General features: G+C 74.1%; 45 protein-coding genes and 1 pseudogene (1 of these 46 running past the window's edge). 22 read left to right on the top strand and 24 right to left on the bottom strand.

Translation table 11 applies throughout. The annotated features are described in order from the left end of the window. Positions 1-202, bottom strand: partial view of a response regulator transcription factor gene (locus tag HCK00_RS19310; RefSeq protein ID WP_168103258.1) — the start only. It extends 542 nt beyond the left edge of the window; 202 of the gene's 744 nt are visible here — the first part of the coding sequence; it begins with the start codon at positions 200-202; its stop codon lies beyond the left edge, outside the window. 36 nt (positions 203-238) lie between these two features. Between HCK00_RS19310 and HCK00_RS26995 the strand changes: the two genes are divergently transcribed. The 3 genes from HCK00_RS26995 (at position 239) to HCK00_RS19295 (ending at position 4,305) form a co-directional block, all read left to right on the top strand. Then, complete coding sequence (locus tag HCK00_RS26995) at positions 239-805, top strand: hypothetical protein (protein WP_206320601.1); 567 nt, start codon at positions 239-241, stop codon at positions 803-805. A gap of 516 nt (positions 806-1,321) precedes the next feature. Beyond that, on the top strand, positions 1,322-2,131 hold the full coding sequence (locus HCK00_RS19300) for an SAM-dependent methyltransferase (RefSeq protein ID WP_168103257.1): 810 nt from the start codon (positions 1,322-1,324) through the stop codon (positions 2,129-2,131). Then, complete coding sequence (locus tag HCK00_RS19295) at positions 2,128-4,305, top strand: putative bifunctional diguanylate cyclase/phosphodiesterase (protein ID WP_311765391.1); 2,178 nt, start codon at positions 2,128-2,130, stop codon at positions 4,303-4,305. The genes HCK00_RS19300 and HCK00_RS19295 overlap by 4 nt, the downstream gene beginning before the upstream one ends. A gap of 293 nt (positions 4,306-4,598) precedes the next feature. Here the strand turns inward: HCK00_RS19295 and HCK00_RS19290 are convergent, their stop codons facing one another. The 8 genes from HCK00_RS19290 to HCK00_RS19255 all read right to left on the bottom strand — a co-directional run bounded on the left by HCK00_RS19290 (position 4,599) and on the right by HCK00_RS19255 (position 13,877). Beyond that, on the bottom strand, positions 4,599-5,627 hold the full coding sequence (locus HCK00_RS19290; RefSeq protein ID WP_168103256.1) for a rod shape-determining protein: 1,029 nt from the start codon (positions 5,625-5,627) through the stop codon (positions 4,599-4,601). A 123-nt stretch (positions 5,628-5,750) separates the two neighbouring features. Further along, the gene (locus HCK00_RS19285; protein WP_168103255.1) at positions 5,751-5,969 is read right to left on the bottom strand and encodes a dodecin; all 219 of its coding nucleotides are present in this window, start codon (positions 5,967-5,969) and stop codon (positions 5,751-5,753) included. A gap of 412 nt (positions 5,970-6,381) precedes the next feature. Continuing rightward, the gene (locus HCK00_RS19280; protein ID WP_311765390.1) at positions 6,382-6,750 is read right to left on the bottom strand and encodes a DUF3140 domain-containing protein; all 369 of its coding nucleotides are present in this window, start codon (positions 6,748-6,750) and stop codon (positions 6,382-6,384) included. A 290-nt stretch (positions 6,751-7,040) separates the two neighbouring features. Then, positions 7,041-8,027, bottom strand: coding sequence for an L-histidine N(alpha)-methyltransferase (egtD, locus tag HCK00_RS19275; protein WP_168103254.1), 987 nt, complete (start codon positions 8,025-8,027; stop codon positions 7,041-7,043). Next, positions 8,024-8,827: an ergothioneine biosynthesis protein EgtC gene (egtC, locus tag HCK00_RS19270; RefSeq protein ID WP_168103253.1), complete on the bottom strand. Its 804-nt coding sequence runs from the start codon at positions 8,825-8,827 to the stop codon at positions 8,024-8,026. Before egtC ends, egtD begins: the two co-directional genes overlap by 4 nt. Before the next feature lie 148 nt (positions 8,828-8,975). Then, entirely contained in the window at positions 8,976-10,391 is a 1,416-nt protein-coding gene (gene egtB, locus HCK00_RS19265; RefSeq protein ID WP_168103252.1) for an ergothioneine biosynthesis protein EgtB, read from the bottom strand. Further along, positions 10,388-11,704, bottom strand: coding sequence for an ergothioneine biosynthesis glutamate--cysteine ligase EgtA (egtA, locus tag HCK00_RS19260; protein ID WP_168103251.1), 1,317 nt, complete (start codon positions 11,702-11,704; stop codon positions 10,388-10,390). Before egtA ends, egtB begins: the two co-directional genes overlap by 4 nt. An 829-nt stretch (positions 11,705-12,533) precedes the next feature. Next, a complete protein-coding gene (locus tag HCK00_RS19255; protein WP_168103250.1) occupies positions 12,534-13,877 on the bottom strand; it encodes a S1 family peptidase in 1,344 nt (447 codons plus the stop codon). A 448-nt stretch (positions 13,878-14,325) separates the two neighbouring features. Here HCK00_RS19255 and HCK00_RS19250 point away from each other — a divergent pair, with 448 nt between their 5' ends. Beyond that, complete coding sequence (locus HCK00_RS19250) at positions 14,326-15,312, top strand: NADPH:quinone oxidoreductase family protein (RefSeq protein ID WP_168103249.1); 987 nt, start codon at positions 14,326-14,328, stop codon at positions 15,310-15,312. Between the two features lie 213 nt (positions 15,313-15,525). Continuing rightward, entirely contained in the window at positions 15,526-15,720 is a 195-nt protein-coding gene (locus HCK00_RS19245) for a hypothetical protein (RefSeq protein WP_168103248.1), read from the top strand. Positions 15,721-15,868: 148 nt separating this feature from the next. On the opposite strand, the gene HCK00_RS19240 is transcribed toward HCK00_RS19245, so the two are convergent. After that, the gene (locus HCK00_RS19240) at positions 15,869-16,261 is read right to left on the bottom strand and encodes a DUF779 domain-containing protein (protein WP_168103247.1); all 393 of its coding nucleotides are present in this window, start codon (positions 16,259-16,261) and stop codon (positions 15,869-15,871) included. Positions 16,262-16,517: 256 nt separating this feature from the next. Here HCK00_RS19240 and HCK00_RS19235 point away from each other — a divergent pair, with 256 nt between their 5' ends. The 3 genes from HCK00_RS19235 (at position 16,518) to HCK00_RS19225 (ending at position 19,806) form a co-directional block, all read left to right on the top strand. Beyond that, positions 16,518-17,090 carry a GNAT family N-acetyltransferase gene (locus HCK00_RS19235; protein WP_240965716.1) on the top strand — a complete coding sequence of 191 codons (573 nt, stop codon included), beginning with the start codon at positions 16,518-16,520 and terminating at the stop codon, positions 17,088-17,090. Between the two features lie 847 nt (positions 17,091-17,937). Continuing rightward, positions 17,938-18,591, top strand: a complete 654-nt coding sequence (locus HCK00_RS19230; protein WP_168103245.1) for a DUF4360 domain-containing protein — start codon at positions 17,938-17,940, stop codon at positions 18,589-18,591. A gap of 558 nt (positions 18,592-19,149) precedes the next feature. Then, positions 19,150-19,806: a DUF4360 domain-containing protein gene (locus tag HCK00_RS19225; RefSeq protein WP_168103244.1), complete on the top strand. Its 657-nt coding sequence runs from the start codon at positions 19,150-19,152 to the stop codon at positions 19,804-19,806. Positions 19,807-20,046: 240 nt separating this feature from the next. On the opposite strand, the gene HCK00_RS19220 is transcribed toward HCK00_RS19225, so the two are convergent. Then, the gene (locus tag HCK00_RS19220; RefSeq protein ID WP_168103243.1) at positions 20,047-20,604 is read right to left on the bottom strand and encodes a GNAT family N-acetyltransferase; all 558 of its coding nucleotides are present in this window, start codon (positions 20,602-20,604) and stop codon (positions 20,047-20,049) included. Positions 20,605-20,776: 172 nt separating this feature from the next. On the opposite strand from HCK00_RS19220, the pseudogene HCK00_RS19215 reads away from it, so the two are divergent. The 7 genes and pseudogenes from HCK00_RS19215 to HCK00_RS19185 form a co-directional block, all read left to right on the top strand. After that, positions 20,777-21,541 (top strand): annotated as a pseudogene (locus tag HCK00_RS19215) (GH12 family glycosyl hydrolase domain-containing protein); the annotation flags it as partial. A gap of 272 nt (positions 21,542-21,813) precedes the next feature. Beyond that, complete coding sequence (locus HCK00_RS19210; protein ID WP_168103241.1) at positions 21,814-23,175, top strand: dihydrolipoyl dehydrogenase family protein; 1,362 nt, start codon at positions 21,814-21,816, stop codon at positions 23,173-23,175. A 111-nt stretch (positions 23,176-23,286) separates the two neighbouring features. After that, the gene (locus HCK00_RS19205) at positions 23,287-24,276 is read left to right on the top strand and encodes a pirin family protein (protein WP_168103240.1); all 990 of its coding nucleotides are present in this window, start codon (positions 23,287-23,289) and stop codon (positions 24,274-24,276) included. Positions 24,277-24,458: 182 nt separating this feature from the next. After that, positions 24,459-25,310: a helix-turn-helix domain-containing protein gene (locus tag HCK00_RS19200; RefSeq protein WP_168103239.1), complete on the top strand. Its 852-nt coding sequence runs from the start codon at positions 24,459-24,461 to the stop codon at positions 25,308-25,310. After that, positions 25,307-25,513 carry a DUF397 domain-containing protein gene (locus tag HCK00_RS19195; RefSeq protein WP_168103238.1) on the top strand — a complete coding sequence of 69 codons (207 nt, stop codon included), beginning with the start codon at positions 25,307-25,309 and terminating at the stop codon, positions 25,511-25,513. Before HCK00_RS19200 ends, HCK00_RS19195 begins: the two co-directional genes overlap by 4 nt. Before the next feature lie 17 nt (positions 25,514-25,530). Beyond that, entirely contained in the window at positions 25,531-25,716 is a 186-nt protein-coding gene (locus tag HCK00_RS19190; RefSeq protein WP_168103237.1) for a DUF397 domain-containing protein, read from the top strand. Positions 25,717-25,842: 126 nt separating this feature from the next. After that, complete coding sequence (locus tag HCK00_RS19185; RefSeq protein WP_240965692.1) at positions 25,843-27,120, top strand: pyroglutamyl-peptidase I; 1,278 nt, start codon at positions 25,843-25,845, stop codon at positions 27,118-27,120. Positions 27,121-27,380: 260 nt separating this feature from the next. Here the strand turns inward: HCK00_RS19185 and HCK00_RS19175 are convergent, their stop codons facing one another. Together HCK00_RS19175 and HCK00_RS19170 are read right to left on the bottom strand one after the other, a co-directional pair. After that, entirely contained in the window at positions 27,381-28,265 is an 885-nt protein-coding gene (locus HCK00_RS19175) for an aminoglycoside phosphotransferase family protein (RefSeq protein WP_311765389.1), read from the bottom strand. Between the two features lie 300 nt (positions 28,266-28,565). Then, the gene (locus HCK00_RS19170; protein ID WP_168103321.1) at positions 28,566-29,177 is read right to left on the bottom strand and encodes a TetR/AcrR family transcriptional regulator; all 612 of its coding nucleotides are present in this window, start codon (positions 29,175-29,177) and stop codon (positions 28,566-28,568) included. A 200-nt stretch (positions 29,178-29,377) separates the two neighbouring features. Between HCK00_RS19170 and HCK00_RS19165 the strand changes: the two genes are divergently transcribed. Further along, a complete protein-coding gene (locus tag HCK00_RS19165; protein WP_168103235.1) occupies positions 29,378-30,397 on the top strand; it encodes an aldo/keto reductase in 1,020 nt (339 codons plus the stop codon). Between the two features lie 271 nt (positions 30,398-30,668). Here HCK00_RS19165 and HCK00_RS19160 read toward each other — a convergent pair whose 3' ends face one another. From HCK00_RS19160 to HCK00_RS19130, 7 genes are all read right to left on the bottom strand, one after another. Beyond that, positions 30,669-32,513: a CotH kinase family protein gene (locus HCK00_RS19160; RefSeq protein WP_168103234.1), complete on the bottom strand. Its 1,845-nt coding sequence runs from the start codon at positions 32,511-32,513 to the stop codon at positions 30,669-30,671. Then, positions 32,513-33,190, bottom strand: a complete 678-nt coding sequence (locus tag HCK00_RS19155) for a DUF4956 domain-containing protein (RefSeq protein ID WP_168103233.1) — start codon at positions 33,188-33,190, stop codon at positions 32,513-32,515. The genes HCK00_RS19160 and HCK00_RS19155 overlap by 1 nt, the downstream gene beginning before the upstream one ends. Then, positions 33,187-34,026, bottom strand: a complete 840-nt coding sequence (locus HCK00_RS19150; RefSeq protein ID WP_206320608.1) for a polyphosphate polymerase domain-containing protein — start codon at positions 34,024-34,026, stop codon at positions 33,187-33,189. Before HCK00_RS19150 ends, HCK00_RS19155 begins: the two co-directional genes overlap by 4 nt. Before the next feature lie 474 nt (positions 34,027-34,500). Beyond that, entirely contained in the window at positions 34,501-34,998 is a 498-nt protein-coding gene (locus HCK00_RS19145; RefSeq protein ID WP_168103231.1) for an FBP domain-containing protein, read from the bottom strand. A gap of 52 nt (positions 34,999-35,050) precedes the next feature. Then, positions 35,051-36,640: an MFS transporter gene (locus tag HCK00_RS19140; RefSeq protein WP_206320596.1), complete on the bottom strand. Its 1,590-nt coding sequence runs from the start codon at positions 36,638-36,640 to the stop codon at positions 35,051-35,053. A gap of 669 nt (positions 36,641-37,309) precedes the next feature. Next, the gene (locus tag HCK00_RS19135; protein ID WP_311765388.1) at positions 37,310-39,421 is read right to left on the bottom strand and encodes an ABC transporter ATP-binding protein; all 2,112 of its coding nucleotides are present in this window, start codon (positions 39,419-39,421) and stop codon (positions 37,310-37,312) included. Between the two features lie 532 nt (positions 39,422-39,953). Further along, positions 39,954-40,631: a GntR family transcriptional regulator gene (locus HCK00_RS19130; protein WP_168103230.1), complete on the bottom strand. Its 678-nt coding sequence runs from the start codon at positions 40,629-40,631 to the stop codon at positions 39,954-39,956. Positions 40,632-40,764: 133 nt separating this feature from the next. Between HCK00_RS19130 and HCK00_RS28210 the strand changes: the two genes are divergently transcribed. The 3 genes from HCK00_RS28210 (at position 40,765) to madM (ending at position 45,007) form a co-directional block, all read left to right on the top strand. Next, on the top strand, positions 40,765-43,677 hold the full coding sequence (locus tag HCK00_RS28210) for an AMP-binding protein (protein ID WP_168103229.1): 2,913 nt from the start codon (positions 40,765-40,767) through the stop codon (positions 43,675-43,677). Between the two features lie 156 nt (positions 43,678-43,833). Next, the gene (gene madL / locus HCK00_RS19120) at positions 43,834-44,241 is read left to right on the top strand and encodes a malonate transporter subunit MadL (RefSeq protein WP_240965691.1); all 408 of its coding nucleotides are present in this window, start codon (positions 43,834-43,836) and stop codon (positions 44,239-44,241) included. 1 nt (position 44,242) lies between these two features. Continuing rightward, entirely contained in the window at positions 44,243-45,007 is a 765-nt protein-coding gene (madM, locus tag HCK00_RS19115; protein ID WP_168103228.1) for a malonate transporter subunit MadM, read from the top strand. A 132-nt stretch (positions 45,008-45,139) separates the two neighbouring features. Here the strand turns inward: madM and HCK00_RS19110 are convergent, their stop codons facing one another. The 4 genes from HCK00_RS19110 to HCK00_RS19095 form a co-directional block, all read right to left on the bottom strand. After that, complete coding sequence (locus tag HCK00_RS19110) at positions 45,140-45,634, bottom strand: Lrp/AsnC family transcriptional regulator (protein ID WP_168103227.1); 495 nt, start codon at positions 45,632-45,634, stop codon at positions 45,140-45,142. A gap of 205 nt (positions 45,635-45,839) precedes the next feature. Next, positions 45,840-47,210, bottom strand: a complete 1,371-nt coding sequence (locus tag HCK00_RS19105) for a sensor histidine kinase (RefSeq protein ID WP_168103226.1) — start codon at positions 47,208-47,210, stop codon at positions 45,840-45,842. A gap of 7 nt (positions 47,211-47,217) precedes the next feature. Beyond that, entirely contained in the window at positions 47,218-47,871 is a 654-nt protein-coding gene (locus tag HCK00_RS19100) for a response regulator transcription factor (RefSeq protein WP_168103225.1), read from the bottom strand. Positions 47,872-48,554: 683 nt separating this feature from the next. Further along, entirely contained in the window at positions 48,555-51,443 is a 2,889-nt protein-coding gene (locus HCK00_RS19095) for a helix-turn-helix transcriptional regulator (protein ID WP_168103224.1), read from the bottom strand. Between the two features lie 765 nt (positions 51,444-52,208). Here HCK00_RS19095 and HCK00_RS19090 point away from each other — a divergent pair. The 3 genes from HCK00_RS19090 to HCK00_RS19080 all read left to right on the top strand — a co-directional run. Further along, positions 52,209-53,198: a ParB/RepB/Spo0J family partition protein gene (locus tag HCK00_RS19090; RefSeq protein ID WP_311765387.1), complete on the top strand. Its 990-nt coding sequence runs from the start codon at positions 52,209-52,211 to the stop codon at positions 53,196-53,198. 834 nt (positions 53,199-54,032) lie between these two features. Next, positions 54,033-56,015 (top strand): ABC transporter ATP-binding protein, encoded by a 1,983-nt coding sequence (locus HCK00_RS19085; protein ID WP_240965706.1) that lies wholly within the window; start codon positions 54,033-54,035, stop codon positions 56,013-56,015. Between the two features lie 156 nt (positions 56,016-56,171). Further along, positions 56,172-57,671, top strand: a 1,500-nt coding sequence (locus HCK00_RS19080) for a condensation domain-containing protein (protein ID WP_240965690.1), incomplete at its 3' end; no start/stop codon positions are given.

Raw genomic sequence — 57,671 nt, 5'->3', positions numbered from 1 at the left:
GCAGCATCCGCAGCACGTCCGTGCCGTCCAGATCGGGCAGGCCCAGGTCCAGCACGACCACGTCGGGCGGGCGGGAGGTGATCTCGCGCAGCGCCTCGAACCCCTGCGCCGCGCTGTGCACCACGTGGCCGTGCGCGGAGAGCACCTCGATGAGCGCGGCGCGTATGACGGGGTCGTCCTCGACGACCAGCACGGAAGCCATGGCTCTGCACGGTATCCCGTACGTCACCATGGTGTCGTGGCCCGCTATCTCCGCTATCTCCTCCTGTGGCTCTCCTGCACCGCGGTCAGCGTGACGGCGGTGTTGCTGACCGTGCACTTCGTGGTGGGATCGACCGGGCCCAAGCCGCTGGCGGCCCGGTCGGCGCCGACGGTGTTCACCTCCTCCACCAGCCGCCCGCCGAGCGCCACCGCCACCCCGGGGACCCCCTCGGCCGGCCGGACGGCGGCCCCGGCCCGCCCGTCCCGGACGACGGCCCGCCCGCCGTCCACCACCCCCACGCCCCCACTGACCACCCCGCCGCCGCCCGCCCCGAGCACGCCCCGGGGCCCCGCCCCGGTGGACTGCGAGGGAGGCGCGGGGGTCCACACCATCGACTCGGCGGGCGGGAAGGCGACCGTCCGTTTCGGCGCGCGCGGGGTGTGCCTGGTCTCGGCGGTGCCCACCCGGGGGTTCACGGTCCGCACCCGGCAGAGCGACCCGGCGGCGCTGACGGTGACCTTCTCCGGGGACCGCCGGCGCTCGGAGATCACCGCCACCGCCACGCCGCAGCACAAGGCGACGATCAAGGAGACGACCTGGTGATCACGGGGGTATGGCGCGGGCCGTGAGACGAGGGGAGTGGGGTACCCCGCGCGCTGAGGGCGCCGAGGGCGCCGAGGACACGGACCGGGATGCGGGTACCTGGCGGCGGGCCCGGCATGGGGGAGGACGCGGGGGAGAAGGCCCCTGCGGGAGCCGCGGCCCCTCTCCCCGCGGGCCCCTCCGCGGGACACAGGCGCCGACAGCCTAGCGCGGGACGGGCGGGGACCGCCCCGCGTCCTCAGGACATCCGGCCGGACCCCGAACTGGCGGAAAAGTGGTCCCGGGGGCGGAGCGGCGACGCCTGAAGTACCGTGCTGCCGTGGTAAGCCCGTGATGTGGGCGGGATGGATGGGGCGCAACTCCCTGCCGTATGTGCACATGCCCCTGGTTCGTGACTGGAACGGACCGCAGATTTCCGTTTGAGGTTCCCCTGCTGACGGCCAATCAGTAGCCTCAAGCGCGTACAACCGGCCCAAAAGCAGCCGGGCCTCCTGGCCGAACACTTGGAGACCACCGATGGAGCGACCCTCCTGGGCCCCTCAGGGCATCGACCTTTCCGTGCCGAGCGTGTCCCGGATCTACGACTACTACCTGGGCGGCTCGCACAACTTCGAGGCCGACCGGGAGGCGGCGCGCAAGGCCATGGAGATCATGCCGTCGCTGCCGAAGGTCATGCAGGCCAACCGCGCCTTCATGCGGCGGGCCGTACGCCACGCGATCGACCAGGGCATCACCCAGTTCCTCGACATCGGCTCCGGCATACCGACCTTCGGCAACGTCCACGAGGTGGCCCAGGCCGCCAGCCCGCAGGCGCGCGTCGTCTACGTGGACAACGACCCGGTGGCGGTGGCGCACAGCCGCGCCGTGCTGGAGGGGAACGAGCGCGCGGTCATCGCCGCGGCCGACCTGCGCGAGCCGGAGGGGATCCTGGAGAGCCCCGAGGTGGCCCGGCTGCTCGACCTGGACAAGCCGGTGGCGCTGCTCCTCGTCGCCGTCCTGCACTTCATGACCGACGAGAACCGGCCGACCGAGTGCGTCGCGCGGCTCCGTGACGCGCTCGCCCCGGGCAGCCTGCTGGTCCTCACCCACGCCTCCACCGACGGTTCCGTCTTCACCACCCGCCAGGGTGACGACATCGAGGGTGTGTACCGCAACGCGACCTCCCCGCTGGTGATGCGGTCCCGCGCGGAGGTCACCCGGTTCTTCGAGGGCTTCGAACTGGTCGAGCCCGGCGTGGTCCCCATGCCCGACTGGCGGCCCGAGACCGGTGAGACCGAGGATCCGTCCGTGTACATCGGCTTCGCCGGTGTGGGGCGCAAGGCGTGACCACCGCACAGCCGCCCGGGGCCGGAGCCGCCGGCCCCGGTGCCTCCCCCGACGGGCCGGACGACCGGCTGAGACGTTTCGCCGCGATCTGGAGCCGGGCCATCTACCCCGCCACCGCCACCTCGATGACGCGGGCGGAGTTCGAGCAGCACCTGGTCCCGCAGGCGCGCCGGCTGGCCGAGGCCCTGCGGACCCGGCCGTTCGACCCCGGCGCCGGGCTGGAGGTGGGCGCGGCGCTGGTCGCGGCCCACTGCACCGAGCCCGCCAGCCTGCCCCACACCCTCGGTGTGATCGACTCGTATCTGACCCTCTACTGCCCGCCGGACGAGCCGCAGCCCGTGGAGCAGCTCCGGGCCCGCTGCACCCGGCTCCAGCACGCCGTCGCCGAGGGATTCGCCGAGGCACTGCGCGAGCGCACCCGCTCGGAGCAGGAGTCCATGTCCCGCGCGGCGCTGCGCGCCCAGGCCGAGGCGGAGCAGGCGCTGCACGCCAGCGAGGCGCGGTTCCGGGCGGTCTTCGAGGGCGCCGTCATCGGTATCGGCATCGCCGACATGGACGGCCGGATCATCGACATCAACGAGAGCCTCACCCGGATGTTCGGCGGCCTGGAACACCATGTCCGCAGCCGCCTGGTCACCGAGTGGACGCACCCCGAGGACGCCCCGGGGGTCTGGGCGATGCTCGCCGAGGTGATGCGGGGCGAGCGCGAGCACTTCCGGGTGGACAAGCCGTACTACCGCAACGACGGCACCGTGCTGTGGACCAACCTCACCGTCTCGCTGCTCCGCGACCGCGAGGGGACCCCCCGTCATGTCCTCGCCCTCATCGAGGACATCACCGAGCGCCGCCTGCTCAACCTGCGGCTGCGCTACGAGGCGACGCACGACGCCCTCACCGGGCTGCCCAACCGCACCTTCTTCTTCGAGCGGCTGGAGTCCGCCGTCGCGGCCCGGGAGGGCGGCCGCTTCGGCCTGTGCTACCTCGACCTGGACGGCTTCAAGACCGTCAACGACCACCTCGGGCACTCCGTGGGCGACCAGCTCCTCGTCGCCGTCGCCGACCGGCTCGGGAGCTGTGTCACGGGTCCCGGGCAGCTCGTGGCGCGCATCGGCGGGGACGAGTTCGTGGCCCTGATCAACGACCCGCCCGAGCAGAAGGACGTCACCGACTTCGCCGAGCGCATTCTCGACGCCCTCTCCGAGCCGGTCTCCATCGCCGGCAAGGAGCTGACCGTCCGCGGCAGCATCGGCATCGTCGACGGGGCCGCGGGCCGGCTCGGCGCGGCGGAGGTGCTGCGCAGCGCCGACATCACGATGTACCGGGCCAAGGCCGCCGGCGGCAACCGCTACGAGCACGCCGACCCCGAGGCCGACACCCGCGCCATCACCCGTCACGGCCTCACCAACAGCCTGCCGAGGGCGCTCCAGCGCGGGGAGTTCTTCATCGAGTACCAGCCGCTGGTGCGGCTCAGCGACGGCCAGGTGAACGGCGCGGAGGCGCTGGTGCGCTGGTCCCACCCGATGCGCGGGGTGCTCGGCCCGGACCAGTTCATCCCGCTGGCGGAGAACACCGGACTGATCGTGCCGCTCGGCCGCTGGGTGCTGGAGGAGGCCGTACGGCAGGCGCGGGAGTGGAAGTTCCAGCACATCGACGGCCGGCCGCTGCGGGTCAACGTCAATCTGTCGCCCTGCCAGCTCCACCACCCGAACCTGGTGCGGGACACCGTGGAGGTCCTCAAGGAGGCCGGGCTCGAACCGTCCTCGCTCTGCCTGGAGGTCACCGAGAGCGCGCTGATCGGCGCGGACGAGAGCCTGCTGAAGCCGCTGCGCGAACTGGCCGATCTCGGGGTGGACATCGCCCTGGACGACTTCGGCACCGGGTACTCCAACCTGTCCAACCTCCGCCGGATGCCGCTCAGCACGCTCAAGCTCGACCGGTCCTTCACCCGCGGGATGCAGCGCGACCCGGCCGACCCCGTGGACATCAAGATCGTGGAGGGGATCGTCTCCCTGGCCCACACCCTCGACCTCGCGGTCACCGTGGAGGGCGTGGAGACGGGGATCCAGGCCGAGCACCTGCGGATCCTGGGCTGTGACACCGCCCAGGGCTGGTACTACGCGCGTCCCGGCCCGCCCGAGCACCTCCACACCCTCTCCCTGGCCGACGCGACCTGACGCCCCGGGCGCGAGTCCGGCGGGCGCCGGGCCCTTCCGAAGATCACCGATGTCCTCTCCGAACGGGGTCACCGCGGGTCCGAGGAAAAATAACAAGCCTTTGGCAGCGAGATCCGGGCAGGAGCGGCACCATCGCGCAGGCGGCGAGCGGGACCGGACCGGAAGCGGGCCGGCGCCGGGCAGGGGTGGCCGTCGGGGTGGTCGAGGGGCCGGGGCCGGCGGATCGGCCGTGGCTCCGCCACCGTGCCGTCCGACCGGCCGGCCGCCGGGCGCCGGCCGTCACGCGCGAGCCGTCATCCGGCCAGGGGATCGAGGCGCATCGCCTCCACACGCCCCTCCATCATGGCGCCGAGCCCGCGGACGGCGCAGGTGTCGGGGGTCTCGGCGGTGCGCACGGGCATGCCGGTGGAACTGCTGAGCAGCCCGTCCAGCCCGGTGAGCAGGGCGCTGCCACCGGCGAGGACGACGCCCCGGTCGGAGAGGTCGGCGACCAGGTCGGGCGGGCAGCGGCGGAGCACCGTGCGGATCGCGTCGAGCACGGCGGTCAGCGGGCTGTTGACGGCCTGGCGGACGCCCTCGATGTCGATCGCCACGGTGCGGGCCAGCCCGGTCCGCACATCACGGCCGTGCACCTCGGCGACGGCCGGCGCCCGGCCCGGGGTGTGCAGCAGGGTCCGCAGCGGGCGGACCGCGTGGTGCGCCAGGAGCAGTTCATGGCGGCCGCGCAGGTGTTCGACGACCGCGTGGTCCAGGGAGTCGCCGCCCACGGGCACGGTCTCCGCCGCGACGATCGAGCCGAGCGACAACACGGCCACCTGGGTGGTGCCCGCGCCGCAGAGCACGATCATCGTCGCCTCGGGGTCCTCCACGGGGAGGCCGGAGCCGACGGCGGCGCAGACCAGGGTGTCGGCCAGCTCGACCCGGCGGGCGCCGAGCGCCGCCAGGGTCTCGCGGACGGCCCGCTGCGCCAGGGGCTCGCTGTCGTAGGGGACACACGCGGCGAAGCGCATGCCGGGGCGCCGGATACGGGTCCGGCGCAGTTTCCCGCCGATCAGGTGGCGGAGCATCCGCTGGGCGAGGTCGACGTTGACGACCGTGCCGCCCTGCACGGGGCGGACCACCCGGATGTGGTCGGGCGTCCGGCCGGTCATCCGCTCCGCCATCTCGCCCACGGCGAGCAGGGCGGCGGTGCGGGTGTTGACGGCGACGACGCTCGGCTCGTCGACGACGATCCCGGTGTCCTTCACATACACCCTGCTCCGGGACGCGCCGAGATCGACGGCGACGGAGCAGCGGCGCATCTCTTCCAGGTTGACGGGCACCTCGGGTCCTCCCCTGCGGCACGGAGCGGAGCGCGGGCACGGGCCCGCTCCCGTACAGCATCCGGCACCGCGGGGCGACACGCCCGCCGGGAACCCTCGGCCGGGTGACCCGCCGGCGCCCGTTCAGCGGGCGGGTTCCTCCAGCCGGAAGCCCACCTTCAGCCCGACCTGGACATGCTCGACGTGGCCGTCCTTGATCTGGCCGCGGACCTCGGTCACCTGGAACCACTCCAGATGGCGCACGGTCTCCGCGGCGCGCCCCACGGCGTTGCGGATGGCGTCGTCGACCCCCTCGTGCGAGGAGCCGACGATCTCGGTCACCGAGTAGACGTGGTGGGTCACGGGGGCTCCCTGGCGCGCGGGGGGTGCGGTCAGGTCCACCGTGCACCGGAGCGGCGGAGGGCGCGAGGCGGGAGAGCCGGGCGGTGGAGCGGGCCGTACGGAGGGGGCCGTACGGAGGGGGCCGTACGGAGGAGCGGCGGGTGCGCCGTGCGGTGAAGGGCCCTGCGGGGCGTCCCCGGTCCACCCTGGCTCATCGCGGTTCGTGGTTCTCGGCGTGGTTCCCCCGGCGCGGGGCCGTCCGGGATCGTGCCGCCCCCGGACGGCCCCGCGCCGGTACGGCGGTCCCGCGTCGCGTGCGGCGGACCGGCGTCCCGGATCGTCGGCGGGCCGGTCCGCCGTCGGCGCCGCCTGCCTGCCGCCGTTCCCGCCGTCACCGGTGGGGGACCGGTGGGCGGGGCGGTGCCGCGGGCCGTCAGCGGCCGGTGTCGCGTGGGGGCTTCAGCGGGTCGTGCCCGATGTTCATCAGCCCGTGGCGCCAGTGCGCCTGCCCGGCGACGGGCTCCAAGTCCTCGCGGCGCTGCGCGGTGACCCGGTCGACGACCTTGTACATCGCGCGGATGTCGTCGTCCTCGAGGTCGGTGCGGCGCTTCTGGAGGATGCGCAGCACCCGCCGGCCGAGCTCCGGTCCGGAGTGGTCCGGTTCGGTCTCGGTCGCCTCGCCGGCGGACTCGGTCCGCAGCCAGGCCGCCAGTTCGTCGGACGTCATGTTGACCACCCGGTGGAACTCGTCCCAGAGCGCGTCGAGTTCGAGGGTGGAGATGTCAGCCGATGTCTCAGCCACGGTATGCCTCCCGGGCCCGGTGCCTGTGTGTTCGGGGTTTCGGGTCGTCCTCGTGCGTGCGTGCCGGCCGCCGCGCGTACCGGTGGGGAGAGCCGGTCCGTGCCGCGCCGGGCGCTCACGCCCCCCTCGGGTGCCCGGCGCGGCGGCGCGGAAACGGGCCTGCCGGTGACGGTACGCGCGGGTGCGGTCGCGGTGCGGCGCGCCCAGGGGGTAGTACCCGGGGCGCCCGGCGTCACACTCCGGTACGTCCCCCGTACGGACGGGCGCGCCGGACCGGGAGGGCGGGCCGCTCAGCCCGCCGCCGGGCCGGGCGGAGAAGCGGGACCGGACAGCGACAGGGCGAACCGCCCCGCGTGGTCGGTCCACCAGTGGCTCATCTCCAGCCCCGCCTCCGCCAGCTCGGCGGTGACGCCCTCCCGCCGGAACTTCGCCGAGACCTCGGTGCGCATCTCCTCCCCGGCGTCGAAGGAGACCGCGAGGTCCACGGCGGGGATCTTCACGGTGTGGGCGTGCCGGGCGCGCAGCCGCATCTCGATCCACTCGTGCGCCGGGTCCCAGCGGGCGACGTGGTCGAAGTCGGCGGGGTCGAAGCCGGCGCCGAGTTCGCGGTTGAGGACGGAGAGGACGTTCTTGTTGAACGCGGCCGTGACCCCCTCGGGATCGTCGTACGCGGCGACGAGCGTTCCCGGGTCCTTGACGAGGTCGGTGCCGAGGAGCAGGGCGTCCCCCGGTTCGAGCAGGGCGCGCGCGGAGTGGAGGAACGCGGCGCGTTCGCGCGGCTGGAGGTTGCCGATGGTGCCGCCGAGGAAGGCCAGCAGCCGTGGCCCGGGGGTGGCCGGGAGCAGCAGGCCGTGCCCGAAGTCGGCGACGAGGGCGTGCACCTCCAGGCCGGGGTGGCCGGCGAGGATGGTCTCACCGGCCCGGCGCAGGGCGGACTCGCTGACGTCGACGGGGACGTAGGCGCGCAGGCCGGTCAGGGCACGCAGCAGGTGGCGGGTCTTCTCCGAGGAGCCGGAGCCCAGTTCGACCAGGGTGCGGGCGCCCGTGGCGGCGGCGACCTCCGCGGCGCGGGTGGTGAGGATCTCGGCCTCCGCGCGGGTCGGGTAGTACGCGGGGAGCCGGGTGATCCGGTCGAACAGTTCGCTGCCGCGGGCGTCGTAGAACCATTTGGGCGGGAGTTCCCGGGGGCGGGTGGCGAGGCCGCGGAGGACGTCGGAGCGGAGCGCGGCGGCGGTGGCGTCCCCGGGGAGGGTGCGGGTGAGGGTGAACGGGCTCAACTGGGCTCCTTGAGCGGGGTCAGGAGAACGTCGGTGCGGGTGGCGGTGAGCAGGGTGCGGTCGGGCACCTCGGTCCACCGCGGGTCGCCGTCGTAGGGCTCCGAGGCCACGACGGTCCGTCCGGCGGCGGGGCCGGCGAGGTACCAGAGGGTGTCGCCCCAGGCGGTGGCGGCGATGGTGGCGCCGTCGGTGAGCAGCAGGTTGAGGCGGGAGCCGGGGGCGGCCGCGGAGAGGCGGGCCACGGCGGAGCCGAGGGCGTCGCCGGGCGTCGGGGCGAGGGCGTCCCCGTGCCCGTGCCCCTGCGCCTGCCTCTTGCCCTGCGGCCGGCGGAGGGCGTGCCGGACGAGGGCCCAGACGAAGGCCGAGTCGCAGCGGGCCTCCAGGGTGAGGAGGTCCTCGGGCGGCAGGGCGGCGGTGAGCGGGGCGGCCGAGGCGGGCCAGCCGGTGAGCGCGCCGTTGTGGCTGAACAGCCACGGCCCGGAGGCGAAGGGCGCGGTGGCCGCCTCACCGTCGGCGCCCGGCTCGGTGGCGTCGCGGACGGCGGCGAGCAGGGCGTGGGTGCGGACCACGCGGGCGAGGTCGGTGAAGGACGGGTCGGCCCAGACGGGCCCGGCCCGGCGGTAGCGGGCGGGGACGGGGTCGCCCGGGGCGTACCAGCCGACGCCGAAGCCGTCGGCGTTGACGGTGCCGTACCGCTGCCGGCGGGGCGCCCAGGACTGGCGGTACAGCGCGTGTTCCGGGGTGACCAGGACGTCCCGCCACGGGACGGCGGGGCCGAGGTAGGCGAGGTGGCGGCACATCAGCGGCGTCCTCCCGGGGCCGGGGCCGGGGCGGGCCCGCCTGCGCCGTTCCGCCCGCCGTCGTCCGGTGCGCCATACCGTCCACCGCCGCCCGGTCCACTGTCCCGTCCGGTGCGCGGGGCGGCGCGGTGTCCGGGGGTCACCGGGGTCACGGGCCCTCCGGCAGGTCGCGGGCGGTGCGGAAGCCGGCGAAGATCTGCCGGCGGACGGGGAGGTCCCAGTTGCGGAAGGTGCCGCGGCAGGCGACGGGGTCGACGGCGAAGGAGCCGCCGCGCAGCACCTTGTGCTCCGGGCCGAAGAACACCTGCGAGTACTCCCGGTAGGGGAAGGCGCGGAAGCCGGGGTAGGGCAGGAAGTCGCTCGCCGTCCACTCCCACACGTCACCGATGAGCTGCCACACGCCGAGGGGCGAGGCGCCGTCGGGGTAGCTGCCCAGGGGCGCGGGGCGCAGATGGCGCTGGCCGAGGTTGGCGTGGTGCGGGGCGGGGTCCGCGTCGCCCCACGGGTAGCGGCGGGAGCGGCCGGTGGCCGGGTCGAGGCGGGCGGCCTTCTCCCACTCGGCCTCGGTGGGCAGCCGCCGGCCGGCCCAGCGGGCCCAGGCGTCGGCCTCGTACCAGCTGACGTGGAGCACCGGCTCGTCGAGCGGGACGGGTTCGGTGATCCCGAAGCGGCGGCGCACCCACTCCCGGCCCTCCCGGCGCCAGAACAGCGGGGCGGACAGCCCCGTGGCGCGGACGTGGGCCAGGCCGCGCGGGTCCCACCAGCGGGGGTCCTCGTAGCCGCCGTCCTCGATGAAACGCAGATACGCGCCGCAGGAGACGGGGTGGGTGTCGATGAGGAAAGGCGGCACCTCGCGCCGGTGCGCGGGCCGTTCGTTGTCCAGCGCCCAGGGCTCGGTGGAGGTGCCCATGGTGAACGGCCCGCCGGGGACGAGGACCTCGGCGGGGAGGGACGCGGCCCCGGCGGGGGCCGGCGGCGGGTCCGGGGCGTGGAGGGCGGCCGGGCCGCGGCGGAGCTGGTGGGTGATGAGCATCGTCTCGTCGTGCTGCTGCTCGTGCTGGGCGATCATGCCGAACACGAAACCCGCCTCCGTCAGCGCCTCGCCCTCCAGCCGGGACCGGTCGAGCACGTCCAGGGCGCGGGTGCGGACCTCGGTGACGTAGCGGCGCGCCTCACCGGGCGGCAGCAGGGGCAGGGACGGGCGTTCGGCGCGCGGGTGCTCGAAGGCGTCGTAGACGCTGTCGAGGTCGGGGCGGAGGGCCTCCTGCCGGCCGACGGCGCGCACGAGCCACTGCTCCTCGTAGTTGCCGATGTGCGCGAGGTCCCACACCAGCGGTGACATCAGGGGGGAGTGCTGGGCGGTGAGGTCCGGGTCCCCGACGCAGGAGGTGAGCAGGGCCGTGCGGTCGCGCGCCGTGGTGAGCAGGGCCGCGAGCCGGTCCCGCAGCGCGCCGGGCGGTGGGGGGAGCGCGGACCCCGATGTGTCCGGGCTGCCGGGGTTGCCGGGGATGCCGGGGGTGCCCGGGGTATCGGGGCCGGTGGCGGTCGGCCGGGGCGCCGTCATGAGCGGGTCTCCTTCCCTGGTGCCGGATGTCCGTACAGGTCGAGCAGGTCGTCGGCGGGGCAGCGGCCCCGGGCGACGTAGCGGTCGGTGAAGCCGTCCACCGCCGCGCGCAGGGCCGGCGGTGCCCCGAGCCGGGGGAGCGCCTCGCGGGCGGCGGCGAAGCAGACCTCGGCGGCGGCGCGCAGCGCGGGGTCGCGGAGGCCGTCGCGGGCGGCTCTGCGCCACAGCGGGTTGCCCGGCGGGGGAGCGGGGCCCGCCGCGTCCGCGAGCGGTCGCACCGCCCGGTACGCGGTGTCGGAGGCGGCGGGGTCGTCGAAGAGGGCCGCGGTGACGGCGAGGGGGACCGCCCAGCCGTCCTCCCCGGGCTGTGCGTCGATCATGCGCAGCTCCAGGTGGCCGCGGGGCCGGACGGGCGGGAACAGCGTGGTGAGGTGGTGGGCCAGGTCCTCACCGGTGGGGCGGCGGTGGGCGCCGCCGCCGTCCTCGGCCCAGCGGCGGAAGGTGAGGCCCGCGGGCGGCACGGTCCAGGGGGCGTCACCGGGGGCGCGGATGAACATGACGGGCGCGTCGAGGGCGTACGCCGCCCAGGCGGCGCGCGGCCCGGGGCCGCCGGCGGGCGCCTGGACGCGGCCGGGGTCCAGCGCCGCCCACACCGCCTGCCGGGTGGAGCGCCAGCCGGTGGGCTCGCCGCCGCTGAGGGGGGAGTTGGCGAAGGCGGCGACGAGTACCGCGCCCAGGTGGTGCGCCAGCCGCCAGCGGCGGGCGTGGCCGAGCGGGCCGGGCCCCTCGTGCCCGGCGTCCACGCAGACCTGGACGGAGGCGGTGGCGCACATCATCGCCCGGCCGGCCGGTCCGGCGCGGTCGAAGTACGCCTCCATGGCGTGGTAGCGGGGGGTGGTGAGCAGCCGGCGCGGCGGGTTCCAGGGGTCGTGGCCGTGGCCGGAGAGGGCCAGGCCGCGGGCGCTGAGCGCGGCGCGGACGAGGGCCAGGTCGGCGGCGGCGAGGGCGGTGCACTCGGCGAGCGAGCCGGCCGGGGGTGAGCTGAGTTCGAGCTGTCCGCCCGGTTCGACGGTCAGGGTGGAACGGAGCGGGAGGTCCCGCAGGGCGGCGAGGGCGGCGGAGATCCGGGACGGTGCGACGGGGTCGCGGGGGGCGGCGGGGTCGTGGACGAGCCATTCGAGCTCCACGCCGAGGCGGCGCGGCGGGCCGGTCTTGAAGCAGATGCCGCGTACCTGGGCGTCGACCTCGGCGGTGGTGACGGGGCGGGCGCGGGGCTCCGGCGCCGGGGCCGGCGCGTCGAACACATCGGTCATGTCCCAACCTCCGGTGCGGGTGGGTGGCACGTGCTCACGGTAAGTGGTGCGGTCCGGCGGCGCATCCCCCGTACCGGGCCGTACCGGGTGTTTCCGTGCCGTTCCATGCCGGTGACGGGCGGGGGACACCGGTCCGCCGTCGCTGTTCCGCGCGGCTGGTTCGCCGTCGTCGGACCGGTGGGGCGGCGGCACGGGCCGGGGTACGGGCCGGGGTACGGTGCCGGCGGCGGACGGGGACGGTGGCTGTGCTCCGTGACCGGTGGTGCGCCACCGGGCCGGTCCGCGCGGGACGGTGGGCCTCCTCTCCGGTCTCTCCGGCCATCGGCGCGGATGGTCCCGGACATGTCTGCCCCGCCGTGCCCCTTTCGAACACATGACGGCCGAATGTGGTCCCGGGGCGGGGTGTGGCGGCGGGGCCTTCCCGCGTGGTTCCCCGGGACCGGGGGGTGTCCCGCACCGCCGGCCGGGACGGTACCGCGGGCGGTGACGTGTGCCGCGCCGGCGGTGGTGCCGGCGGGTGGTGTGCCGGTGGCCCCGGCGCCGGCGGTGAGCGGCGCCGCCGACCGCGGGACGCCTCCGTCAGCTTCCGTTCGCGGCCGGGTGCGGCGGTGGCGCCGTCCCCGCGGGCTGCGGGGACGGATGCCGGGGGGTGCCTCCGCCGGTGGGCCTCGCGGCGTCCGGCCACCGCGTTGACGGGCTCTCCCGCGGTGCTCCGCCCCGGCGTCCGTGCCCGCCCGCCGTCCGGAACGGCGGGCGGGCACGGGAGGATTCACCGTGGCGGGCCGGTCACGGCGGGCCCACCGGAGGCGTCCGCGGTGTCCGGGCCGGGTCAGTGACTCCCGTCGCCGCCGGTGCCCTGGCCGTTCTGGCCGGTCCCCTGCTCCTGCCGCCCGTCTCCGGCGCCGTTGCCGTTTCCGGCACCCTGGCCGACGCCTTCACCCTGCTGTCCGGCGCCCTGGCCCTGACCTTGGCCGATGCCCTGGCCGGCGCCGCCGGCGGCACCGTTCTCGCCGTCCTGGCCTTCCTGGTCACCCGCGCCCTCGTCACCGGCTCCGTCACCGGCGCCCGCGCCCGCGCCGCCGCCCGCGCCGATGGTGGCGCCCACGGCCTCCAGCGCCGTGGTGACCGGCTGGAAGAACGTCTCACCGCCCTGAGTGCAGTCACCGCTGCCGCCCGAGGTCAGCCCCACCGCCGCGTCCCCGGCGAACATGGCGCCGCCGCTGTCGCCCGGTTCGGCGCAGACATCGGTCTGGATCAGGCCGTTGACGATGTCGCCGTTGCCGTAGTTGACCGTGGCGTCGAGACCGGTGACGCTGCCGTCGCTGAGACCCGTGGTGCTCCCGGTGCGCTGCACCTCCATGCCGACACTGGCCTCCGCGGCCTGGGTGATCTCCTGCGCGGTGCCGTCCTGCAGGTTGACCGCGCTCGGTGCCTCCGTGGCGGGGTCGTCGTACATCACCAGGGAGAAGTCGGCGACGGGGAAGACCGACTCGGCCGTGCTGCCCAGGGTCTGCGCGCCCGCCGCGTCCGACGTCCAGGTCGTGCCGGCGGGGCCGCAGTGGCCGGCCGTCAGGAAGCCCGGCGCTCCGCCCACGTCCACGTTGAACCCCAGGGAGCAGCGTGAACCACCACTGAAGATGGCGTCGCCGCCCACGGCGAAGGGCTTGAACTCGCCCTGGCTGTGCTTGACGGACACCATGCCCGCCATGCCGCCGGTCGCCTGTTCGAGCTGAGCCATCTTCTGGCCCGTGACCGTGCGGTCGGCGATCACGGAGACCTTGTTGGTCTTGGGGTCGATCGACCAGGCGGTGCCCGGGATCGACGCGCTGGCGCTCAGCTTCCGCGTGGCCGACCTGAGTTCGGCCATGCTGTTCTCCACGATCCGGGCCTCGGCGCCCCGGGCCCGCGCCGCCTCGGCGGCCTCGTCGTTGAGGACGTTCATGACGAGCCGCCGGGACTCGTTGTCGAAGAACCACCCCGCCGCGTCACCGCCGAGGTCGTCCGCGAGGGCCGTGCCGACCTGCGCGGCGGCGGGTCCGGCGAAGGTTCTGGGGGTGGCCTCCTTGTCGTCACTGGCGTTCGCGTGGGGCAGCAGGACCGCCGCTCCCACGAGAGCGGCTGCGGCGGCGCCGGCGATGGCACCGGTCCGCTTGTTGACTCGTCGGTGGCTCAACTGACTGACCTCCATCGGGGGGCGGGCCGGCCGGTGGGGGCATCCGGCCGGCCCGGCTTGTGGGGCTGCGGCCGGAGGAGCCTGTGGGGAGTTCCCCCGGCCGTGGGTACAGGGGCGTGAGCGGTGCGTCCGTAGCTCCCCGTGCGCCTGTACTCCCACAGCTACGTACGGCGGCCGGGATCGCCTCAACCGGAGGGGAAGATGACGGGAACCGGTGCGCCCGGGGGCTTCCCGCTCCGGGATGCCGGCCCGGTGGGCCGACGGGTGCCGCCGCCCCCGGCGGGCCCGCGTACCGGCAGGTCGTCCGCCGTGTGCCGGGGACGGGGCCGGGGCTGCCGGGCCCCTGGCCCGGTCGGCGAGCGACCGCTTAGTATGCCGCCGGGGGCGGAGCCGTGATCTCGTCTCCGCCCGCCCGTCCCCGATCTGCCGACGGCTCACGGAGGCCCGGATGAAGGCATGGCGCGTCCACCGGAACGGCGAACCGCGCGCGGTGATGAGCCTCGACGAGGTCCCCGACCCCGTCGCCGGCCCCGGACAGCTCCTGCTGCGGGTCCTGGCCGCGAACGTGAACTTCCCCGACGCGCTGCTGTGCCGGGGCGAGTACCAGGTACGCCCGCCCCTGCCGTTCACCCCGGGGGTGGAGGTCTGCGCCGAGGTGGCCGCCGTCGGCGACGGAGCGACGGGCGAGGCCGGCGACCGGGTCCTCGCCCAGCCGCCGCTGCCCGGCGGCGGGTTCGCCGAGTTCACCGTCGCCGACGCGGCCAGCGTGCTGCCCGCCCCCGCCGGCCTCGGGGACGCCGAGGCGGCGGCCCTTCACATCGGCTACCAGACCGGCTGGTTCGGACTGCACCGCCGGGCCCGGCTCCAGGCGGGCGAGACCTTGCTGGTGCACGCGGCCGCCGGCGGCGTCGGCAGCGCCGCCGTCCAGCTCGGCAAGGCGGCCGGGGCCACCGTCATCGGGGTCGCCGGCGGTCCGGAGAAGGCGGCCGTCGCCCGGGACCTCGGCTGCGACCTCGTCCTCGACCGGCGTTCCGACGACGTCGTGGCCGCGGTCAAGGAGGCCACCTCCGGGCGCGGCGCCGATGTCGTCTACGACCCCGTCGGGGGCGAGGCCTACCGGCAGTCGGCCAAGTGCGTCGCCTTCGAGGGGCGCATCGTGGTCGTCGGCTTCGCCGGTGGCGCCGTGCCCGCACCCGCCCTCAGCCACGCGCTGGTCAAGAACTACTCGATCCTCGGCCTCCACTGGGGCCTCTACGCGAGCAAGGACCCGGGGGCGGTCCGCGACTGCCACCGCGAACTCACCGCGCTGGCCGCGCGGGGTGCCATCGCGCCCCTGGTCAGCGAGCGGGCGGGGCTCGACGGCGCCGCCGGGGCCGTGCAGCGGGTGGCCGACGGACTGACCACCGGCCGCGTCGTGGTGGTACCCGGCCGCTGACCCCGCCCGCCGGGCCGCTCCAGGGCTGCGAGGCGCGGGACGAGAACGGCCGGGCCTCGGCGATGACTGTCGGTCAGTACCCGATCGGCGGACGCGGGGGCGGCCGGCGCGGAGCGGCCGATGCGCCACACTGACGCGGCAGAGTCGCTCCGTGCCGTGCCCCGGCCGTATCCCCGGTTACTCCCGGGCGGCCCGCCGAGGAGGTAGTCCGCGATGGCCGTTTCCCTCTCCGTGTTCCTGCTGCTGCTGATCCTGACGGTGGTCTTCCTGCGCAGTGGATCCCTCCGGTGGTCGCACGCCACCGTCTGCGTGCTGCTGGGGTTCCTGCTCGCGGGCACCAGCGTGGGCCCGTCGGTCTACGACGGGATCTCGGCCACCGCGCAGCTCGTCAGCGGTTTCCGCCCCTGAGGACGGAGCGCCCCGGCGGCCCGTTCGAGAAGGCGCCCGGCCCTCCGCCGGAGGCCACCCGGCCCCTGCCGCCCTGCCGGCCGGCCGCCGGCCCCGGGGCGGCCTTCCCGGGTGCGGGTCTCCCGCTCCGCCGGTCGGGCCGGTCCGCTCAGGCCCCGGCCGCCATCAGCTCGGAGCGGATGAGGAACCGTACGCCCTCCGGCGCCTCCAGGGAGAAACCGCTGCCCCGGCCCGGCACCACGTCCACGATGAGCCGGGTGTGGCTCCACCGCTCGTACTGGCCGGCCGCCATCCAGAACGGCACCGTCTCCGGGAGGCCGTCCACCGTCAGCTCGCCGAGCAGGACATCCGAGCCGCCCGTCCGGAACTCGCCGGCGGGGTAGCACATCGGGGCGCTGCCGTCGCAGCAGCCGCCCGACTGGTGGAACATCAGCGGGCCGTGCATCTCCCGCAGCCGGCGCAGCAGCCCGGCCGCCGCGTCGGTCAGCTCCACGCGGGCCCTGGCTCCGGCGGTTCCGTCGGTGACCGCGTTCTCGCTCATCGCCACTCCGTCCCTGGGTTCGTCCCTCGCTTCGTCCCCCGGCTCCGCCCTGGGCCCTTTCCCCGATCCGTTCCCGGCCGGACCGGGCGGCGGCCGCGGTCCGGTGCCGTCTCTCCACGGTAGACCCCGGTGGAACCGGTGAACCCGGTGGAACCGCAGAAGCCGCGGCCCGCACGGCGGCGAACTCCCGGCGGGTGCCAGGCGCCCGGAAATGCGTTGCTCCGCCCACCGGCCGCACGGCACCCTCACCCCCGTGATGATCAGACGTGAGACCCCCGCCGACCACGACGCCGTCCGGGCCGTGCACCGCGCGGCCTTCGCCCACCCCGGTGCGGACCGAGACGCCCCGACCGCCGAGGCGGGGCTCGTGGACGCGCTGCGTGTGAGTGACGCCTGGATCCCGGCGCTCTCGCTGGTGGCCGTCCACCCCGCGGATCCGCCGGATTCCCGGGGCGCCGTGGCCTCCGGGGCGGCGGCGCACCCCGGGGAGGTGGCCGGGCACGTCGTCTGCACCCGCGCGTGGGTGGGGGACGCCCCTGCGCTCGGCCTGGGCCCGCTGGGGGTGGTGCCCGGACTCCAGCGCCGGGGTGTCGGCTCCGCCCTGCTGCACGCGGTCCTCGGGGCGGCGGACGCGCTGGGCGAGCCCCTGGTCGTCCTCCTCGGCCACACCGGCTACTACCCACGGTTCGGCTTCCGGCGGGCCGCCGGGTACGGCATCGTGCCGCCCGACCCGCGGTGGGGGGACCATTTCCAGGTCCGGGCCCTCACCTCGTACGACCCCTCGCTGCGTGGGCCGTTCACCTACGCGGAACCCTTCGGCCGCCTCTGACCCCTGCCGGGATTCCGCGCGCCCGAAGGGACCCGCCGGGGAATTTCGGGAGGCGATCGGTGAGGGGTCCGCCTTCCGCTTTTTCCGCCCTTTTCGTCGCCCGCGGCCGGCGGAACATACCGGACTCCCGTGTTCCGCCGCGGGCGTCCGGCATTCACCGCGGAACCGGCGTGGCGTGAACCGGCCGACGGCGTACCGGGGAGCGTTCCCCGGAATGGGGCCGAGGTGCGGAATTCCCTCTCTCCGGTACGCCGTGAACGCCTCACCGGACAAGGCGTCCGGTCGGCGGAGTTCGCGGCGGAAGCGGCAGCGTGTTATTTCGGCCGTGTTTCCGGGGCGCGACGGGCACCCTTGTCATGCACCCGGACGCGGCCCTACGGTGGGAGCGCTCCCACACCTGCCCCCCCACGGGTCAGCAGGAGGCCAGGTAATGCGCCGCCCGAAAGGGGCGCCGGCATCACCTGGCCTCCCGATCCGGCAGGCCGTACGTTGCGACTCTCCGCACTTTTCCCTGCGCGGCGCGCCCGAATGCACCGGTGGACTCCGTAACCGGGCAGGAATGCCCTGCCGTGCCACGGTTTTCGGGCCGCCGGAATGCGCCGGCCTCGTGCCGCGGAGGGACGTTCCGTACCGTCATGCCCCTGCCTCCGCAGACTTCCTGGGAGTTCGGACAGCTCCGCCGGCCTCTTTCCGCCCTGCCGTGCGACGCGCCCTGTCGCCTCCCGGGTTCCGGCGCGCTGCCCGGATGAGGCTCTGTCACACCAGTGCTCCCGGGGCCTCGTTCCCTGTGGGCGGATTCGGGATCGCCCCCCTTCCGTCATGGTCCACGACGATCGATTGGAGAATCATGTCCCGAACTCTTCTGGCCGGCGGTGCGGCCGCGGCCCTCCTCGCCTCTGCTCTCACCGCTTCCGCCGCCACCTCGGCGAACGCCGCGTCGTCCGACGTGCCGGCGGAGAAGATCCAGCTTGCGGTCAACACCGTCAACGGGTCGGGCTGCCGTGCGGGGACGGCCGCCGTCGCCGCCTCCCCCGACAACACGGCCTTCACCGTGACCTACAGCGACTACCTCGCCATGGTCGGGGTGGGCGCGTCGCCCGTCGACTTCCGTAAGAACTGCCAGCTCAACCTGGACGTCTACGTCCCGCAAGGTTTCACCTACGCCATCGCCAAGGTGGACTACCGCGGATACGGCTACCTGGAGAAGGGCGCGTCGGCCCTGCAGAAGGCCTCGTACTACCACCAGGGCGCCTCGGAGACGGGCACCTCGCAGAAGTCCTTCAACGGCCCGTTCGACGGCAACTGGCAGGCCGGCATCACCACGGAGTACGCGGACCTGGTCTGGGCGCCGTGCGGTGTGAAGCGCAACTTCAACATCAACACCGAACTCCGCGTGAGCAGCGGCACGTCCGACACCAGGAAGACCACCAGCTTCATGACCATGGACTCCACCGACGCCGCGGTCAGCACCACCTACCACCTCGCCTGGGAGAAGTGCTGACGCGCCCGGCGCGCGGCATACGGCCGGCGCGACGGCGTCCCGGCGGCCCGCCGGATCCCCACGGCCCGGGAGCCGGCCGCGGGGCGGGGAACGGGAACGCCGTACACGCACCAAGCCCGTGAGCGGCCCGGCGGGATTCCCGCGGGACGCGCACTACCGGTGAATCCAGGAACACAGGACTGGTGACCGGATACCAGCACCCCCCACTCCGGGCCTGCGCGGTGCTTTCCGCGCACGGTTGCGGGACTCGAAAGGCCAGGGTCGAGGCCCACCGTCGTCTCAGCGGTCACGTCCGCTGAGACGGCGGCCTCTCATCACCCGCCCGGACCATGCGGGAAACCGCCCCCGGGAAAGGCCGTACGGCGTGAGAACACGGGGTGTTCTGTTCTGAGCCGCCAATGCGCTCCGCAGTGACCTGCGCCCGTTCCACCGTCATTTCCCGGAATCGCGGGAGAGCGGCGGTGGGTGGAGGTGACGGCTCGTCGAGTTCCATTCAGCAAACGGCGTCGGGGAATCCCTGTACCCCGGCGCGGTCCACAGCAGACCGATTGGAGAACCATGTCCGGTGTACTCGCAGCGGCCGGCGCCGCGGTGGCGCTGTTCGCCTCCTCCTTCACGCCCACTCCGATCGCCACACCGCCGTACTTCACGGACGTGCCCACCGACAAGATGCTCATCACGGTGGCCACCGTCAACGGTTCGGGCTGCCCGGCCGGGACGGCCGCGGTCGCCGTCTCCGAGGACAACACGGCCTTCACCGTGACCTACAGCGACTACCTCGCACAGGTCGGCGTGGGCTCCAAGCCCACCGACTTCCGCAAGAACTGCCAGCTCAACCTGGCGATGAAGGTCCCGCAGGGCTTCACCTACGCCATCGCCAAGGTGGACTACCGCGGGTACGGCTTCCTGGAGAAGGGCGCCAACGCCACGCAGCGGGCCTCGTACTACTTCCAGGGCTCGTCCAACACGGACTTCCGCCAGAAGGACTTCAACGGGCCGCTGGACGACAACTGGCAGGTCACCCACACCACAGAGCTGGGAGCCCTGGTCTGGGCCCCCTGTGGTGAGATCCGGAACTTCAACATCAACACGGAGCTGCGGGTCAACGCCGGCACGTCCGACACCAAGAAGACCACCAGCTTCATGACGATGGACTCCACGGACGGCGACGTGAAGACCACCTACCAGATGGCCTGGATGAAGTGCCCGCAGTGACGGTGACGCACGGCGGGCGCGGACGGTGAGGGAACGGGCCTGATCACCCCTCCCCACCCCGCCCACCGGGTACGGAGCCCGCCGGCTCCACGGAACGGGTCCCGGATCGCACGCCCGCCGGGCACGACCGAGCGCGCCGGTCGTGCCCGGCGGCGCCACGCCGGCACCGCGCTCCCGTGCCCGGCACCGGGGTCCGGCGCCGGGACCGGCACCCCGCTCCCGTCAGCCCCCGGCCGGGCCTCACCAGACGTCGCCGTCCCGCCAGTCGCAGGTCAGCCCGGAGGAGAGGTCCAGCGGCGCCGAGAGGGGAAGTACGTACACCCCGCCGTCCTCCTCCGGTGTGCGCACCACCCCGGAGGGGGTGAGGGCCGAGGTCGGGCCCTGCCAGACCTGCCAGCCGCGGCCCGCGTAGAAGGCCGCCCCCTCGTCGCTCGCCGCCAGCGCGCCCAGGTCGTACGCGCCGCGCAGCAGGGTCTCCAGCGCCGCCATCATCGCCGAACCGTGGCCGCGCCGGCGCCGGTCCGGGCGAACGGCGACGGCCTCGACGTAGCCGGTGCGCAGCGCCCGGCCGCGGTGCAGCATGCTCCGCTGCACCAGCGAGGCGTGGCCGGCCAGTTCGCCGTCCTCGAAGGCCAGGGCGTGCCAGCCGCCGAGCGCGTGCTCCCAGTCGTCGTCGCTCATGTCACCGCCGAAGGCCTCGTCGAGCAGGGCCCGGGCGGCCTCGCGGGAGGCCGCGTCCAGATGCGCGGTGTGGACGAGGCGTACCCCGTCCCCCGGCCCGGTGGTCTCCACGGTCATCCGGCGGCCTCCTCGCGCGCGGTGGCCGCCTGGGGTCCGGCGGCCGGAGCGACATGGTCGCATCTCTTGCCAGGTCTCCGCCGGAGTCATAAGGTCCGCTCTCGGCGCACGTGACTGGGAGCGCTCCCATAGGCGTTCCACCCCCTCCACCCACGACCGCTGAAGGACACTCATGGCTCTCTCCGCACGCTCCCTCCGTTCGGCGCTCACCGCGCTCGTGGTGGCCGCCGGATCGCTGACCGCCTCCACGGCGGCCACCCCCGCGGCCGCCGACGCCGCGCAGGTGATCTGTGACCAGTACGGCACCGCCACGGCCGGCGGTTACGTGGTGCAGAACAACCGCTGGGGCACCGGTGCCACCCAGTGCATCGACGTCACCGGCAACGGCTTCCGGGTCACCCAGGCGGACGGCAGTGTCCCGACGAGCGGTGCACCGAAGTCGTACCCCTCGATCTACAACGGCTGCCACTACGGCAACTGCTCGCCGGGGACCCGCCTCCCCGCGCAGATCAGCTCCATCAACAGCGCCCCCAGCAGCATCTCCTACGGGTTCGGCTCGGGCGCCGTCTACAACGCCTCGTACGACATCTGGCTCGACCCGGAGCCGAAGCGCACCGGGGTCAACCGGACGGAGATCATGATCTGGTTCAACCGGGTGGGGCCGATCCAGCCCATCGGCTCCCAGGTCGGCACCGCGAACGTCGGGGGCCGCAGCTGGGAGGTGTGGCGGGGGAGCAACGGGGGCAACGACGTGATCTCGTTCGTGTCGCCGTCCGCCCTGTCCAGCTGGAGTTTCAACGTCATGGACTTCGTCCAGGAGACGGTCCGCCGTGGCATGGCGGCGAACAACTGGTACCTGACCAGCGTCCAGGCCGGCTTCGAGCCGTGGAGCGGCGGCGCCGGGCTCTCCGTGAACTCGTTCTCCTCCTCGGTGAACTGACCCGCGAGGCGGATCACCGCGCCCCGGCGGCGGAGTTCCTGGAGTGGCCCCGGGCCACCCCTCGGGACCCGTCCCCGGGGCGCGGGTGTTCCCCGGGGGCCCGGCCGCCCTGCCGGGCCGCGCCGGAGACGGCCGGAACCCCCTCCCGGAGGCGCCCGGCCGCGTCCCCTCGCGCGCGAAAGGCGGTCCGGCCACGCGGCCCGCCCCCCGGCCTCTAATCTCGGTGCACGGCGGCTGATCGCACAGCCGTCCGCATGGGGAGGTACGGGATGACGGAGCAGGTGGACGTGGTCGTCATCGGCCTGGGGCCGGGCGGCGAGTACGCCGCGGGCGCGCTGGCCGAGGCCGGTCTGGAGGTGGCCGGGGTCGAGTCGGGGCTCGTCGGCGGCGAGTGCCCGTACTGGGGGTGCGTGCCCAGCAAGATGATGATCCGGGCCGGGAACCTGCTCGCCGAGGCCCGGCGCGTCCCGGGGCGGGCGGGGGAGGCCCGGGTGACCCCCGGCTGGCAGGAGGTCGCGGGCCGGATCCGCCGGGAGGCCACCGACGACTGGAACGACCAGGTGGCGGCCGACCGCCTCACCGCCAAGGGCGGCCGGCTCGTCCGCGCCCGGGGCCGCCTCACCGGACCGCGCCGGGTGACGGCCGGTGACCTGGACTTCGAGGCGCGCCGCGGGGTCGTGCTGGCCACCGGCGGCCGGCCCCGGATCCCCCCGGTCAACGGGCTCGCGGACACGCCCTACTGGACGAACCGGGAGGCGATGGAGGCGGCCGAGCTGCCCCGGTCGCTGCTCGTCCTGGGCGGGGGCGCCATCGGGACGGAGATCGCGCAGGTCCTCGCCCGCTTCGGCGTCCGGGTCACGCTCGTCGAGGGAGGGGAGCGGCTGCTGTCGCAGGAGGAGCCCGAGGCGGGGGACCTGGCCGCGGCGGCGCTGCGGGGCGACGGGGTGACGGTGCTCACCGGTGTCCGGGCGCGCGAGGTCCGCCACGACGGTGCCGGGTTCACCCTGGTGCCCGACGGGGACGCCGAGCCGCTCCGCGCCGAGCGGCTGCTCGTCGCCACCGGCCGGGAGCCGGCGCTCGGCGACCTCGGCGTCGCGTCGGTGGGCCTCGACCCGGAGGCCCGTGCGGTGGACACGGACGGGCAGCTGCGGGCCGCGGACGGCCTCTGGGCGGTCGGTGACATCACCGGGCGCGGCGCCTTCACCCATGTCTCGATGTACCAGGCGCAGATCGCCGTCCGGGACATCCTCGGCACACCGGGGCCCGACGCCGACTACCGGGCGCTGCCCCGCGTCACGTTCACCGACCCCGAGATCGCGGCCGTCGGGCTCACCGAGCGGCGCGCCCGCGAGCGGGGCCTGCGGGTGCGGACCTCGGTGCTGGACCTGGCCACCTCGACCCGCGGCTGGATCCACGGGCCCGGCGGCGAGGGGTTCCTCAAGCTGGTCGAGGACGCCGACCGGGGAATCCTCGTCGGCGCGACCTCCGCGGGACCGGCCGGGGGAGAGTTGCTGTACGGGCTGAACGTCGCCGTGCACGCGGAGGTGCCGGTCGAGCGGCTGCGGCACATGATCTACACCTATCCGACGTTCCACCGGGCCGTGGAGCCCGCCCTGGCCGCCCTCCGCTGAGCGGCTGAGCGGTCCCGCGCCGCCGGCCGGGGGAGTCCGCCCCGTCCGGCGGCCCGGTCCGCCGCCAGAACTGGTTGAATGGGGAAAGAAAGCGGCGAAAGGTGGTCCCCGGTGAGCAATGTCGAGACGGAGCCCGTGGTCGTGCGCTGCGGGACGGCGGAGGACGACCCGCGCCCGAGCGCGGTACCGGAGGTCGAGGTCCTCACCCCGCGGGACGTACCGCTGGGCGGCCCCCGCGCGATGACCGTCCGGCGCACCCTGCCGCAGCGCTCCCGGACCCTCATCGGCGCCTGGTGCTTCGCCGACCACTACGGCCCGGACGACGTCGCCGCCACCGGCGGCATGGATGTCGCGCCCCACCCGCACACCGGCCTCCAGACCGTGAGCTGGCTGTTCAGCGGGGAGATCGAGCACCGCGACAGCCTGGGCAGCCACGCCCTCGTCCGGCCGGGCGAGCTGAACCTCATGACCGGCGGCCACGGCATCAGCCACTCGGAGGTCTCCACGGGACGGAGCGGCGTGCTGCACGGCGTCCAGCTGTGGGTGGCCCTGCCGGAGGAACACCGCCACGCCGCGCGGGACTTCCAGCACCACGTGCCCGGGGCCGTCCGGCACGGGGGCGCGGAACTCCGTGTCTTCCTGGGCTCCCTCGCCGGGCACACCTCACCGGTGAAGACCTTCACCCCGCTGCTCGGCGCCGAGCTCACCCTGGACCCGGGCGCGGAGGTCACCCTCCCCGTGGACCCCGGCTTCGAACACGGTCTGCTCGTGGACCACGGTGACCTCAGGCTGGCCGGCGCCCCGCTGCACCGCGCCGAGCTGGGCTTCGTCCACGCCGGGAGTCGCGCCCTGACCCTGGCGAACGCCTCGGCGGAACCGGCCCGGGGGGTGCTCCTCGGCGGAGTGCCGTTCGAGGAGGAGATCGTCATGTGGTGGAACTTCATCGGCCGCAGCCATGACGACATCGCCCGCGCCCGGGAGGACTGGGAGCGCTCCGCCGACCGTTTCGGCGCCGTCGAGGGGTACGCCGGGGACCGCCTCCCCGCCCCGGCCCTGCCCAACGCCGTCATCCGCCCGCGCGGCAACCCGCAGCGCCGCTGACCCGGCCCCGGATCCGGTGCCCCGTGCTGGGGGAGCCGAGCCCGGGCGAACGCGAGCGGCCCGCGTACGGGGCGTCGGCGTACGGACATGTTCGATGGAACGTACGGTGATTATTCCGCCACGCTGAGTGCCGCCGATCGCGGAGATGCCGCGGTGGCGTACGCACGTGGAGGTGGCCGCGTATGACGGAGAGCAGCGACGGGACGGCTTGCGACGTGGAGCGCGAGCCCGCGCCTTCCGACAGTCTGCGGACCTTCGGGGCCGTCGTCCAGGCCCTGCGGGAGCACGCGGGGCTCAGCCGGGCGGACTTCGGGACGCACGTCAACTTCTCCCGGCACACCGTGGAATCGGTGGAGCTGGGGCGCCGGATGCCCGACGAGTCGTTCGTGGAGCGGGCGGACGAACTGCTGGGCTCCACCGGGGCCCTGCGGAAGGCGGCCAGGCACCTGACGCGGGGTGAGGTCGGGCTGGCGGCCTGGTTCCGGCGCTGGGCCCGGCTGGAGAAGGTGGCGGTGAGCCTGTGCACGTACGAGTGCCGGCTGGTGCCGGGGCTGCTCCAGTCGGAGGGGTACGCCCGGGCAGTGTTCGAGAATCATCTCCCTCCGCTGACCGACGAACAGTTGGAGGCGCAGGTTGCCGCACGGCTGGAGCGGCAGATGATGCTGCGCGCACGGCCGGAAGTGCCGTTCAGCTTCATCGTGGAGGAACATGTCTTCCGGCGTGGGTTCGGCGAGGCGGAGGAGATGCGGAAACTGTTCGATCATGTGCTGGAACACAGTGCTCCGCGCAACGTTGTGCTCCAAGTCGTGCCGCTGAGAGCCAAGTTGCACGCGTGCCTGGACGGTCCGTTGCAACTCGTCGAAACTCCCGAGCGGAGGCGTCTCGCGTATGCCGAAGGGCAGGAGAACGGACGGCTGATCGCTGACCCGAAGGAAGTGAGCCTTCTCCGGCAGCGCTATGACACACTGCGCTCGCAAGCCCTCAACCCCACAGACTCACGCCGCCTGTTGGAGCGACTTCGAGGAGAGCTATGAGCCCGATGGAACGTGCCTGGTTCAAGTCCAGCTACAGCGGCAGTGCAGGGGACAGCTGTGTCGAGGTCGCCGTCACCGAGCGGGCCGTGCGTGTGCGGGATTCCAAGGACGTGACGCGCCCTCACCTCGCCGTCGGGCGTGCGGAGTGGTCGCGGTTCGTCACTACGTTCGCGGGCCCGCAGGACTCCGCGGGCCTGCTGTAGCGGATTCGGGGAGCGCTATGAGCACGTCCGAACGTGACTGGCACAAATCCAGCTACAGCAGCGCGCAGGGGGACAGCTGTGTCGAGGTCGCCGTCACCGAGCGGGCCGTGCGCGTGCGGGACTCCAAGGATGTGGCGCGTCCTCACCTCGCCGTCGGGCGTGCGGAGTGGTCGCGGTTCGTCGGGTTCGCGGCCGGAGTCTGAGCCGGCGCCCGAGTCACCCCGCCGCCGGGCCGCCGTCGCCCCGCCGGGGGAGACGCCGTGTTCGCGGACCGCTCGTCCCCCACGCCACATGCTGCCCCACCCACACGCCCCATGGAGGAGATCCGGATGCGCCGACCGCGTACACAGCTTGCCGCAGTGATCGTCGCGAGCCTGGCCCTGCCGGTGACGCCCGCGCTGGCCGCGCAGGCGGCCGGGTGCGCCGACCCGTCGGTCTCCCTGACCGTGGAGGAACGGCGCGCGGCCGGGCCCGTGCCCCAGGAGATCCTGCGGCGTTCCGGGTTCGACACGGCCGGTTCGCGATTCGCCCGGGCCCTGTGCCGTGCGGACTCCTACCGCCAGGCGCGGGACGTGGTGACGGGGCACGGGCAGCGGCTGTGGCAGCGCGCGGTGGAGCGGGCCCAGGGGCGCGGCCCGGCGGGTGGGGACCTGAGCCGCGCGGACGACCGGCCCCTGTACTGGGCGCGGCTGGAGATGACCGCGGCCCTGCGGCAGTGGCAGCCCGGATTCGCTCTCCCCGAGGCCCGGCGCGCGGAACTGCACGACCGGCTGGAGCGCGGCTCGCGCGGCCAGGACGCCGTCGACTTCCCCGGCGGGCGGGAGAACGGGCCGCGGCGGGTGCTGGTCACCGGCTTCGACCCGTTCACCCTGGACCGGGACATACGGATCAGCAACCCCTCCGGCGCCACCGCGCTCGCGCTCGACGGCACGGTGCTGCGTACCGCGGCGGGCCCGGTCCGGATCGAGACGGCCATGTTCCCCGTGCGCTGGGCGGACTTCACCCGGGGCACGGTCGAGCGGGCGCTCCGCCCGCACCTGCCACAGGTCGACCTGTTCGCCACCGTCAGCCAGGGCCGTCCCGGACAGTTCGACATCGAGCGCTTCAACGGGGCCTGGCGGGGGGCCTCCGCCGACAACGACGGCGTCTCCGCCCCCGGGCCGACGCCGGTGCCCGGTGGTGAGCCGCCGCAGTGGACGGTGACCACCCTGCCCCACCAGGCCGTCACGTCCACGCCGACGGGCCGGTTCCCGGTGCGGGACAACACCCAGGTCGTCGAGGTCCCGGCCGGTGCGGACCAGGCGGTGACGCGCCCCGGTGGCCCGACCGAGGGCTCCACCGCCCGTCAGGGCGGCGGCGGGGACTACCTGTCCAACGAGATCGCCTACCGGGCGACGCTGCTGCGTGACCGCCTCGGCCTGGACATCCCGGGCGGCCATGTGCACACCCCCGTGCTGGAGTTCGGCGCGGGCAACGAGGACCCGGGCACGGGACGGATCACCGATCCGGAATTCCTCCGGAACCGGCAGGACATCATCGACCAGGTCCGTTCGATCATCCGGGTGGCCGCGGAACAGGACGCCGTCCCGGACCGCCGCGTGCCCTGAGCGCACCGGGCGGCGGCTTCCGCCCCCGGTCCGGCACCACCGGCCGGGCGCCCGCCGGCCGGTACAGAGGGGCCCGCCCCTCGTCGTCCAGGCGCGGGGCGCTGCCGATGGCGTCGGCCACCTGGGGCGAGGGGCCGTGCTCGCGGCCCTGCTCCAGGCGCGCGTGGTCGCCGGTGGTCATTCCGGCCAGGACGGCGGCCTCCTCGCGCCGCAGCCCCGCCGTGAGCGCGCGGTGAACTCGCGGTGCCCGCGGCGGAGTGCTACGGCCCGCTGACGACCGGGTCCGCCAGGACCTGGGTCAGCGCCCGGGTCTGGACGTCGTCCGGGTCGGGGCCGGGCCGGGCCGCCACCGTGATGAGGGCCTTCCACAGGGCCCAGCCGCGCGCCCGCCGCCAGGTGTCGTCCGGGAGCCCGGCCGCCTCCCGGAACACCTGTCGCTCCTCACCGGTGAAGTACGTCCACGCCATGACGAGGTCGCAGGCCGGGTCGCCGACCCCGCAGGTGCCGAAGTCGATGACGGCGGAGAGCCGCCCGCCGGTGGTGAGGAGGTTGCCGACGGCGACGTCCCCGTGGAACCACACCGGGGGCAGCGGCCACGCGGAGGTCAGCGCCTCGGCCCAGACGGCCCGGCAGGCGGCGGTGTCCACCACGTCCCGGAGCAGGCCGAGGGAGCGCTCGACCTCGTCGCCGTAGGCGCTGGGGTGGCAGCCGCGGAAGAAGGAGTGCCTCCCGGCCGCCGGGCCCTGCCGGGCGGGTGCCGCGCGGAGTTCCGTCAGGAAGTGGCCCAGATCACGCGCCAGTTGGGTCCGGTCGACGTCCGGGGCGGCCTCGACGGTCGTGCCGGGCAGCCAGCGGCGCACCGACCAGGGGAAGGGATAACCGGCCGCGGGGCGGCCGACCGCGACCGGCGCGGGCACCGGGAGCGGCACCTGGCCCCGGAGAAGCGGCAGGCAGCGGTCCTCCTTCTCGACGGCCGCCACATACCCCTCGGCGCTGGGCAGCCGCACGGCGAGCGCGTCGCCCAGCCGGAAGGTCCGGTTGTCCCAGCCCTGCCGTTCCACGGGGCGGACGGGGAGGTCGCTCCAGTGGGGGAACTGGCCGGCGATCAGGGCGCGGACGAGGTCGGTGGTGATGGTGTCACTCACGGGCCGGGCGGTCGCTTTCTCCAGGGGGCGGGGGCCGGAGACGGGACGGAGGGGCGAGGGGACGCCGGGCACGCGCCTGGACGGAGCGCTTCTCCGCGTGGGTCCGCCCGGAGCATCCGGCACCGGAGCCCGGTGGCACAACCGGATTTCGGCCCGGCCCGGTCCGGGGCCTGCCCCGCGGGCGCCCAGGGGGAGAAGCGGCTTCGGGAGCACGCGGGAAACGCGGGCCCGTCTCACCGGCGTGAGTCCGCCCCACCGGGCCCGGCGGGGCGGATGCCTGGTGTCGCCCGGGGCCGGTGATCAGTCCGTCCGGCGCAGGCCCGCGACGAGGAGGGCGGCCATACGGCGCGCGTCGTAGCGGGGGTCGTTCTCCGCGCCGACGCAGAGATTGCCCACCCCGCGCAGGAGTGCGTAGGCGGACAGATCGGTGAGTTCGGGGCGGATCTCGCGGGCGGTGGTCGCCGCGCCGAGGAGTTCGGTGCAGACGGGGAGGAGGTGGTCGAGGAAGTAGGCGTGCAGGGTGTCGAAGCCGGCGGTGTCGGACCGGAGTGCCCCGGCGAGGCCGTGCTTGGTGACGAGGAAGTCGACAAAGAGATCGATCCACTGTGCCAGGGCCGCGTGTGGGCTCGCGTTGCTCGCCAGCAGGGCCGGCCCGGCCTCGGCGCAGGTCTCCACCTGGTGCCGGTAGACGGCGGCGACGAGATCGGCCCGGGTCGGGAAGTGGCGGTAGATGGTGCCCACCCCGACCCCGGCCTCCGCCGCGATCTCACGGACCGGCGCGTCCACGCCGGACCGGACGAATACGGCGGCGGCCGCGTTGAGCAGTGCCTCCTGGTTGCGCCGGGCGTCCTTCCGCCGGGGCCGGGCCGCCACCTGCCCGGCCTGCTCCGCGCGCTCCTCGCCGTCGTTCACCGCCACTGCCTCCACTGTCCCGCCGCCCGTCGTGAGCTGCTGTGTTCGCCGTGCGTTGCTAAATGGAACAAGGTTCCGTATTGTTTTTCCGGAACGTCGCTCCGCTTCATCCATGATGTCAGAGCGTTCGGCCGAGGGCCAAGCCATGCCTCGCGCATCTCTCCCACCCCACCCGTCACCCGTAACGGAGGACCCCGTCCATGCTGTACCGCACCCTGGGCCGCACCGGAATCCAGGTCAGCTCCCTCGCGCTCGGCGCGATGAACTTCGGCGCCATCGGGCGCACCACCCAGGACGAGGCCACCGCCCTGGTCGACGCCGCCCTCGAATCCGGGATCAACCTCATCGACACGGCGGACCGATACGCCTCCGGCGAGTCGGAGGAGATGGTCGGCAAGGCCATCGCCGGCCGGCGTGACGACCTCGTGCTGGCGACCAAGACGGGCCTGCCGATGGGGGAGGAGCGCAACCACCGCGGCGCCTCCCGCCGCCGGCTGACCACGGCGCTCGACGGCAGCCTCCGCCGTCTCGGCGTCGACCATGTCGATCTCTACCAGATCCACCGCTGGGACCCGGACACCGCCGACGACGAGACCCTCTCCGCCCTGACCGACCTCCAGCGCGCCGGCAAGATCCGTTACTTCGGCTCCTCGACCTACCCCGCGTACCGCGTCGTGCAGGCGCAGTGGGCCGCACGTGAACACCGCCTGAGCCGCTACGTCACCGAACAGCCCAGCTACTCGATCCTGCAACGCGGCGTCGAGACCGACGTGCTGCCCGTGACCGAGGAGTACGGGATGGGGGTGCTGGTGTGGAGCCCGCTGGCCTCCGGCTGGCTGTCCGGCGCGGTCCGCGCCGGCCGGGAGATCACCACTCACCGCTCGCGGATCCTGCCGGACCGTTTCGACCTGGACCGCCCGGCCAACCGGGCCCGGCTCGACGCCGTCGAGCGGCTGGCCGCCGTCGCCGACGAGGCCGGCCTGACGCTGATCCAGCTCGCGCTGGGCTTCGTGACCGCGCACCCCGCCGTGACCAGCGCGCTCATCGGTCCCCGCACCCTGGACCACCTGCGCGCCCAGCTCGACGCCGCCGGCACCGTGCTGACCGCCGACGTGCTCGACGCCGTGGACGCGATCGTCCCGCCCGGCACCGACCTCGCACCCGAGGAGAAGCAGAACACCCCGCCCGCCCTGCTCGACCCCTCCCTGCGGCGCCGCTGATCACGCCGGACGCGCTCCGCCCCGGTGGCGGGGCGGCACCGGGGCGGGTGACGGCACCGGAGCGCGGGGCGGGGGAGCGGTACCCGGAGGACGGGGCCGCGGCGGGTCGAGGGGCCCGGCCCCGTACCGCTGAGGGTGGCCCCGGACCACCCGGACCACCCGGACGACCCGGACGACCCGGACGACCCGGACGACCCGGACGACCGGGGCCACCGGCACGGACGGCGCCGGCCACGGGGGACCGCGGGGCCGTCCGGCCGGGGCGGCGGGATCAGCCGGTCACCTCCTCGTCCCCGGCCAGGGCCGTGGTGCGCTCGGTGACCGTCGTGCGCAGGCGGGTCACGGCGGAGTCCAGGTCCTCGCCGTCCGCTTCCGCGTTCCGGGCCTGCTCCGCGATCTCCTCCAGGTTCCGCAGCGCGGTGCCGGAGCCGTAGAACGTCTCGTACAGCTCGCGGTAGGCGTCCTTGTAGACCTCGTCGAAGGCGTCCAGTTCGAGGAAGCGTTCCTTGAGGACGTGACCGCCCCGCATCCCCTGGGGTCGCTCACCGGCCTCACCGGCCTCGCCGTCCCCGTCCGATTCGCCCGCCGCGCCCTCGCCGGGCGGCCAGGCGTTGTCCCGGGCCGCACCTCCGGGACCGCCGGGGAAGCCGCCGCCGTCCTGCTGGGCCCCGGCGCCCGGGCCGGTCTCCCGCGCGTCACCGTTCCCGGTGGTGTCACCGTTCCCGGTCCCTTCCTCACCTGCGGCGTCGCCCCCCGCCCGGCCGGGACCGCCGCCCATGCCGCCGCCCATGCGCAGCTCGTCGTCGGGGCCCGCCGCGGTGTCACCGCTCATGCTGAGGTTGTAGTCCCAGCCGAGCACCGAGAACTTCTTGGTGTCCAGGTCGTACCGGAGCAGGTAGTTGTTGCCCGGCCCGGCCATGTCGTCGAAGTTCAGCAGCAGGTTCTGCGTCGCGACGTAGCGGGCGAAGGACTCCACGTCCACATAGGTGCCGAGTTCCTCGGCGAACTCCTCGTCGGACGCCTCCTCGGCCCACTTGGCCAGCCGCATCACGGGGGAGAGGTCCTGGCTGCCCTTCAGGTTGAGCTGGCGGAAGGACTCCTCGTAGTCCGTCGGGTCGTCACCGCGGTAGGCGAAGCTGCCGCCGGCCCGTGCCTTGTAGAGCACGGCGTTGCCGCCGCCGTCGCCGGTGGATTCGGCGTAATCGGTGTCCGGGTTCTCGACCATGAGCCGGGTGACGGCCGGTCCGTTGTTGACCTGGACCGCCGAGAAGGCGTACCGCTCGGCGGGCTCCCCCGAGGCGTCCGTCAGCGAGAGCGAGAGCGCCTCGTTCAGCGGCACCTGCCCGTCGCTGCCCGGGCGGACGGAGATCTCCCGCTCACCCTGGTAGGCACGGCCCTCGATGTACTCATCGATCTTGATGAGCCAGGGGAGTTCCTCCGGCTTGTCCGGTGAGAGCTCGTACATCGTCATCCCGCCGCCCCGGCCCTGCTGGGGGGCCTCTTGGGCGGCGCCGCCGTCCTGTGGGGTGTCACCTTCCTCCGCGAGGGCCTCCTGGGCCGTGCCGCCGGCACCGTTCGTGGCGCCGGCGTCCTGGCCGTCCTGGTCCTGCGGCTCCTGGCCGCCGTCCTGGCCGCCCTGGTCCTGGCGCTCCTGCTGATCTTCCTGGCCGTCCGGCCCGAACATCCGGCCGCGCGCGCCGCCCCGTGCGTCGTCCCCGCGCAGGGACATCAGGGTGGAGTTCCCCTTCAGCCGGATGCCCACGTCCTCCAGGTGGACCCCGTCGATGGTGAGATCCGCCTTGATGTAGTCCTTGGTGCCCTCCTCCTCGAACTCCTTCATCATCCGGTCGAACGCGTCCTCGTCGTACTCCAGCTGGATGGAGTGCGCCACCGAGGTGTCGTAGAGCCCGACGGTGCCCCGGACGTCCTCGGTGATGAGGTCCGCCTCGGCGCGGGACGCGGAGGTGACGTACGGGGACACGCGGACGTCACCGAACGCGATCAGCGTCACCGCCAGCCCCGCGCACACCACTGCCAGGGACTTTCCGTGCTGCCGCAGGGAGACGGGCACCCGGTCCCGCAGTTTCCGCCCGCGCGCCTTCCGTGCCCGCGCCATCAGAGATCCGTCTGGTCGTAGCCGGTCAGTACGGTCACCCGCTGGCCGGAGGTGCGTTCCTGCAACGCGGAGACCAGTTCGCCCGGTTCGTGCCCCTTCTTCATGCGTACCGTGTAGAACACCTCGACCAGGGCGCCGCCACGGATGGTCTCGGTGGAGACCAGCTCGAACTCGGAGGTGTAGCGGATGAGGACGTCGCGGATGGCCGGGGTGTGGTCCTCGCCGGCCGGCAGCTGCACCTTGACGACCTGACGCTGGATGGACAACTGGAACCAGTTGAACTTGGACATCACCACGATGACCACGCAGATGACCACCGCGGCCACCGCCGCCAGGCTGTAGAAACGGGCCCCGCACGCCATGCCGATCGCCATCGCCAGGAAGACGAAGCCGACATCCCGGGTCTCCTTGATCGCGTTCCGGAACCGGATCACGGACAACGCGCCGACCAGGGAGAACGCACGGGCGAGATTGGACCCGACGACCAGCATGATCAGCGCCACGACCATGCCGACGATGACCAGGGTCTGCACATAGGTCTGGCTGTAGGAGATGTTGCGGTGCGTGTACCGGTAGACGTAACCGATCAGCGTGGACAGGACGAACGACAGCGTCATGGCCACGATCACGTCGGTGACGCTGAACGTGCCGCTGAGTTCCTGGAGTTCGAAGTTCACCGGGCTCCTGCTTTCAGGTGCGCGGACGCGGAGGCGTGACGCGCAGTCGGCTGTCCGTTCGACGGACGGCCGGGGAGGGTGGGGGACGGATGGTCGGATTCGCGGATGTGGAAGACGGACCGGGGCGCCTTGCCGAACGCCTCGATCGACTGGACGTACTTGGAGACGCGGATCAGTGAGAGATTCCGCCGGGCGGCCAGATCGGTGATCCAGTACGGGGTGCGCTCGTTGACCTTGACCTCCATCACCGCCAGGTGCGGCGGGATGGTGAACCGGTTCTCCGGGGTGGGCGTGCCCAGGTGGAAGTCGCGGTCCCGGCCACGGACGCGCCGGTCGAGGGTGACGCGCAGCCCACTGTCCATACCCCGGCCGACCAGTGCCTCGCGCTGGTAGCCGGTGATCGCGGTGGGCCGCAGGTCCAGCCGCACGACGAGTTCCAGCACTTCCTGGAGGAAGGCGCTCTCCCCCGCCGCGTGGCCGATCATTTCCCGCCCGTCGCACAACCGGCGGGCGGTGGCGTAAGGGAGGGTGACGCGGCGCTTCTGGGTGACGCGGTTGACGCGTTGTTTGATCTCCACACAGACCGGCGAGTCGTCGGTCACCGTCTCCGGGGCGCCGTAGTGCCGGACGCGCAGCTTGCGCCGGAACTTCAGCCCTTCGATCTTCTCCCAGTAGAACCGCAGCCCCGGGGTGTCGTAGTAGAGACTCCACACCCCGTAACCGCCGGCAGGGCTGTGGGGATCGTGGTCCATGCGCCCGGCCAGCTCGTCGCGGATGTCCGCCGCCTCCTCGACGGGGACGAGGTACTTCAGCTCGAATCGGTTGAAGGAGCGCAGCCGGTCCGCCGCCCGCGCCGTCCGTTCACCGCTGTCTCCGCCGGGCGTATCGCCGGCTCCGGCCCGGCCTCCGGGCCTGTCAGGGGCTTCCCGCCCCCGTGCCTCCGGGCTCGCGGCCCGCTCGGGTCGTGACTCCAACCCGCCTCCTCGGTCGTGGTGCTCCGGTCCTTCCGGCGCGCCCCAGACAACCGGGCCGGGGTGAGAAAGCTCTGAGAAAACCGGCAGAATTCCCGGAGAAAACCGGAGGGCCGCCAGGTGGACGGGGAGGGGGGCCGGCCGGGCCGGCCCCCCTCGTTGTGCCGGGAGTCCGCAAGGAGCGCCGCGGCCCCCGGCGCACAACGCGGTCGTCCATGTGCTGCGCCGGCGACCTCCTCGCCGGCCGGCTCACCAGCAGCGCCGACCTGCGCCCGGCCACCGAACGGCCGTCGGCCCGTTCGTGGCATTCGGGTCATTGACGGGCTTCTCCCGCCGGTCTCAGCGGAGGACCCGCTCCACGAACGCGTCGAGGTTGCCGCACAGGCGCTCGATCTGCTCCTCGACGGTGAGGGACTCCTCCATGCGCCCGCCCGGTGCCGCCTTCTTCCTGCCCCGGACGTACAACGAGCAGTCCAGGTCGGAGCAGATGTAGAGGCCCACCGAGTTGCCTTCACGGCCTGCCGGGCCCGCCTTGGGGGCGGTCATGAGGGAGATGCCACTGCCGGGATGCGTGGTCAGGCACAGCGCGCACATGCTGCGGCGCAGGAAACCGCGGCTGCCGGAGACGGCGCGCAGGGACAGGCCGACGAGTTCGCCGGCGCGTTCGACGACGAGATAGCTGCGATGGGGCGCGGACAAGTCGAACCAGCCCAGGAAGTCCAGATCGTCCCAGTGGTCGAGGTCCGTCAGGTTCTTGGGCAGGGGGAGGCGTTTGGCCTGGCCCTTCGAGCAGTTGACGAACGAGGTACGGATGTCGTGCTCGGTCAGGGGTTTCACGGAGAATCCTTCGAGGGGTGAGATGGGCGGTGGCGGACACGGCCCCGGTTCGCTAGGCCGGAGCGTCCTGTCCGGCGTGGGCCGGTGTCTTCTGCCGCACGGTGAGGCCCGCGACCAGGGCGGCGAGCAGCAGGACGCCCGCCGACCACCGGTAGGCGACGGAGAAGCCGTGCACGATGCCTTCGTCGAGGGTCACGCCTCCGTCGGCCGGATCGCGCAGGTGCGAGTGGACGTAAACGCCGGTGGCGCCGGTGGCGATGGTGTTGAGCAGTACGGTGCCCAGCGAGGCGCCCATCTGCTGAACGGTGTTGAGGACGGCGGAGGCCACACCGGCGTCCTGCGCGGGCACGCCGGCCGTGGCTGTCGCGTAGACCGGCATGAAGGTCAGGCCCATGCCCAGACCGAGCAGCAGCAGGGCGGGCAGTACGTGCGGGACATACCGCGCATGCACGGTCAGGCTGCTGAGCAGCACCATGCCGGCGGCGGCCAGCACCATGCCGGACGACATCACGATGCGTGGCGCCGTACGGGGCAGGAGGCGGGCCGCGATCTGGGTCGCCCCGATGACGATACCGGCCGAAATCGGCAGGAAGGCCAGGCCCGTCCGCACCGGCGGGTAGCCGAGGACGACCTGGAGGTAGTACGTCAGGAACAGGAAGACGCCGAACATGCCGATGGTGGCCAGGCCCATCGTCGCGAGCGATCCGGCTCGGACACGGTCCTTGACGATGCGCAGCGGCAGCAGCGGGCTCGCCGCGCGGCTCTGCCACCGCACGAAGGCCGCGAGCAGGATCACGCCGGCCGCGAGCGGCGTGAGCACCGCGGGGCTGGACCAGCCGCGAGGTTCGGCCTCGCTGAAGCCGTACACGAGGGCGACGAGCCCGCCGCAGCCCAGCAGCGCGCCCGGCACGTCCAGGTGCCCGCCCCGGCGGCCGGAGCGGTCGCGCAGGAAGGCGACCGCTCCGAGCAGGGCGGCCAGCGTGATGGGCACGTTGACGTACAAGGACCAGCGCCAGGTCAGATACTCGGTCAGCAGACCGCCCACGATCAGCCCGGCCGCGCTGCCGGCGCCGGCCAGCGCGCCGTACACCCCGAACGCCCTGGCCCGCTCCTTGGGGTCGGTGAACGTCGTGGTCAGCAGTGACAGGGCCGAGGGCGCCAGGATCGCGGCGAACGCGCCTTGCAGGGCCCGCGCCGTGAACAGCATCCCGGGACCGGCCGCCGCGCCGCCCAGTGCGGAGGCCGCGGCGAACCCGGCCAGGCCGATGACGAAGGAGCGTTTGCGGCCCACCAGATCGGCGACGCGGCCGCCGAGCAGCAGCAGCCCGCCGAAGGCCAGGGTGTAGGCGGTGATCACCCACTGCCGGTCCCCGTCCGACATGCCGAGATCGCGCTGGGCGGAGGGCAGCGCGATGTTCACGACGGTGCCGTCGAGGATCACCATCAGCTGGGCGAGGGCGATGACGGCCAGTGCCCACCAGCGCTGCGGATCCGGGTCCGGTGCCGGGGCCGGTGCCGGTGTCGGGGCCGGGGGCGCGGTGGGAACCTCGCGGTCCGGGGGACGGCCGGCGGCCACCGAAGGGCCGGGGGCCGTGGAAGGGGCGGACGGGAGGGATTCCCCTCCGGGATGTTTCCTGCTCATGGCGATCACGTACGTTTCGTGTCGAAGTGCTGCCGGGACGGTCGCGGTGGTGACGGGCCGGTGTACGCAGCACGAGGGCACGGCACGGCGGTGGGGCAGCGGGAACCGCGCACAGCACCCGGGGCTTGCCGCACCAGTCGCGTGTCACTCACGCCGGTGCTCTCACCGGCCGTGGAACGGAGCGTGCCGAGACCACGGTGACCGGCGAAAGAAGGGCCCGTCTTCGGGCGCGCGCCCCCGCGGCCCGCGCGGCGGCGAACCGCACGGGCCAGGGCATCCCGTGACGCGGCATCTCAGGACGATGCCGAGGACAGGGAACGAGAAGGGGGAAGAACTACCGCGCGCCGCAGAGGAGGGAGGGCACACGGCCGGAGGCAACTATGGCCGCAACGCATTCGGCACGGTCCATGTCTCTCGCCTCCTTCCGGGCAGGGCACGCGGTGCGTGTCCCGATCAGGGCACGCGGTGCGTGTCGACGCCGAGCGCGCCGAGCGGGGTGGCAGAGAACCTGCCACGCGAAGTCCCGAACAGGCTATCCCATCGGCGCCACCGCGCGACCGGAATTACCGGCCCCCTCCGCCCGTGCGCCCGGCATGGGTGATGGCTCGGGGCGGAAGCCCGGTGGCACCCCCGGTGCCACCGGTGTCCGGCGGGCACCCGGACGCCCGGTCACGGGCGCCCGCCGGCGGGCCGTGGCTCCGGGACGTCCGCCGCCGCGGGGCCCCGGCCGAAGGCGGCGGCCTGGAGTTCGTACAGCTCGCGGAAGCGGCCTCCCGGCCGGGCCAGCAGCTCGGCGGGCGAACCGGACTCGACCAGTTCGCCCTCGTGCAGGACGTGGATCAGGTCCGCGTGGCGGACCGAGGCCATGCGGTGGGTGATCAGCACGATCGTCTGCCCGGCGTCGGCGAGCCGGCGGATCTGGCGGAAGACCCGCTCCTCGGCCTTGGCGTCGAGGGCGGCCGTGGGCTCGTCCACGACGAGGATCTCGCCGTCCCGGTACCGGGCGCGGGCGATGCCCAGCCGCTGCCACTGGCCGCCGGAGAGCTGGTGGCCGCCCTTGAAGGTGCGGGACAGCAGGGTGTCCCAGCCGCGCGGGAGACCCTCGGCGAAGTCCACCCCCGCGTGCTCGGCCGCCGCGGCCAGCCGCCGGTCGCAGGGCGGCGCGGAGGTGTCGGAGATCGCGACGTTGACGCGCGCCGTCATCGGCCAGCGGAAATGGTCCTGGGCGACGACGGCGAACCGCCCGAAGACCGCCTGCCGGTCCGCCCCGGCCGCGTCCGTCCCGTCCCACAGGATCCGCCCCCGCACGGGTGCGTACAGCCCGCACAACAGCTTGACCAGGGTGGTCTTCCCGGAACCGTTCTCGCCGACCAGCGCGACGACCCGGCCCAGCGGCACGGTCAGGCTGACGTCCCGCAGCACCGGGGTGCCCTCGGAACCGGGATAGGCGAAGGAGACGTTCTCCAGCCTGATCTCCCTCACCCGGTCCGGCAGCCGCCGGCCACCGGCCGGGATCTGGCGGTCGTCGGACTCCCTCAGCAGCCGTTGCAGATCCGCCACGTGCAGGGACTCCTCGTGCAGGTAGTTGATCCGGCGGATCAGCCCGTCGAGGGCACCGGTGCCGGTGCGGATCGCCATCACCGCCGCCCCGGCACCCGCCAGCGCCATGGCCCCGCTCCACAGCAGCCAGGCCAGCAGCGAGTACGTGGCCAGGCCGACCATGCCGGTCAGCGCGGAGGCGAGCAGCCCCGCGCGGGCGGCCAGCCGGGCCAGCCGGGTCTGCTCCTCCTCCGCGGCCAGGGACATGCCGCGGAAGTGCTCCAGGAGGAAGGGGCCCACCCCGTGCACCCGCACCTCCGCCGCCGCGTCGGTGTCGGTCAGCAGCATGGAGAGCATGGTCGACGCCCGGACGTGCTGGAGCCAGCGGTGGAAGGAGCGGTACCGGCGGCGGGCCACGGTCAGCGAGGCCCAGGCGCTGGGCACGACCATCACCACCAGCATCGGCAGCAGGACCGGATGGAGAACGGCCAGCACACCGCCCGCCGCGACGAGCGACAGCAGCCCGGAGATCACGGCCACGCAGTGCCCCACCATCCGCCGCGCCGAGTCGGCGCCGAACTGGGCGGACTGCAGCAGCCGGTGGAACTCCTCGTCCTCCATGGCCGCCATCTCGACCCGGTAGGCCCGCTCCAGGTACATCTCCCGTGCCAGCCGCTCCACCCGGGGCTCCAGCGGGCCGGCGAACCGGGTCGACGCCGCCGAGCACAGCGCGCCCGCGGCGGCGGCCCCCGCGACGAACAGGACGACGGGCAGGGCGGCGCGCAGCCGGCCCTCCAGGCCGCCGCCCCCGAGCAGCACCGTCAGCAGGGCGTTGATGCCGAGCAGGCCCACCGCCTGCGTGGCCCCCCGTCCGGTCTCCGCGAGCGCGACCGCGAGGGTGGCCCGCCGGTCGGCCTGCCAGGACATGCGCACCGCCATCGCCATCAGCCGGGGGAGCGTGGCGGCCATCGTGCGGAGCGGGAGCGCGTAGCGGCTCCGCTCATGCGCGGCCCAGCTGGTGTCGTAGACGAGCCGCCCGCCGAACAGCAGCCGCTCACTCGCCGAGGTCGAACCGCCGTCGGCTTCCTCCCGCTCCCGCTCCCGCCCGTTCCGCTTCCGCCGCTCCCTGCCGGACGCCTCCTCCCCGGGGATCGCGGGTTCCGGTTCCCCGGGGCCGGGGCTTCCCTCCGGCTCGGCCGAACCGGCCGGCTCCGGCTGCGCGTCCTGTACCGATCGCTCCACGCCGTCCTCCTCCGCGCGGGTCCCCGGCCGTGCTCACCCCGCGCCGCTCACCACGCGCCGGGAGGTCCCGGAGCGGGCGGTGGGCGGCGGGGAGCCGGGCGCCCCCCGGGGCGGCGGCTGGAGACGGGTAATCAAACGGACGCTCGGTTCAACGGCGGGGAGGCCCCGGGCGTAACGGGCCCGGCCGCACGGACTGCGGCGGATCGCCGGGGTGTTCGGGTCCGGGTGCCGTGCCGCGGTCGAATTCCCCGGGAGGGAAGGCGGGTCGGTGGGGGACAACCCCGCGCGGGTGGGAGAACCCGGCCGGCCGCGGGCGGGCCCGGAGCGAGACGGGCTCGCGTGGCGGGCCGCGGCGCGCCCGCACGGAGGGGGCGCCGGCGCGGCGCGCCCCTCGCCGGTCCGGGGCGGGGCCCGCGGGCCCGGCGCGTCCGGACCGGGCTCCGCCGCGGTGAGGTGCGGGGCCGCGGCCGGCGCCCGCTGAAGCCTGCTTCGGTGACCGGTGACCGGTGACCGGTGCCCGCCGCCCCGCCTCTCAGCCGGCGCCGTTCCCCGCCTGGGACAGCTGCCGCCAGGTCCGCACGAGCTGGCTGAACTCCTTCACCTGGACGAGCACGTGGTCGCGGGCGGCGTCCTCCGCCCGCTCCGCGTCGCCCGCGGCGATGGCGCCGGCGATCCGGCGGTGCTCGTCCAGGGAACGCCGCATACGGTCCGGCACCCGCAGCTGGAGCCGCCGGTAGGGTTGCAGGACCCGCTTCAGGCCGTGGGCCTGGAGGCGCAGGTACTCGTTGCCGCAGGCGTTGTAGACGACGCCGTGGAACCAGGCGTTGGCGTAGTAGTAGGCGTCGGCGTCGCCCGCCAGCGCCTGCTTCTCGCACTCCCGCAGAGCACCGTCCAGCTCCTCCAGGGCCTCGCGTTCGATGCGGCGTGCGGAGAGCCGCGCCGCCATGCCCTCCAGCTCGGCCATGACCTCGAAGCGCTCGGCCAGCTCGGAGACGCTGAACTCCGTGACGTAGGTGCCCTTCTTGGGGCGGATCCGCACCAGCCCGGAGCGCTCCAGATCCTGCAACGCCTCCCGGATCGGGGTGCGGGAGCAGGCGAACTCCCGCTCCAGCTGTGCGGGGTCCAGGCGTTCCCCGGGGCGGTAGCGGCCGTCGATGACCGCGTTCTCCAATGCGTCCCGCACCCGCCGGGCTTCCGGAACTCGAGCCATGAGCACCTCCGAGTGGCCAGGTTATCGGGACGGTCCAGGGGGTGGCGCTGGTCACTCCCGTCCTCTACGGTGCCACGTTATATACATCAAGCCATCTGATGCATATCAAGCCACCGCTGTGAGGAGGACGGGGATGGAGCGTGCGCAGAGCCCGCTGGACCGGCTGCTCCTCGCCTGCGAGACGCTGATGAGCGACGTGGGCGAGGCCTCGATGCGCGCCGTCGCGGCCGAGGCCCTCGGGGCCTACGGCGAACTCGGCGACGCCGGCAGACGCGCCTTCTTCGGCCACGTCACCGAGGCCTACGGGGTCAACGCCGAGCAGGTCCGGGCCGGCTTCCACCGCTGGGAGGAGGCCGGGCGGGCCGGAGAGCGGGCCCGGCAGGAAGAGGCGCTGGTCCGGCTCTTCGACGCGGTCGAGCCCGCGCGCCAGCAGCTGCTGCGCCGGCTGAACCACGCGCCCGGCGCCACCCTCGCCCTGGTGGGGATGCGCGCGGACCTGCGCCGCCTGATGCGCGACGCCCCGGAGCTGGCCCCCCTCGACCACGACTTCCACCATCTGCTCACCTCCTGGTTCAACCGCGGCTTCCTCCGCATGGCGGAGGTCACCTGGGAGTCGCCGCGACACCTCCACGACCACCTGCTGCGGGGCGAGCGGGTCCACCCCATGTCCGGCCCGGACGAGCTCCGGCGCCGGCTGCGGCCGGCGGACCGCCGCGTCTACGCCTTCTTCCACCCGGCCACCGGGGACGTGCCGCTGATCTTCGTGGAGGTCGCCCTGGTGCGCGGCCTGCCGGACACCATCGCCCCGCTGCTGGACCCCGGCCCGGTGCTCGACCCCGCGGACGCGGACACGGCGGCCCTCTACTCGATCAACAACGCCCTCGACGGGCTGGCCGGAGTCTCCTTCGGCTCCTTCCTCATCAAGCAGGTCATCGAGGACGTCGGGCAGCGGCTGCCGCATCTGACCCGGTTCGCCACGCTCTCACCCATCCCGGGCTTCCGGCGCTGGCTCACCCGTGAGGCCGGGCGCGACGCCGGGGCGCGGACGCTCGCCGCCGAGCTGGACGCCCTGGGGGGAACGGAGGACCTCACGCCGGCGGACACCGGGCGGATCCGTCCCCGGCTCCTCGCCGCGCTCGCCCGGTACATCGTGGCCGAGCGGCGTGCGGACGGCCGTCCGCTGGACCCGGTCGCCCGCTTCCACCTGGGCAACGGGGCCGCCGCCTGGCAGGTCAACTGGCCCGCGAACGGTTCTTCCGAGGCCTGGCGGCAGTCCTACGGGGCGATGGTCAACTACCGCTACGAGCCCGGGAAGCTGGAGCAGCGGCACGAGGACTTCGTCCGCCACCGCACCGTGGCCGTCGGCGGGCCGCTGCGGGCCGCCTTCGCCGGCCTCCCGGCGGCGGGCCACCCCCCGGGCACGACGCCCGCCCCCGCCCCCGCCTCCACCCCTCCCTCCACCACCGCCTCCGCCCCGGCGGACACGACCACGACCCCGGCAGACAGAAGAGGAACACCCACGATGGCCCCCTTCCCGACCATCCACCGGTCCTTCACCGAGCAGGTGGCGCTCCGACCGGACAAGGCGCTCTTCGAACTGCCCGACGGGGGGAACGTCACCTACGCCGAGACCGCGCGGACCGTGCAGCGGATCGCCGCCCGCCTCGTCGCCGACGGCGTCACCCCCGGCGACCGGGTCGCCATGCAGGTGGAGAAGTCCCCCGAGGCCATCGCGCTGTATCTGGCGACCCTGCAGATCGGCGCCGTCTTCCTGCCGCTCAACACCGCCTACACCGGCGCGGAGATGGAGTACTTCCTCACCGACGCGCGGCCCCGCGTGCTCGTCTGCTCCCCGGAGCGCCGGTCCGGCCACGAGCGGCACGCGGGGGACGGGCTCGTCGTGGAGACCCTCGGCGTCTCGGGCGACGGCACCCTGCTGGCCGGGGAGGACCGGCACGAGGAGGTCTTCGGGGCCTCGGCCGGGGACCCGGCGGCGATCCTCTACACCTCCGGCACCACCGGGCGCTCCAAAGGCGCGGTGCTCACCCACGGCAACCTCGCCTCCAACTGCCGGGCGCTGCTGGAGGCCTGGCGGTACACGGCCGAGGACCGGCTGATCCACGCGCTGCCGATCTTCCACGTCCACGGCCTTTTCGTCGCCGTCAACATGACCCTCGTGGCGGGCGCGTCCCTCCACCACCTGCCGAAGTTCGACCCCGGGAAGGTCATCGACCTGCTGCCGCGCGCCACCGTGCTGATGGGCGTGCCCACCTTCTACACCCGGCTGCTGAAGGACGAGCGGCTCACCCGGGAGTCCTGCGCCGCGATGCGGCTGTTCGTCTCCGGCTCGGCCCCGCTGCTCGCGAGCGACCACCAGGCCTTTCAGGCCCGCACCGGCCACGCCATCCTGGAGCGGTACGGGATGACCGAGACCGGCATGAACACCACCAACCCCTACGACGGCGGGCCGCGCAAGCCCGGCACGGTCGGCACCCCGCTGCCCGGCACCGAGATCCGGGTGGTGGACGCCGGGACCGGCGAGGTGCTGCCGGACGGCGAGGTGGGCAGTGTCGAGGTCCGCGGCCCCAACGTCTTCACCGGCTACTGGCAGATGCCCGAGAAGACCGCGTCCGAGTTCCGTGAGGACGGTTTCTTCATCACCGGCGACCTGGGCCGGATCGACGAGGACGGCTATCTGTGCATCGTCGGCCGCGGCAAGGACCTCGTGATCACCGGTGGATACAACGTCTACCCGAAGGAGATCGAGGAACTGCTCGACGCCCATCCCCAGGTGCTGGAGTCCGCCGTGATCGGCGTCCCCCACCCGGACTTCGGCGAGACGGTGGTCGCCGTCGTCGTCCCCGTGCCGGGACAGGAGCCCGGCGAGCGGGACCTGCGGGACTTCGTCGCCGGCGACCTCGCCCGGTTCAAGCACCCCCGCGCCGTCCGTCTGGTCGAGGCGCTGCCGCGCAACGTCATGGGCAAGGTGCAGAAGGCCGAACTCCGGGAGCGGTACGCCGGCCTGTTCACCGGCGCCGGCGCCTGATCCCCGGTCGTCCCCGGGTGGCGGGACCGGCGGGCCCCTGACGCCGTTCTCCGTCCTCCACTTCCCCCACCCGCTCCCCCTTTCCCCACGGTTTCCACCCCCCAACCCCTGGCTGTTCCCAGCCCCCGGTCCCTTTCCCGGTCTCTCATCGCGGAGATGACGATGGTTCTCTACGGAGTAGCAGCACTGGCGTTGTGCACGCTCGTGGGCATGGTGGTCGGCGAGGTACTCGCCGTCGTCCTCGGTGTCGACGCCAATGTCGGCGGAGTCGGTTTCGCCATGATCATGTTGACGCTGGTCACCCACTGGCTCCGCCAGAAGGGCAAGTTCCCCCCGGCCTCCGAGCAGGGCGTCCTGTTCTGGAGCGCCCTGTACATACCGATCGTGATCGCCATGGCGGCCACGCAGAACGTGGTGAAGGCGGTCACCGGCGGGCCGATGGCGCTGCTGGCGGGGGTCGGCGCGGTCGTCGCCGGGCTCGCCCTGGTGCCCGTCCTGGCCCGGATCGGTGAGCCGGGCGAGCCGCTGCCGCCGATGACGGCCGCCGAGAAGCAGGAGGCCTGAGATGGATCTGCTGGTCTCCGTTTTCGAGAACAACGGCCTGATCGTGGCCTTCCTGGTGGTCGGCGCGATGATGCTGTTCTCCGGGTGGCTGTCCAGGAAGCTGACCCGTGGCCGGCTGCAGGGCTCCGCCATCGCCATCATGCTCGGCCTGGCGCTGGCCTACTGGGGCGGCATCGCGACCGGGGGTGAGAAGGGGCTGGCCGACTTCGCCGCGCTCTCCGGCCTCGGCCTGATGGGCGGCGCGATGCTGCGGGACTTCGCGATCGTCTCCACCGCCTACGGTGTCGACCTGCGGGAGATCAAGCGCGCCGGGCTGTCCGGCGGGCTCTCCATCCTGCTGGGCGTGGTCGTCTCCTTCGTGGTCGGAGCCGTGATCGCCGCGCTCTTCGGCTACACCGACGCGGCCTCCCTGGCGACCATCGGCGCCGGCGCCGCCACCTACATCGTCGGGCCCGTGACGGGGAGCGCTGTGGGCGCGAGTTCGGAGGTGATCGCGCTGTCCGTCGCCGCCGGCCTGGTCAAGTCCGTGGTGGTGATGGTCGGGACGCCGCTGGTCGCCCCGCTGATCGGGCTGAACAACCCGAAGTCCGCGATGGCGTTCGGCGGGCTGATGGGGACGACCTCCGGCGTGGCCGGCGGACTCGCGGCGACCGACAAGCGCCTGGTGCCCTACGGCGCCATGACGGCCACCTTCTACACCGGTCTCGGATGCCTGCTGGGCCCCTCACTGCTGTATGTGACGCTGCGGGCGATCACCGGGGGGTGAGGTCGCCCGGGGGCGGCGCCTTCCGGGCACCGCGCGGGCCCGGAGCATCCGGCCGCCCGGTGAGCCGGCGGAGCAGTGACCCGGCCGGTGGCCGGGCGGGAGCCTCGGGGCCCCGCCCGGCCACCGGCCCGTTCAGCCGGAATCCCCGGCCGCCCGGCGCAGGGACGCCACGAGAGGGCCGGCCCGGTAGGGGACACGCTCACGCAGCGCCACGTCCGTCCGGGTCCGCACCACGCCGGGGAGCCGGATCAGCCGCTGGATGACGTCCTCCAGGTGGCCGTTGTCGCGGGCGACCACCCGGGTCAGCAGGTCACCGCCGCCGGTGACGGAGAACGCCTCGATGATCTCGGGGATCTCCGCCAGGGCGTCACCCACCTCGACGAGGTGTCCCTGCGTCACCTCGATGTGCACGAAGGCCAGCACGGGATGGCCGAGCGCCCCGAACGACAGCCGGGGGACCGGATCCCCGATCAGCCCGTCCCGCTCCATGCGGTCCAGGCGGGCCTGGAGCGTCCCGCGGGCGACACCGAGGACGCGCGCGTACTCCCGCACACTCGTCCGGGGCCGCTCCAGCAGCAGCTGGAGGATGCGGGCGTCGAGGGCGTCCAGCGGCCTGGGCGGAGCCATGGGCGGACCGTCTCCTTCTCCGGTTCTCCCGGTTCTCCCGGGTCTCCCGTTCTTCCGGGCGCTCCCGGCGTCCCGGCTTCTGAGGTGTTCCCTGTTTCCCGGGGCTCCGGTGGGTGGCGGAGCCCCGCAGACTGTACCCGGCCCGCCCTCCGCGCTCTCCGGTCCGGCCCCGGGCGGCCCGCGGGGGGCGCGGCGGGCCCGGCGGTCAGCGGGAGGGACCGGCGCCGGCCGCCGTACCCAACGCCGGCCCGCCCCTGCCGGTGGCGGCCGCCGCGAGGAGCGGGGCCTGCGGGCCGTGCCGGCCGGGACGGTCGGCACGGGGTGGGAAGGAGACCCGGACCAGGAGGCCGCCCCCGGGGCGGGCCCGCGCGGTGATCGTGGCGTCGTGGGCGGTGGCGATGGCGCGCACGATGGACAGGCCCAGGCCGTGGTGGCCGTCGCCCGCCGTGCGGCCGAGCCGCTGGAACGGTTCGAACAGCCGCTCCACCTGCTCGGGAGGCACCTCCGGTCCCGAGTTGACGACACACACCACGGACCGCCCGCCCTCGGTGCCGGTGGTCACCCTCACCAGCCCGCCCGGCACGTTGTAACCGACGGCGTTGTCGACGAGGTTGGCCACCAGGCGCTGGACGAGCGTGGAGTCCCCCGCCGTGGCCGCGGGCGCGGTGGCCGTCTCCACCCGCAGGCCCCGGCGCGCGGCCTCCGGCCCCGAGGAGCGCACGACCTGTTCCGAGAGAACGGCGAGGTCCAGCGGTTCCCGGTGGTCCAGCCCCCGCTCGCTGCCGGAGAGGGTGAGCAGCGACTCCAGCAGCCGGGCCTGCTGACGGCTGATCTCCAGCAGCCGCTCGAAGTTGGCGCGGAACGACTCGACGGTGGCCCCCCGGTCGATCAGCGCCTCCTCCAGCAGAGCGTGTTCCAGCGTCAGCGGGGTGCGCAGCTCGTGCGCGGCGTTGGCGACGAAACGCTTGTGGGAGTCGAGTGCCGTCTCCAGGCGCCCGAGGAGCCCGTCGACGGTGTCGGCCAGGTCCTTCAGCTCGTCGTCGGGCCCGGTGACCGCCAGCCGCTCGTGCAGATTGCGCGCCGAGATGCGCTGCACGGTTCCCGTCATCGTGCGCAGCGGCCGCAGCACCCGCCCGGCGACCAGCCAGCCGAGCAGTATGGAGATCAGCGCCATGATCGCCAGGGCTATCCCCGACTGCACCAGCAGATGGTGCATCTCGGCCTGGTGCTGGCGCAGCGCCTGCTCCCGCAACTGCCGGGTGATGGCGTTCAGCACGGTGAACGACTCCCCGTCCGGGAGGCCCAGCGAGATGCCGCCTTCGGTGAGCCGCGGATCGGAGCTGCCTGTCTTGGCCAGCACCAGCTTGGCGGGGGAGTGCATGACGAGCAGATAGGTGATCGCCAGGAGGACGACACCGGAGGCGACGAACAGCACCCCGTACAGCAGGGTGAGCCGCATCCGCACCCGCTTCGGGATCAGACGGCGGACGGTGGCGGCGACGGGCGCGGGGACCCGGACGGCGCGGCGGAGGCCGGCGGCGCGGAGGGCTCGGGGGACGCGTACGGGATTTCGCATGATCGCCTCAGATCCGGTAGCCGCCCCGGGGAACGGTCTCGATCAGGGGTGGATCGCCGAGCTTGGGCCGCAGCCGGTTGATGGTCGCCTTCACCGTGGTCGTGAACGGGTCGGCCGCCTCGTCCCACACCCGCTCCAGCAGTTCCTCGGCCGACACCGCGCGGCCCTGGGCGGCGAGGAGGTACTCCAGCACCGCGAATTCCTTGGGGGTGAGCGCCAGCCGTTCCCCGGCCCGGGTCGCGATCCGCTGGGCGGGGTCCAGCCGCAGGTCGCCGTGGACGAGGACGGGCGGCAGGGCCGGCTGCGAGCGGCGGGCGAGCGCGCGGATCCGGGCCACCAGCTCGGCGTAGGCGAACGGCTTGGGCAGGTAGTCGTCCGCGCCCAGGCTGAGCCCCTCCACGCGGTCGGCGACCGTGCCCGACGCCGTGAGCATCAGGACCCGGGAGTGCGCCGGACGGCCCGCCAGCTCACCGCACACCTCGTCGCCGTGGACCCCGGGCAGATCCCGGTCGAGGACCACGACGTCGTAGTCGATCACCGCGGTGCGGTCCAGCGCGTCCGAGCCGTCGTGGACGACGTCGACCGCCATGCCCTCCCGGCGGAGCACCCGTGCCACGGACTGCGCCAGCTCGGTGTGGTCCTCGACCACCAGTACCCTCATCGCCCACTCCCCGCACGGCACGACAGGACCGGGGAGCGGGGCGGGCGGTGTCGGATCATGGTGCAGCAGACTGCCCGATGCCGCGTCACACAGAGGTCACAGCACCCGGCGGGTGCCCGCCCGTTCCCCCGGCCGCCGCAGAGCGTCCCGTCCCCCGGCGGCAGGGTACCGCCGGCCGGGGGCGTGACGGGCCCACTTCACCGCTCGCGGAGAAACCGGTCACCGGTCACAGGATTTCGGACCGCGGTGTGACCGCGGGCCGCGTACAACGGTGACGCGCGGCGGACAGGCCCCGCCCCGGCCGGCAGCCCAGCGGCCACCGGGCCGGGTCTCCCGCCCGGGGAACCGGTCGTGCCACGGCGGCGAGGGAGAGAACGAACGGTGCTCGGCAACGGTGGCAAGGGCGGCAAGGGCGGCAGGAGCTGCGACGGCGGCAACGCCGGGCACGGCGGGCACGGCGGCAAGGGTGGGGGCGGTGGGGCTCACGCGGCGCCGTCGCCCGCACGGCGGCCGGGGTGCCGGCCGGCATGAGAGCGTTCCGGACCGTCCCGTGGCCCCGCGTGGCGGCCGTCCCCCGGGTGGGCCCGCCCGCGCCGTCGCCCCGGCCGGGTGCGGAGGCGCCCGCCCCGGGCCCACGCCGTCCGGCGGGGCCCGTGCGCCCGCCGGACGGCCGCCCTCCGCGGTCACACCGTGTGCAAGCGGTCGCGCGTGGAGCCGCGGCGCTCCTCACGGTGCTTCTCCCGGTGGTCCGCCGGCGCGGCCGGGTCGAGCTTCGCCGCCAGCTCGGCACGGCGCCGGACCTGCAACTTCCGGTACGCCCGGGTCAGATGCTGCTCCACGGTGGAGACGGTGATGAACAACCGGTCGGCGATCTGCCGGTTGGTGTGGCCCCGGGCGGCGAGCGTCGCCACCCGCAGCTCCGCCTCACTCAGCCGGACGCGGTGCCGGGTCTGCCCGGAGCGCGGATGCCGCCCCGGGCCGGGCGTGGCGCCGCCCGCCGCGCCGGCCACGGCGCACGGTGCCGGGGCCGTGGCCGGGACGCCGCACTCCCGGGCCAGTTGCTGCGCCTTGCGGGCCAGCGTCCTCGCCCGGCCGTGCTCGCCCAGTTCGCGGTGCGCGCGCGCCAGTTCCTCCACCGCCCGGGCGAGCTCCAGCCGGTGCCCGCGCTCCCGCAGGAGGTCGACGGCCTCCGCCAGCAGCGGCGGCCGGTGGCGGGGGCCGAGCGCCCCGGCGAGCACGCACAGGGTCACGCCGCGTGTCCCGCCCCGGCCGGCGCCGGCCAGCGCGAGCTGCTCCTCCGCGAGGGCCCGGGCCCGTCCGGTGTCGCCCAGCGCCAGGTGCGCCCGGGCCGCGTCCGTGCGCCACGGGACCAGGGCCGGGAGATCGAAGTCCCAGCGGGTCATGGACCGCCCGCAGCGCCGGAAGTCGTCGAGCGCGGCGTACGGGCGCCCGGCGGCGAGGTGGTGCAGCCCACGGGCCCGGAGATACAGCAGGCCGTCGATGGTGCGGAAGGCCGCCTCCGGTACGGGGACGGCCAGCTGGGCGGCGGCCTCGTCGAGCCGGCCCATCGCGGTCCGGGCGTACACCACGGTGGCGGCGGGCGCGGCGACGGCCACCCCCCACCCCTCCGGGGGGACGAGGCCGAGCGCCGCGCCCGCCGCTTCCTCCGCCTCGGGCAGCCGGCCCAGCCGGAGGTCGATCCGCGCCGAGGCCGACAGGAGCAGCGCCCGCCACAGCGGGGCCCGGCGCTCGGCAGCCTCCCGGAGGAGGTCCTGGCACCAGGACGACGCACGGTCCGGCCGGTCGGTGAGGATCAGCGCGTTCACGGCGGTGACCAGATCCGGGACCGTGGAGTCGGACAGCCGGGTGCCCTGGAGGATCTGTTCGGCGCGGGCCACCACGTCCGCGCCGCCGCCCCGGGGCAGGGACCTCATCAGGGTCGCCGCCCGGTGGTGGGTGCCATGGGCCGGGCCCACCGGCCGCGGGCGGGTGCCGCCGGCTCCGCCGCTTCGGGTCCCGGCGCCCTCGGGCGTGCCCGGATAGCCGTAGGCCGGCCAGCACCTCAGGTCCCCGGCGCCCCGGGGTCCACCGCTGTGGTCAGCTCCGGAGCGCCCGGCGGCGCGCGTCACCCGCAGCGCCGTGTTCAGCCGGCCGAACCAGAGCAGATGGCCGACGAGTTCGTCGGTCTCGCGGGGGCCGAGGCGGCCGTCCAGCGCGGCGGCGGTGAGTTCCGGCAGGTACCGGGCCGCGGAGGCCGGGTTGACCCGCCACCCGGCCCGGGTCAGTGCGGCCCGGATGGTCAGCGCCAGCCGTCCGTCGGCACAGCTGTCCCGGGCGGCGCGCAGGCAGGACAGCGCCGCCTCCACCTCGTCCCCGGCGAGGGCCCGTTCGGCCGCCTCCAGCAGGGTGGGCAGCGCCCACGGATCCTCGACGGGCTCCCCAGCGATCAGGTGAGGGACCACCGCCGTGGCCGCCGCGCCGTGCTCGTGGAGTACCCGGGCCGCCCTCGCCTCCAGGCCGGCGCGGTGGACCGGCTCGATCCCGGCCAGCACGGCGGCGCGGCAGGCGTCGTGCCGGAACCGCCCGGCCCCGTCGAGCAGTCCGGCCTCGTGGAGCGCGCCGAGGCCGCGCCGCACGGAGTCCCGGCCACGGCCCAGGACCTCCGCCGTCAGCTCGACGCCCGCCTCCCGCGGGCCGAGCACCGCCAGCGCCCAGGCGGCGTCGCGCGTCTGCCGGTCGCCGCGGTAGAGAAGGGTGGCGACGGCCCCCTCGAAGGCCCGGCCCGGTACCGGCCCCGCGGGACCACCGCCGGGGCCCGGTTCGCCCGCCGCCCCCGTGAAGCGGCAGTCCTCGATCAGCGCCCGCGTCAGCAGCGGGTTGCCCCCGCCGAGCCGGTGCAGCTCCGCCACCGACGGCCGCGTCCGCCACCCCGCGGCGCCGGAGGCGGACATCAGAGCGGCCACTCCGTGCCGCCCCAGCGGGCCGAGCCGGATCTCCCGGCAGCGCGGCAGACGCAGCAATTCGACGCGCAGTCGCGTATTTCCGGACGGGAATGCGCTGTTCTCGCCGAGCAGGAGCAGAATCCGCCCGGAATCGGCTCGCCGTGCGATGTGAAGCACGCATTCCAGAGAATGCGGATCGGCGTGATGCACATCGTCGACGCTGATCAGCACCAGTCTTTCCCGCATCTTTTCCAGTAAAGGCCGGCAGAGCTGCGGGAGCGCGTTCCCGACCGCCGGGGGTGCCGTCACCCCGGCCGGGGCGGACACCGCCCGCGCCGTCACCAGATCGAGCAGACGCGTCACCCGGCGGGCCTCCTCCACCCGCAGTTCGGCCCGGAGGAGCAGCTGGCCCATCACCCCAAGGGGCAGCTCCTGTTCGGCGCCTGACGCTGTGGCCTGCAACAACAGTGCTCCGGCGGCGGCCGCCCGCTCGCCGAAGGCGCGCAGCAGCGCCGTCTTGCCGACGGCGACGGGCCCGCTGACCAGCAGCACCCCGCCCCGGCCCGCGGCGCCGGCCGTGAGCATGTCCTCCATGAGCGACAGTTCCTCGCCACGGTCCACCAAGTCCATGAGCCGACTTCCCCCTGTTTCCGGCGGCTGATTTCCGGGTGACCGGAATGGGTACCGGAGCGTTCGTGCACCGTGTCGAACGATGTCGAGCGATGCCGTGTCATACCGTGTGTCATACCGTGTGTCATACCGACCGTACCCGGCTCGATTCTGCCACAGCGGAAAACCCGTCACCACAGGCGTTCGGAAATCATGGCCGGAAAGTGCGGAATGGTTGCTCCGTATGTATCGGGCCCGTCTTCGAATTTCCGCCACCGGGCCGTCGCGGTGCCGGGGCCGGCCTCGTGGCCGGGGCCGGGGTCCCCGGAGCCTGCCCTGGCGGCCGTCCGGGAGCCCCGGCCCGCACCCTCCGGCCGGCGGCTCCCGTGCGCCCCGGCGCGAAGCCGTCCGGGCACTCCGGCGGGCGGTGCCGGGGCGCGGCGGTAGGGGTTCCTAGGGGTGCCGGACGGCCCGGACGGCCGGGGAGTTGAGGGGTACCCGCCCGGTTTGGGCGTTGTTAAGGTGACCGTGTTCGGCCTGGGGAGACCGCCCTTCCGCCCATGAGGGGGCAGCAGGAGGGCGCGGTACTCCGGGGGAGAGGCAGTGCCGGGCGCGGGGGAATTCATCCGATCGGAGCGGGCGTGGCTTGCGGCGTGCAACGGCCGCCCGCGCCGTCCCGGGACGTTCCCGTTCCCATCCTCCGGTGATCACCGGGCACATGAGTGAGCTGGTCCAGCGCGCCGGTGGAGCGCGCGACGGTGAGATCAGAACACGAGGGGGATACGGGTGGCACTACCTGGGCACGCGCAACTCGATCAACTGATGGTCGTCGAGGTCGAGATCGGCTCGCTCTCGACGGCCGGCTCGCCGCGCACCTCCGGACCCGATCCGGAGCATGTGGAGTCGCTGGCGGTGGCGCAGGCCCCGCTGCCGCCCATCACCGTGCACCGTCCGACGATGCGGGTCATCGACGGACTGCACCGGGTGCGCGCCGCCGAGCTCCGGGGGCAGAGCAAGATCGCGGCGAGATTCTTCGACGGCGACGAGGCCGACGCGTTCGTCCTGGCCGTGGAGTCCAACATCGCACACGGCCTGCCGCTCACGACGGCGGACCGCAAGCGCGCGGCGGAGCGCATCATCGCCTCCCATTCGCGCTGGTCGGACCGGATGATCGCATCCGTCACGGGTATCGCCCCGGGCACGGTCGCCGATCTCCGCCGCCGGCTCCCCGGCGGCCCGGCCGGTGGGGTGAGCCGCATCGGGCAGGACGGCCGGGTGCGGCCGCTCAACGGAGCCGAGGGCCGCCGGATCGCGAGCGAACTCATCGCGAGCGACCCGAGCCTGTCGCTCCGCCAGGTCGCGCGCGCCGCGTCGATCTCGCCGGAAACGGTGCGTGACGTGCGGAACCGGATGATGCGCGGGGAGGACCCGATGCCCGCGCCACGCCAGGGGCGGCAGAGTGGCCGTCACGAGAGCGCCGCGGCGCGGCGGCGTGGATTCGGTACCACGGCGGTGGCCTGCCGGGCCTCCGCACAGGAACGCGCCGCCGTGGTCGAACGGCTCAAGGCCGACCCCGCCCTGCGGTTCAGCGACTCCGGGCGCACCCTGCTCCGGCTGCTCAACGTCCACACGATCAGCACGGAGGACTGGGAGGAGCTGATCGACAACGTCCCGCCCCACTGCGGTGGCATCGTGGCGCGCCTCGCCGGGGACTGCGCCGAGATGTGGACCGAGCTGGCCGCGCGGCTGCGGCGGAAGGTGACCGAAACGGCCTAGGGCGTGGCCGGGGGGAGTGCCCGGCCACGGCCTCCGGTTCGGCGCCCCCGGCGTCGGCCCGGGCATCCCCCACGCCCCCGGGCCGCGTCATCCGGGGGCGTGCGGTGTCCGGGCGTCGCTCCCCGTGCGGCACGCCGCGCCGGAGGCCACGACTTCCCCGGGCGGCCCGCCTGCCGGTCCGTTCGGCCGGCCGCGACGCGACCGCGAACAGCCTTCCACGGGACGCCCGGCCGCTCCGTCCCGGAACGGGCGGGCGTCCTGGGGAGGGTGGTGCGACCGCTGACGGGCCGGGGGCCGCTGTCCGAGTGAGCAGGACGTCCGGTTGGACGGCGGAGGGGATCGGTGTGACCCATGCGCCGGCCTGCACCGCGGGGCCGGGGACGGGCCCCGCAGGCCGTGGGGACCGGCCACGCCCCGCCGGTCACCGGTACGCCCGGTGTTCTCCCGTGCGCGGCCTTTCCGCCCACGGTTGCCGCTTTTTCCGCCGCGTGTTTCCCTGCGGTTCCCAAAGGTGCCTTCCGATAATTCCGGAGCCCCGGTGTCCACCCTCGAGTGGAGCTGACGGAGGGTAATACCCGGCGGTATCGTCCTCGTGCGGGTGGAGGGCGCCGGAATCAAAAGGGCGCTGCGATCGCAGGGTTTTCCCGCCGGTCGCTCGCCCGTATGTTTCTTCGGACAACTCCAGTTCAGGGCGGTCGGACGAGGAGAAATGGCGATGCAGGAGGTTTCCGTCGCGTGTTGATCACCCAAGGCCCTGGCGGTCCCACCGTGGGAGGTCCGCATTCCGCCGCCGCGCAGAAACAGACCATCCGGCCGGGAACGGTGCGCCGGGCTCTGCGTTATGTGAAACCACACCGTCGCGCGCTTTTCTTTCTGCTGCTGGTCACCGTGGTCGATTCCGTCATCATCGTCTCCACGCCGCTGCTGCTGAGGAAAATCATCGACGACGGCATCCTCCGGGAGGACATGGCGGTCGTCACGGCCGTCGCGCTGACCGTCGCCGCGCTCGCCGTCGTCGACTCCCTGGCCCAGCTCGGGCAGAGCTATGTCGCCGGGCGCATCGGCCAGGGCATCAGCCACGACCTCCGGGTCGAGACCTTCACCCACGTCCAGCGGCAGCCGATGGCGTTCTTCACCCGCACCCAGACGGGCCTGCTCGCCAGCCGGCTCAACGGCGACGTCATGCTGGCCCAGCAGGCGCTCAGCACGCTGCTGACCGCGGCGACGAGCGTGCTGACCGTGGTGCTCGTCCTCGCCGAGATGTTCTACCTCTCCTGGCTCATCAGCATGATCGCCGTGGCGCTGCTGCCCGCGTTCGTGCTGCCGGCCATCCGCGTCGGCCGGCGTCTCCAGCGCTACTCGCGGGAGCAGATGCAGGCCAACGGGGAACTGGGCGGGATCATCAGCGAGCGCTTCAACGCCGGGGGCGCGATGCTCGCCAAGCTCTACGGCCGCCCCCGCGAGGAGGCCGCCGCCTTCGAGGCCCGTGCGCGCACGGTGCGCCGGGTCGGGGTGGTGTGGACGGTCTACAGCCGGCTGTCGTTCATCTTCATGGCGCTGCTCGCGGCCCTCACCACGGCTCTCGTCTACGGTGTCGGCGGAGCCCTGGTCCTGCGTGACGTCTTCCAGATCGGCACGCTGGTCGCGCTCGCCGCCCTGCTGGGCAGGCTCTACGGCCCCATCACCCAGCTCTCCAGCATGCAGTCCAACGCGCTGACCGCACTGGTCAGCTTCGACCGGTTGTTCGAGGTGCTGGATCTCAAACCGCTGATCGAGGAGCGCCCCGGCGCCGTGGCGCTCCCCCCACCGGGCCGCTCACCGGCCCCGGAGATCGAGTTCGACCGGGTGTCGTTCCGTTACCCCCGGGCGAGCGAGGTCTCCCTGGCCTCCCTGGAGTCCAGCACGCTCTCGGCGGCCGAACGCGAGCGGGAGAGCCCGGAAGTCCTGCACGAGGTGAGCTTCCGGCTGCCCCCGGGGACGCTGACGGCCCTCGTCGGCCCGTCCGGCGGCGGCAAGAGCACGACCACCCACCTGGTCTCCCGGCTCTACGACCCCACCGCCGGCAGCGTCCGCGTCGACGGGCACGACCTGCGGGACGTCACCTTCGACTCGCTCCGCGACATGGTCGGGGTGGTGACCCAGGACGCGCACTTCTACCACGACACCATCCGGGCCAACCTGGCCTACGCCTGCCCGGGCGCCACCGAGCGGGAGCTGCTGGACGCCTGCCGGGCCGCCCGGATCGGGGACCTCGTCGACTCGCTGCCCAGCGGCCTGGACACCGTCGTCGGCGACCGCGGCTACCGTCTCTCCGGCGGGGAGAAGCAGCGTCTCGCCCTGGCCCGCCTGCTGCTCAAGGCGCCCTCCGTGGTCGTCCTCGACGAGGCCACGGCCCATCTGGACTCGGAGTCCGAGGCCGCCGTCCAGCGGGCACTGCGGACCGTGCTGCGGGACCGCACCTCCCTGGTGATCGCGCACCGGCTCTCCACCATCCGTGAGGCCGGCCAGATCCTCGTGGTCGACGGCGGACGCATCCGCGAACGCGGCACGCACGACGAACTCCTCGCCGCCGGCGGGCTCTACGCCGAGCTGTACCACACACAGTTCGCCGGCCCGAACGGCAACGGCGCCGTCCCCGGGCCCGCCCGCCGCGGTGGCCCGCCCGCACCGGCCCGTCCCCCGGCCCCGGGGGAGGGGGGACCGGCGGGCGGCCCGCGCCGGCCCGTCCTCGGCGGTTCCCTCGCCCTGGAGGGACCGCCCCCGGCCGGGGCCGGCGGGGAGGCCGCCGTCCACCGCCACCCCGACACGCCGTACTGACCGCCGGCCGGCCCACGTCGCGCGGGCCGGCGGCCCGCTCCCGCCGGGACGGCGCGGCATGCCACGAGACCGGACCGGCCGCCGTGGCCGGAGATCCACACCGACCGGCGCGACCGCCGGGAGAACAGCAGCGGCCCGTCCGCCGAAGGGGGAACGATGACCGGCCCGGAGGATTCCACTCTGCCCTCGGCCCTGCCCTTGTCCGAGAGCCAGGAGGGCATCTGGCTCGCGCAGCGCGTCGAGAGCGCCCGCCGCCTCTACCGCATCGGTCAGTACGTCGAACTGCTCGGCCCCCTGGACACCGGCGCGTTCGGCCACGCCGTCCGCCGCACCGCCGCCGAGACGGAGATCCTGCGCATGCGGTTCCGCGAGGACGCCGCCGGCCGGGTCACCCAGCACGCGGTGGAACAGCCGGAGCCGGAGCTGCCGTTCACCGATCTCTCCGCCGAACCGGACCCCCGCGCGGCCGCCGAGGCATGGATGCGGGCCGAGCTGCGGGAGGTCACCGGCCCGGTCGGCGGAGCGCTCTTCGGCTTCGCGCTGTTCCGGCTCGCCCCCCACCACCACATCTGGTACCAGCGGTACGACCATCTGCTGATGGACGGGTTCGCCTGCGCCCTGATGGCCCGCCGGGTCGCGGACCACTACACGGCGGCGGTCCGCGCGGAGACCCCCCGCGCCCCCGGCCACACACCGCTCCGCGAGCTGTGGCGGCAGGAGGCCGGTTACCGGGAGTCCGAGGAGTGCGCGCGGGACCGCCGGTACTGGCACGATCACCTCGCCGACCGCCCCGAGCCCGCCACCGCGCCCGGCCGGCCCGCCCCCGGCGCGGGCGCCGGAGTGCTCCGCGCCACCGGCCATCTCCCGCCGGCCGCCGTGACGGCCCTGCGCACCGCCGCGAGCCGCGCCAGGATGAGCTGGCCCCGGCTGGCCGTCGCCGCCGTGGCCGCCTTCCACGCCCGGCTCACCGGCGCCACCGAGACCGTCCTCAGCATCCCCGTCGCCGGGCGCATGAACTCCGGTGCCCGGCGCACCCCGTGCACGATGGCGAACCTGCTGCCGTTCCGGCTGCCCGTCGCCCCCGGCTCCGGGCTGCTGGACCTCGCCCGTCTGGCGGAGCGGGAGACCACCGGTCTCCTGGCACACCAGCGCTACCGCGGCGAGCGGATCCGGCAGGAGCTCGGCTGGCCCGGGGACGGCCGCTGGCACTTCGGCCCCTCCGTGAACGTGCTGCCGCTCGGCGACAACCTCCGTTTCGGCGAGTCCCGGGGCATCGTCCGCGATCTGTCCAGCCGGCGCGTCGAGGAGTGGGGAGCGGTGGTCAGCGGCTGGTCCGACGATCAGGGAACCGCCATCACCCTGGAGGCCAACTCCGCCCTGTACGACCAGGACTGGGCCGACGCCCGTCACCGCTCCCTGCTGGGGTTCCTGGAGCGGGCGGTGGCCGATCCGAACGCGCCGGTGGGCCGGATCCGGCTGCCGGGCACCACCGCGAGCGCCTTCCCGGCGCCGCCCCGGGAGGCGACGTCGGAACGCCCCGTACGGCCGGTGCCGGAGCTGGTCGCGGGGCGGGTGGCGGCGGTGCCGGAGGCGGTGGCGGTGAGCGGCGCCGAGGGTGAGTTGTCGTACGGGGAGTTGGGTGAGCGGTCCGGTCGT

This window comes from Streptomyces zingiberis (assembly GCF_012034935.1).
In the GTDB taxonomy this organism is placed as follows: domain Bacteria; phylum Actinomycetota; class Actinomycetes; order Streptomycetales; family Streptomycetaceae; genus Streptomyces; species Streptomyces zingiberis.
This window is presented reverse-complemented; position numbering and strand designations above follow the sequence as displayed.

What these genes read in the sequence shown, in the direction of transcription:
- egtC (WP_168103253.1), bottom strand. Translation starts at nt 8,827, where the DNA reads ATGTGCCGCCACCTCGCCTACCTCGGCCCCGCCGTCCCGTGGCGGGAC.
- HCK00_RS19250 (WP_168103249.1), top strand. Translation starts at nt 14,326, where the DNA reads ATGAAGGCATGGCGCGTCCACCGGAACGGCGAACCGCGCGCGGTGATG.
- egtA (WP_168103251.1), bottom strand. Translation starts at nt 11,704, where the DNA reads ATGACCGATGTGTTCGACGCGCCGGCCCCGGCGCCGGAGCCCCGCGCC.
- HCK00_RS19110 (WP_168103227.1), bottom strand. Translation starts at nt 45,634, where the DNA reads ATGGCTCCGCCCAGGCCGCTGGACGCCCTCGACGCCCGCATCCTCCAG.
- HCK00_RS19220 (WP_168103243.1), bottom strand. Translation starts at nt 20,604, where the DNA reads ATGACCGTGGAGACCACCGGGCCGGGGGACGGGGTACGCCTCGTCCAC.
- egtB (WP_168103252.1), bottom strand. Translation starts at nt 10,391, where the DNA reads ATGACGGCGCCCCGGCCGACCGCCACCGGCCCCGATACCCCGGGCACC.
- HCK00_RS19185 (WP_240965692.1), top strand. Translation starts at nt 25,843, where the DNA reads ATGCGCCGACCGCGTACACAGCTTGCCGCAGTGATCGTCGCGAGCCTG.
- HCK00_RS19190 (WP_168103237.1), top strand. Translation starts at nt 25,531, where the DNA reads ATGAGCACGTCCGAACGTGACTGGCACAAATCCAGCTACAGCAGCGCG.
- HCK00_RS28210 (WP_168103229.1), top strand. Translation starts at nt 40,765, where the DNA reads ATGGAGCGTGCGCAGAGCCCGCTGGACCGGCTGCTCCTCGCCTGCGAG.
- HCK00_RS19235 (WP_240965716.1), top strand. Translation starts at nt 16,518, where the DNA reads ATGATCAGACGTGAGACCCCCGCCGACCACGACGCCGTCCGGGCCGTG.
- HCK00_RS19100 (WP_168103225.1), bottom strand. Translation starts at nt 47,871, where the DNA reads ATGAGGGTACTGGTGGTCGAGGACCACACCGAGCTGGCGCAGTCCGTG.
- HCK00_RS19210 (WP_168103241.1), top strand. Translation starts at nt 21,814, where the DNA reads ATGACGGAGCAGGTGGACGTGGTCGTCATCGGCCTGGGGCCGGGCGGC.
- HCK00_RS19095 (WP_168103224.1), bottom strand. Translation starts at nt 51,443, where the DNA reads ATGGACTTGGTGGACCGTGGCGAGGAACTGTCGCTCATGGAGGACATG.
- madM (WP_168103228.1), top strand. Translation starts at nt 44,243, where the DNA reads ATGGATCTGCTGGTCTCCGTTTTCGAGAACAACGGCCTGATCGTGGCC.
- HCK00_RS19165 (WP_168103235.1), top strand. Translation starts at nt 29,378, where the DNA reads ATGCTGTACCGCACCCTGGGCCGCACCGGAATCCAGGTCAGCTCCCTC.
- HCK00_RS19225 (WP_168103244.1), top strand. Translation starts at nt 19,150, where the DNA reads ATGTCCGGTGTACTCGCAGCGGCCGGCGCCGCGGTGGCGCTGTTCGCC.
- HCK00_RS19140 (WP_206320596.1), bottom strand. Translation starts at nt 36,640, where the DNA reads ATGAGCAGGAAACATCCCGGAGGGGAATCCCTCCCGTCCGCCCCTTCC.
- HCK00_RS19245 (WP_168103248.1), top strand. Translation starts at nt 15,526, where the DNA reads ATGGCCGTTTCCCTCTCCGTGTTCCTGCTGCTGCTGATCCTGACGGTG.
- HCK00_RS19160 (WP_168103234.1), bottom strand. Translation starts at nt 32,513, where the DNA reads ATGGCGCGGGCACGGAAGGCGCGCGGGCGGAAACTGCGGGACCGGGTG.
- HCK00_RS19105 (WP_168103226.1), bottom strand. Translation starts at nt 47,210, where the DNA reads ATGCGAAATCCCGTACGCGTCCCCCGAGCCCTCCGCGCCGCCGGCCTC.
- HCK00_RS19230 (WP_168103245.1), top strand. Translation starts at nt 17,938, where the DNA reads ATGTCCCGAACTCTTCTGGCCGGCGGTGCGGCCGCGGCCCTCCTCGCC.
- HCK00_RS19130 (WP_168103230.1), bottom strand. Translation starts at nt 40,631, where the DNA reads ATGGCTCGAGTTCCGGAAGCCCGGCGGGTGCGGGACGCATTGGAGAAC.
- madL (WP_240965691.1), top strand. Translation starts at nt 43,834, where the DNA reads ATGACGATGGTTCTCTACGGAGTAGCAGCACTGGCGTTGTGCACGCTC.
- HCK00_RS19240 (WP_168103247.1), bottom strand. Translation starts at nt 16,261, where the DNA reads ATGAGCGAGAACGCGGTCACCGACGGAACCGCCGGAGCCAGGGCCCGC.
- HCK00_RS19200 (WP_168103239.1), top strand. Translation starts at nt 24,459, where the DNA reads ATGACGGAGAGCAGCGACGGGACGGCTTGCGACGTGGAGCGCGAGCCC.
- HCK00_RS19300 (WP_168103257.1), top strand. Translation starts at nt 1,322, where the DNA reads ATGGAGCGACCCTCCTGGGCCCCTCAGGGCATCGACCTTTCCGTGCCG.
- HCK00_RS19195 (WP_168103238.1), top strand. Translation starts at nt 25,307, where the DNA reads ATGAGCCCGATGGAACGTGCCTGGTTCAAGTCCAGCTACAGCGGCAGT.